The sequence below is a fragment of the Pedobacter sp. Hv1 genome, assembly GCF_001412215.1.
GTDB lineage: Bacteria > Bacteroidota > Bacteroidia > Sphingobacteriales > Sphingobacteriaceae > Pedobacter.
Genome location: NZ_LLWP01000010.1, coordinates 1 through 57,671, shown reverse-complemented (window position 1 = coordinate 57,671; position 57,671 = coordinate 1). Strand labels below are relative to the sequence as shown.

The 57,671-nt window shown below is 37.1% G+C and carries 54 protein-coding genes (1 of these 54 running past the window's edge); 38 read left to right on the top strand and 16 right to left on the bottom strand.

Features of this window, described 5'->3' with window-relative positions; all coding sequences use genetic code 11:
- The 3 genes from AQF98_RS19305 to AQF98_RS19295 form a co-directional block, all read left to right on the top strand.
- Positions 1-596, top strand: partial view of an adenylosuccinate synthase gene (locus AQF98_RS19305; RefSeq protein ID WP_055133628.1) — the 3' end only. The gene continues 682 nt to the left of window position 1, outside the view; the window shows 596 of its 1,278 coding nt (coding positions 683-1,278); its start codon lies off the left edge, out of view; the stop codon is at positions 594-596.
- A gap of 133 nt (positions 597-729) precedes the next feature.
- Positions 730-1,272: a CHASE4 domain-containing protein gene (locus tag AQF98_RS19300; protein WP_055133627.1), complete on the top strand. Its 543-nt coding sequence runs from the start codon at positions 730-732 to the stop codon at positions 1,270-1,272.
- Positions 1,273-1,280: 8 nt separating this feature from the next.
- On the top strand, positions 1,281-2,834 hold the full coding sequence (locus AQF98_RS19295; protein WP_161805891.1) for a response regulator: 1,554 nt from the start codon (positions 1,281-1,283) through the stop codon (positions 2,832-2,834).
- 5 nt (positions 2,835-2,839) lie between these two features.
- Here AQF98_RS19295 and AQF98_RS19290 read toward each other — a convergent pair whose 3' ends face one another.
- On the bottom strand, positions 2,840-3,439 hold the full coding sequence (locus AQF98_RS19290) for a hypothetical protein (RefSeq protein WP_055133625.1): 600 nt from the start codon (positions 3,437-3,439) through the stop codon (positions 2,840-2,842).
- A gap of 71 nt (positions 3,440-3,510) precedes the next feature.
- On the opposite strand from AQF98_RS19290, the gene AQF98_RS19285 reads away from it, so the two are divergent.
- Positions 3,511-4,764 carry an anthranilate synthase component I family protein gene (locus AQF98_RS19285; RefSeq protein WP_055133624.1) on the top strand — a complete coding sequence of 418 codons (1,254 nt, stop codon included), beginning with the start codon at positions 3,511-3,513 and terminating at the stop codon, positions 4,762-4,764.
- 86 nt (positions 4,765-4,850) lie between these two features.
- Positions 4,851-5,099, top strand: coding sequence for a hypothetical protein (locus AQF98_RS19280; protein WP_055133623.1), 249 nt, complete (start codon positions 4,851-4,853; stop codon positions 5,097-5,099).
- A gap of 114 nt (positions 5,100-5,213) precedes the next feature.
- Here AQF98_RS19280 and AQF98_RS19275 read toward each other — a convergent pair whose 3' ends face one another.
- The 4 genes from AQF98_RS19275 to AQF98_RS19260 all read right to left on the bottom strand — a co-directional run bounded on the left by AQF98_RS19275 (position 5,214) and on the right by AQF98_RS19260 (position 8,116).
- Positions 5,214-6,038 (bottom strand): M48 family metallopeptidase, encoded by an 825-nt coding sequence (locus AQF98_RS19275; RefSeq protein WP_055133622.1) that lies wholly within the window; start codon positions 6,036-6,038, stop codon positions 5,214-5,216.
- Positions 6,039-6,128: 90 nt separating this feature from the next.
- Positions 6,129-6,776 carry a glycerol-3-phosphate 1-O-acyltransferase PlsY gene (gene plsY / locus AQF98_RS19270; RefSeq protein ID WP_055133621.1) on the bottom strand — a complete coding sequence of 216 codons (648 nt, stop codon included), beginning with the start codon at positions 6,774-6,776 and terminating at the stop codon, positions 6,129-6,131.
- Between the two features lie 50 nt (positions 6,777-6,826).
- Positions 6,827-7,669 carry a carboxylating nicotinate-nucleotide diphosphorylase gene (gene nadC / locus AQF98_RS19265; protein WP_055133620.1) on the bottom strand — a complete coding sequence of 281 codons (843 nt, stop codon included), beginning with the start codon at positions 7,667-7,669 and terminating at the stop codon, positions 6,827-6,829.
- A gap of 45 nt (positions 7,670-7,714) precedes the next feature.
- Positions 7,715-8,116, bottom strand: a complete 402-nt coding sequence (locus AQF98_RS19260) for a DUF4783 domain-containing protein (protein ID WP_055133619.1) — start codon at positions 8,114-8,116, stop codon at positions 7,715-7,717.
- A gap of 177 nt (positions 8,117-8,293) precedes the next feature.
- On the opposite strand from AQF98_RS19260, the gene gpmI reads away from it, so the two are divergent.
- Positions 8,294-9,814, top strand: coding sequence for a 2,3-bisphosphoglycerate-independent phosphoglycerate mutase (gene gpmI / locus AQF98_RS19255; RefSeq protein WP_055133618.1), 1,521 nt, complete (start codon positions 8,294-8,296; stop codon positions 9,812-9,814).
- On the top strand, positions 9,814-10,338 hold the full coding sequence (locus AQF98_RS19250; RefSeq protein WP_055133617.1) for a hypothetical protein: 525 nt from the start codon (positions 9,814-9,816) through the stop codon (positions 10,336-10,338). The genes gpmI and AQF98_RS19250 overlap by 1 nt, the downstream gene beginning before the upstream one ends.
- Positions 10,339-10,387: 49 nt before the next feature.
- Here AQF98_RS19250 and AQF98_RS19245 read toward each other — a convergent pair whose 3' ends face one another.
- Positions 10,388-11,014, bottom strand: coding sequence for a tetratricopeptide repeat protein (locus AQF98_RS19245; RefSeq protein WP_055133616.1), 627 nt, complete (start codon positions 11,012-11,014; stop codon positions 10,388-10,390).
- Positions 11,015-11,325: 311 nt separating this feature from the next.
- Between AQF98_RS19245 and lon the strand changes: the two genes are divergently transcribed.
- Entirely contained in the window at positions 11,326-13,797 is a 2,472-nt protein-coding gene (gene lon, locus AQF98_RS19240; protein ID WP_055133615.1) for an endopeptidase La, read from the top strand.
- 4 nt (positions 13,798-13,801) lie between these two features.
- Positions 13,802-14,758, top strand: a complete 957-nt coding sequence (locus tag AQF98_RS19235) for a lipid A deacylase LpxR family protein (RefSeq protein ID WP_055133614.1) — start codon at positions 13,802-13,804, stop codon at positions 14,756-14,758.
- Positions 14,759-14,842: 84 nt separating this feature from the next.
- Here AQF98_RS19235 and AQF98_RS19230 read toward each other — a convergent pair whose 3' ends face one another.
- Together AQF98_RS19230 and arfB are read right to left on the bottom strand one after the other, a co-directional pair.
- Positions 14,843-15,859, bottom strand: a complete 1,017-nt coding sequence (locus tag AQF98_RS19230) for an MAC/perforin domain-containing protein (protein ID WP_055133613.1) — start codon at positions 15,857-15,859, stop codon at positions 14,843-14,845.
- A gap of 61 nt (positions 15,860-15,920) precedes the next feature.
- Positions 15,921-16,331: an alternative ribosome rescue aminoacyl-tRNA hydrolase ArfB gene (gene arfB / locus AQF98_RS19225; protein WP_055133612.1), complete on the bottom strand. Its 411-nt coding sequence runs from the start codon at positions 16,329-16,331 to the stop codon at positions 15,921-15,923.
- 672 nt (positions 16,332-17,003) lie between these two features.
- Here arfB and cmk point away from each other — a divergent pair.
- From cmk to rpsA, 5 genes are all read left to right on the top strand, one after another.
- Positions 17,004-17,684 (top strand): (d)CMP kinase, encoded by a 681-nt coding sequence (cmk, locus tag AQF98_RS19220; RefSeq protein ID WP_055133611.1) that lies wholly within the window; start codon positions 17,004-17,006, stop codon positions 17,682-17,684.
- 76 nt (positions 17,685-17,760) lie between these two features.
- The gene (locus AQF98_RS19215) at positions 17,761-18,597 is read left to right on the top strand and encodes a DUF1080 domain-containing protein (protein WP_055133610.1); all 837 of its coding nucleotides are present in this window, start codon (positions 17,761-17,763) and stop codon (positions 18,595-18,597) included.
- Positions 18,598-18,666: 69 nt separating this feature from the next.
- Complete coding sequence (locus AQF98_RS19210) at positions 18,667-20,148, top strand: YgcG family protein (RefSeq protein WP_055133609.1); 1,482 nt, start codon at positions 18,667-18,669, stop codon at positions 20,146-20,148.
- A gap of 20 nt (positions 20,149-20,168) precedes the next feature.
- On the top strand, positions 20,169-20,885 hold the full coding sequence (locus AQF98_RS19205) for an SH3 domain-containing protein (RefSeq protein WP_055133608.1): 717 nt from the start codon (positions 20,169-20,171) through the stop codon (positions 20,883-20,885).
- Positions 20,886-21,356: 471 nt separating this feature from the next.
- On the top strand, positions 21,357-23,291 hold the full coding sequence (rpsA, locus tag AQF98_RS19200) for a 30S ribosomal protein S1 (protein WP_055133607.1): 1,935 nt from the start codon (positions 21,357-21,359) through the stop codon (positions 23,289-23,291).
- Between the two features lie 128 nt (positions 23,292-23,419).
- Here the strand turns inward: rpsA and AQF98_RS22405 are convergent, their stop codons facing one another.
- Entirely contained in the window at positions 23,420-23,545 is a 126-nt protein-coding gene (locus tag AQF98_RS22405; RefSeq protein WP_255352940.1) for a hypothetical protein, read from the bottom strand.
- A gap of 57 nt (positions 23,546-23,602) precedes the next feature.
- Here AQF98_RS22405 and AQF98_RS19195 point away from each other — a divergent pair, with 57 nt between their 5' ends.
- The 6 genes from AQF98_RS19195 (at position 23,603) to AQF98_RS19170 (ending at position 28,011) form a co-directional block, all read left to right on the top strand.
- Positions 23,603-25,294: a beta-N-acetylhexosaminidase gene (locus AQF98_RS19195; RefSeq protein ID WP_055133606.1), complete on the top strand. Its 1,692-nt coding sequence runs from the start codon at positions 23,603-23,605 to the stop codon at positions 25,292-25,294.
- 72 nt (positions 25,295-25,366) lie between these two features.
- Positions 25,367-25,558 (top strand): hypothetical protein, encoded by a 192-nt coding sequence (locus AQF98_RS19190; protein ID WP_055133605.1) that lies wholly within the window; start codon positions 25,367-25,369, stop codon positions 25,556-25,558.
- Between the two features lies 1 nt (position 25,559).
- A complete protein-coding gene (locus AQF98_RS19185; RefSeq protein WP_055133604.1) occupies positions 25,560-26,036 on the top strand; it encodes an RNA polymerase sigma factor in 477 nt (158 codons plus the stop codon).
- Positions 26,026-26,637, top strand: coding sequence for a hypothetical protein (locus AQF98_RS19180; RefSeq protein ID WP_055133603.1), 612 nt, complete (start codon positions 26,026-26,028; stop codon positions 26,635-26,637). Before AQF98_RS19185 ends, AQF98_RS19180 begins: the two co-directional genes overlap by 11 nt.
- An 87-nt stretch (positions 26,638-26,724) precedes the next feature.
- Positions 26,725-27,249: a hypothetical protein gene (locus tag AQF98_RS19175; protein ID WP_055133602.1), complete on the top strand. Its 525-nt coding sequence runs from the start codon at positions 26,725-26,727 to the stop codon at positions 27,247-27,249.
- Positions 27,250-28,011, top strand: a complete 762-nt coding sequence (locus AQF98_RS19170) for a CPBP family intramembrane glutamic endopeptidase (protein WP_152969768.1) — start codon at positions 27,250-27,252, stop codon at positions 28,009-28,011. It begins immediately after the preceding gene.
- Here the strand turns inward: AQF98_RS19170 and AQF98_RS19165 are convergent.
- Positions 28,008-28,934 (bottom strand): AraC family transcriptional regulator, encoded by a 927-nt coding sequence (locus tag AQF98_RS19165; protein ID WP_055133600.1) that lies wholly within the window; start codon positions 28,932-28,934, stop codon positions 28,008-28,010. The genes AQF98_RS19170 and AQF98_RS19165 overlap by 4 nt on opposite strands.
- A gap of 162 nt (positions 28,935-29,096) precedes the next feature.
- Here AQF98_RS19165 and AQF98_RS19160 point away from each other — a divergent pair, with 162 nt between their 5' ends.
- The 4 genes from AQF98_RS19160 (at position 29,097) to AQF98_RS19145 (ending at position 32,003) form a co-directional block, all read left to right on the top strand.
- Entirely contained in the window at positions 29,097-30,602 is a 1,506-nt protein-coding gene (locus AQF98_RS19160) for an aldehyde dehydrogenase family protein (RefSeq protein WP_055133599.1), read from the top strand.
- Between the two features lie 80 nt (positions 30,603-30,682).
- Positions 30,683-31,054: a DUF779 domain-containing protein gene (locus tag AQF98_RS19155; protein WP_055133637.1), complete on the top strand. Its 372-nt coding sequence runs from the start codon at positions 30,683-30,685 to the stop codon at positions 31,052-31,054.
- Positions 31,055-31,142: 88 nt separating this feature from the next.
- Complete coding sequence (locus AQF98_RS19150) at positions 31,143-31,349, top strand: hypothetical protein (RefSeq protein ID WP_055133598.1); 207 nt, start codon at positions 31,143-31,145, stop codon at positions 31,347-31,349.
- A 9-nt stretch (positions 31,350-31,358) separates the two neighbouring features.
- A complete protein-coding gene (locus AQF98_RS19145; protein WP_082435187.1) occupies positions 31,359-32,003 on the top strand; it encodes a class I SAM-dependent methyltransferase in 645 nt (214 codons plus the stop codon).
- Between the two features lie 289 nt (positions 32,004-32,292).
- On the opposite strand, the gene AQF98_RS19140 is transcribed toward AQF98_RS19145, so the two are convergent.
- Positions 32,293-32,694: a thiol-disulfide oxidoreductase DCC family protein gene (locus AQF98_RS19140; protein ID WP_055133635.1), complete on the bottom strand. Its 402-nt coding sequence runs from the start codon at positions 32,692-32,694 to the stop codon at positions 32,293-32,295.
- Between the two features lie 110 nt (positions 32,695-32,804).
- Between AQF98_RS19140 and AQF98_RS19135 the strand changes: the two genes are divergently transcribed.
- Both AQF98_RS19135 and AQF98_RS19130 read left to right on the top strand, forming a co-directional pair.
- On the top strand, positions 32,805-33,938 hold the full coding sequence (locus AQF98_RS19135) for a P1 family peptidase (protein WP_055133597.1): 1,134 nt from the start codon (positions 32,805-32,807) through the stop codon (positions 33,936-33,938).
- Positions 33,938-34,762 carry an aminotransferase class IV gene (locus tag AQF98_RS19130; protein WP_055133596.1) on the top strand — a complete coding sequence of 275 codons (825 nt, stop codon included), beginning with the start codon at positions 33,938-33,940 and terminating at the stop codon, positions 34,760-34,762. Before AQF98_RS19135 ends, AQF98_RS19130 begins: the two co-directional genes overlap by 1 nt.
- Before the next feature lie 238 nt (positions 34,763-35,000).
- Here the strand turns inward: AQF98_RS19130 and AQF98_RS19125 are convergent, their stop codons facing one another.
- Genes AQF98_RS19125 through AQF98_RS19110 form a run of 4 tightly spaced genes read right to left on the bottom strand, consistent with a single transcriptional unit; the run spans position 35,001 to position 38,967 of the window.
- The gene (locus tag AQF98_RS19125; protein ID WP_055133595.1) at positions 35,001-36,164 is read right to left on the bottom strand and encodes an ABC transporter permease; all 1,164 of its coding nucleotides are present in this window, start codon (positions 36,162-36,164) and stop codon (positions 35,001-35,003) included.
- Positions 36,164-37,126, bottom strand: a complete 963-nt coding sequence (locus tag AQF98_RS19120; RefSeq protein ID WP_055133594.1) for an HlyD family secretion protein — start codon at positions 37,124-37,126, stop codon at positions 36,164-36,166. Before AQF98_RS19120 ends, AQF98_RS19125 begins: the two co-directional genes overlap by 1 nt.
- A 3-nt stretch (positions 37,127-37,129) precedes the next feature.
- Positions 37,130-38,521 carry a TolC family protein gene (locus AQF98_RS19115; protein WP_200911926.1) on the bottom strand — a complete coding sequence of 464 codons (1,392 nt, stop codon included), beginning with the start codon at positions 38,519-38,521 and terminating at the stop codon, positions 37,130-37,132.
- A gap of 2 nt (positions 38,522-38,523) precedes the next feature.
- The gene (locus tag AQF98_RS19110) at positions 38,524-38,967 is read right to left on the bottom strand and encodes a MarR family winged helix-turn-helix transcriptional regulator (RefSeq protein WP_055133593.1); all 444 of its coding nucleotides are present in this window, start codon (positions 38,965-38,967) and stop codon (positions 38,524-38,526) included.
- 234 nt (positions 38,968-39,201) lie between these two features.
- Between AQF98_RS19110 and pyrR the strand changes: the two genes are divergently transcribed.
- The 12 genes from pyrR to AQF98_RS19050 all read left to right on the top strand — a co-directional run bounded on the left by pyrR (position 39,202) and on the right by AQF98_RS19050 (position 56,445).
- Positions 39,202-39,747 (top strand): bifunctional pyr operon transcriptional regulator/uracil phosphoribosyltransferase PyrR, encoded by a 546-nt coding sequence (gene pyrR, locus AQF98_RS19105; RefSeq protein ID WP_055133592.1) that lies wholly within the window; start codon positions 39,202-39,204, stop codon positions 39,745-39,747.
- 6 nt (positions 39,748-39,753) lie between these two features.
- A complete protein-coding gene (locus tag AQF98_RS19100) occupies positions 39,754-40,686 on the top strand; it encodes an aspartate carbamoyltransferase catalytic subunit (protein ID WP_055133591.1) in 933 nt (310 codons plus the stop codon).
- A gap of 190 nt (positions 40,687-40,876) precedes the next feature.
- The gene (locus AQF98_RS19095) at positions 40,877-43,894 is read left to right on the top strand and encodes a tetratricopeptide repeat protein (protein WP_055133590.1); all 3,018 of its coding nucleotides are present in this window, start codon (positions 40,877-40,879) and stop codon (positions 43,892-43,894) included.
- A gap of 11 nt (positions 43,895-43,905) precedes the next feature.
- A complete protein-coding gene (locus tag AQF98_RS19090) occupies positions 43,906-45,606 on the top strand; it encodes a hypothetical protein (RefSeq protein ID WP_055133589.1) in 1,701 nt (566 codons plus the stop codon).
- Between the two features lie 54 nt (positions 45,607-45,660).
- A complete protein-coding gene (locus tag AQF98_RS19085; protein ID WP_055133588.1) occupies positions 45,661-46,983 on the top strand; it encodes a hypothetical protein in 1,323 nt (440 codons plus the stop codon).
- A gap of 1 nt (position 46,984) precedes the next feature.
- On the top strand, positions 46,985-47,695 hold the full coding sequence (locus tag AQF98_RS19080) for a MotA/TolQ/ExbB proton channel family protein (RefSeq protein WP_055133587.1): 711 nt from the start codon (positions 46,985-46,987) through the stop codon (positions 47,693-47,695).
- Complete coding sequence (locus AQF98_RS19075; protein ID WP_055133586.1) at positions 47,695-48,096, top strand: biopolymer transporter ExbD; 402 nt, start codon at positions 47,695-47,697, stop codon at positions 48,094-48,096. The genes AQF98_RS19080 and AQF98_RS19075 overlap by 1 nt, the downstream gene beginning before the upstream one ends.
- On the top strand, positions 48,096-48,911 hold the full coding sequence (locus tag AQF98_RS19070) for a hypothetical protein (protein WP_055133585.1): 816 nt from the start codon (positions 48,096-48,098) through the stop codon (positions 48,909-48,911). Before AQF98_RS19075 ends, AQF98_RS19070 begins: the two co-directional genes overlap by 1 nt.
- 42 nt (positions 48,912-48,953) lie before the next feature.
- Positions 48,954-50,240, top strand: a complete 1,287-nt coding sequence (locus tag AQF98_RS19065) for a folylpolyglutamate synthase/dihydrofolate synthase family protein (RefSeq protein WP_055133584.1) — start codon at positions 48,954-48,956, stop codon at positions 50,238-50,240.
- A gap of 61 nt (positions 50,241-50,301) precedes the next feature.
- Entirely contained in the window at positions 50,302-51,972 is a 1,671-nt protein-coding gene (gene pafA, locus AQF98_RS19060) for an alkaline phosphatase PafA (RefSeq protein WP_055133583.1), read from the top strand.
- Positions 51,973-52,130: 158 nt separating this feature from the next.
- Entirely contained in the window at positions 52,131-55,496 is a 3,366-nt protein-coding gene (locus tag AQF98_RS19055; RefSeq protein WP_055133582.1) for a methylmalonyl-CoA mutase family protein, read from the top strand.
- 19 nt (positions 55,497-55,515) lie between these two features.
- A complete protein-coding gene (locus AQF98_RS19050) occupies positions 55,516-56,445 on the top strand; it encodes an MBL fold metallo-hydrolase (protein WP_200911924.1) in 930 nt (309 codons plus the stop codon).
- Positions 56,446-56,508: 63 nt separating this feature from the next.
- On the opposite strand, the gene AQF98_RS19045 is transcribed toward AQF98_RS19050, so the two are convergent.
- Complete coding sequence (locus tag AQF98_RS19045) at positions 56,509-57,489, bottom strand: acyl-ACP desaturase (RefSeq protein WP_055133580.1); 981 nt, start codon at positions 57,487-57,489, stop codon at positions 56,509-56,511.
- Positions 57,490-57,671 lie beyond the last annotated feature (182 nt).

Here is a 57,671-nt window from a genome sequence, read left to right as displayed (position 1 = left end):
TATTAGATGTCGATTTTGGATCGTATCCTTTTGTTACTTCTTCAAATACCACTACTGCTGGTGCTTGTACTGGCTTAGGTATTGCACCTAATAAAGTTGGCGAAGTTTATGGTATTTTTAAAGCTTATTGCACCCGTGTTGGTGGTGGCCCCTTCCCTACCGAATTGGATAACGAAATCGGAGAAAACCTTCGCCAAGTTGGTCACGAATTTGGTGCAACTACTGGCAGAGCCCGTCGTTGTGGATGGATTGATCTACCAGCTTTAAAATATGCGATTATGCTGAATGGCGTAACCGACCTTATTATGATGAAAGCGGATGTATTAGATGGCTTTGATACCATTTATGCTTGTACACATTACGAATACAATGGTGAAGTAATTGACTACATGCCTTACGACATCATTTCAATCCAACCTAAGCCTGTATTAAAAGCAATTGAGGGTTGGAAAACTGATTTAACACAAATCAATTCAACTACACAGATTCCTAGCCAATTGGCGGCTTATATTGCCTTTTTGGAAAAAGAATTAGAGGTGCCAATTAAATATTTGTCCGTTGGACCAGATAGAACTCAAACACTCACTTTAAAATAGTTAACGTTTAGTCGATTCCGTTTAAATAAAAACCCTTTGAAATATTTCAAAGGGTTTTTATTTTATGAACAATTTGGATTAAAAGAATAACACAATAATATATTATATTTAATTAAAATAAAAGCAAGAATTAATGCGGATACTCGCTAATCTTAATACTTATTACCGGCTATTATTATTGATAATTGGTTCGAGTGCTTTGTTTTTTTTGCTCTTTCTGTCCCTCTACTTCTATACAATTAAACAAGAGAAGAAGGTTTACAGTACCGCATCTACAGAATATACCAAAGAAGTGGGTTCCATATTCAATCTGAATTCCAAAACCCACATTGCCACCATTATCGATGTTACCTTTTGGGATGAGCTGGTTACTTTTATGCAAACCAAAGACAGTACCTGGTACAAAGATTATATTGATGGTGAGTTTAGCACCTATGAAGTGGATTATATAGGGATCTACGGATTAAATCATCGAAAGATATTCAGTAGCCATTCGGCCAAACTCAATACCGAAGATATTATTCCAAATGCATTATTTGCCAAGCTCCATGAGGCCAAGTTACTTCGGTTTTACATGCAGTTACCAGAAGGCATGGTTGAAGTTTTTGGAGCCACCATTCACCCCTCAGACGATCCTAAAAAATCAAACACCCTCCTTCGGGTTATTTTTTTATGATCAGACGTTTGAACAAGGATTTCATCCACAACCTAGAAAAGATCAGTAGTTCAGCTATCCGGCTGGCACCAAAGAATTACATAAGTCCTAATACCAGAAACTTTATCAATGTTGACCTCGACCTCAAAGACTGGCAAGACAATACTATTTCAAAAATCCATTTTGAACGTGCTTTTAATCTAAACTTTAACAATACCAAAAAGATACTTGGCATTATCCTCATTGCCACCATTTTGAACTTATTGATCTACCTGTTCTATTATAGGCGTTGGATTTACAAACCTCTTAAACTAATTACCAATAGCTTAGAGACAAAGGATGAAAACTCGATGTCACTCCTTAAAAAATCGCATGGCGAATTTGTGTATATCGGCAACCTGTTTGAAGAAAACAATAACCAACGAAAGCAGCTAGAAATTGCCAAGCAAAAAGCCGAAGAAAGCGACAATTTAAAATCTGCATTTCTGGCAAATCTATCTCATGAAATTAGGACACCCATGAATGCCATTATTGGCTTTAGCGATCTTCTTAATGATGAAAAATTAAGCCATTCTGATAAAACCGAATATTTGGAGATCATCAGAAAAAGTGGAAAAAATCTAATTTCCATTATAGAAGACCTGCTCGAAATGTCGAAAATAGACTCTAAGCAAATTACCCCAAATTACACAAGTTTAGATTTAGACAAATGCATTTCGGAGGTTTACAATGCTACTAGGGTTACTATTCCAAAAGAAAAAAGCATCGCTTTTGCAATTGTTAAAACCACTAAAAACTTGAAGAAAAACATCCTAATGGATGAAACCAAGCTCAAACAAATTTTAACGAACCTCCTAACCAATGCCATTAAATTTACGATAAGTGGCCATATCAATATTGGCTATGCTGTAAATGAAGAAACTAAATTGATTAAAATATGGGTAGAAGATTCTGGCTTGGGAATAGATAAAGCCAATACCAAATTGATTTTTGATAGATTTAGAAGAGTTGAAGATGATTTTTCTATTGAACTGAGTGGCTTAGGCCTTGGCCTATCCATTACCAAAGCCTATATCGAATTATTAGGTGGTGCAATTGATGTAAAATCAGCCCCGGGAGTTGGCTCTACCTTTACGCTCAACATTCCTTTAATATATGATGAGTCGATACCCAAGGTAGCACTTGATAAAAGCAGTTATCAAACAGAAGGTACAGCTCATAAAACCATATTGGTTGCAGAAGACGACGACATTAATTTTTTATTGCTCGAGAAAATATTACGACTCAAAAATTACCATGTAATTAGAGCGGTTAATGGCAAAGTGGCAGTTGACCTCTGTAAGGATAACCTTACTATCGATTTGATTTTCATGGACATCAAAATGCCTATTATGAATGGATTTGAGGCTTTTAAAATGATCAGAACCTTTAACCAAACCATACCAATTATAGCCAATACAGCTTATTCTTCGCCAGAAGATAAAGAAAGAATAATGAATGCTGGTTTTACCGACTATCTATCAAAACCCTTAAACAAGGAGAAAATATTTGAGGTGTTAGACCTCACTTTCGGCAATAGCTAAACTAACTATTCATCATCCAATAGGTCTACACATTTGGCACCCATTTGCTTTAAACGGGCTGGCAAGGTATTTATAGAATTTGTGTCTTTGATACTTTTATATAAATCAATGATAATCTTTAGCGTGTCATCATCTGGATCACAAGCTTGGTATTTTTCCAAATGCGGAATAGCTTTTAGGATCAAAGTTTTATATTCTTGATAAGCTTTTTTATTTCCTTCAACATCTTTTGCTTTTGTAGTGGCCTCCATACGCGCTACAATAGGCTTACTCTGAGTTAAAAAGATAAAACCCAAAGCCCTGTGCACCACTAAATAGTTGGGTTCGCCAGCCACTGATTTCTCGTAATATGGAATAGCTGCTTCGGGGTTTTCAACATCTTCGTACATTCTGCCTAAATGATAATTGATATTGGTAATCTGTTTGGCAGATAATTGATCAGCAAGTTTCAGCAAGGCTAAGGTTTGGGTAATTTGTGTGGCTTTACCCTCTTCATTTGTTCTATAGATTGTAAAATCAAGATAAGCCTGCTTTGCATCAGTAGATTGTGCAAAAGAAGTAACTGATAAAACACCTAGCGCAAGACAGATGATGTATTTTTTCATAGTGCACCTAAGATATAAAAATAATTTCCTTGTATGATCTAAGTGTACAATATTTACCTTTGCCACTACAAATGAATAAAACTGAAATCTCATTATTTAAGGAAAAAGCAATGCAATGGGCAGCTTCATTTGAAGTGTGTTGTTGTTTAGATTCTAACCATTACCATGATCCCTATTCGCAGTACGACTGTTTAATTGCAGTTGGCGCTGCACAAGAGCTCAAAGAAAATGCGGGAGAGGCTTTTGCCAAGCTTAAATCTTTTTACGAACAGCATCACGAATGGATGTTTGGCTTATTGAGTTATGAACTTAAAAATGAGATAGAAAATTTAAACACTACACATACAGATCAATTGGGGTTCCCAGACTTGTTCTTTTTCGTACCAGAATACCTTATCGCTATACAAGGCACCTCCATTCAAATACTTAAAGGAAATCCTCAGGTAATCGATCTTATTCATCAGTTTAAACTTCATCCTGTTGATGACATACCTGGTTTAACCATTGAAAGCAAATTTGACAGGTCATCTTATATTGAAACTATCAACCTCTTACAATCGCATATTAAAAGAGGAGATATTTATGAGATCAATTTCTGCCAAGAGTTTTTTGCCAGTCATGCCGCCATCAATCCAATAGCGATATACCATACCTTAAACAAAGTCTCTCCTACACCATTTTCGGGCTTTTTTAAACTTTATGATCAATATATTTTGTCTGCCACACCCGAAAGGTTTTTATGTAAGCGAGGCAGTCGTTTAATTTCTCAACCGATTAAGGGCACCGCCAAAAGAAGTAAAGATGAAGCAGAAGACGAACAAATTAAGGTTGCCTTAAAATCAAGCATTAAAGAGCAGGCCGAAAATGTAATGATTGTTGATTTGGTGAGAAATGACCTAACCAAAAGTGCTGTACAAGGCACGGTTAAAGTTGATGAACTCTTTGGCATCTATTCCTTCCCCCAAGTCCACCAGATGATCTCGACCATTAGTTGCGAATTGAGGTCAGACATTCATTTTATTGATGCCATCAAAAACACATTTCCAATGGGATCTATGACGGGTGCTCCAAAAATAAGGGCAATGGAGTTAATTGATCAGTATGAAAAAAGCAAGAGAGGCGCTTTTTCGGGCTCTTTCGGTTGTATTAGCCCAGATGGAGATTTCGATTTCAATGTCATTATCCGGAGCATTTTGTACCATGCCAAGCAGCAATACCTCTCTTTCCAGGTTGGAGGAGCCATTACCTATGCAGCAAGTGCAGAAGAAGAATATGAAGAATGTTTGTTAAAGGCTTCGGCAATTATGAAGGTGCTTGGCAAATAAGCTATTGTTTATCCGTTCATCGGTTCATTGGTTGATTAGCCATTAGGTACGATGTACCTATGTGGTTGATCTCATTTATTACCTAGATGACCAAACTTTGTGCGCTTTGTGTCTTTGTGGTCGAAGAAAAGAATCTTATTGACCTGACTTTCATTCTTTTTATTTTGGAGGGCAACGCCTCTGAGCAGATTAAAGTCAGTCCGGCTTTATGCTTTATCTTTTTTGCCTCGAACGGCAAAAAAGGATACCGCTCCAATCCGGTCTATTTAACTTTGGCCTGTACAACAAACGCAGTAAAAACCTATACCGTAACAACAAATGAACCAATGCACTAATGACTGATGAACCAATAATTTTGTCAGTCTGAGCCTGTCGAAGACAATGAACCAAAATAAAAAAGGTGTAAAGTAAAACCTTACACCTTTTGCCTTAATACCTTCTACCTTCTCTTATTTCCCTTTATAATATTTCATGGCTTCAGGTAAATCCCTTTGTATTTGAGCAATACGCGATTCGTCTGTAGGGTGGGTACTTAAAAATACTGGAGGTTTTTGCGAACCTTCGCTGGCCGCAGCCATTCTTTGCCAAAACCCAATGGCATTTTGTGGGTTATACCCAGCCATGGCCATAAAAGATAGGCCCATTTTATCGGCTTCTAGCTCTTGTTTACGCGAATTAGGTAAAACATATAGGCCTTGTGCGCCAACGCCATACAATTGGTTAACAATAGCTTGTGTACTCTCAGACTTGCCACTAGTAGCAGTACCAACAGCGGTGCCTAACAATTGCGCTTTAAGCATGTCTGATGCACGCTCTACAGAGTGTTGTGCAATGGCGTGTGCAATTTCATGGCCCATTACTGTTGCCAAACCGGCATCGTCTTTGGTAATCTTTAAAATGCCTGTATAAACAGCAACTTTCCCTCCTGGCATACACCAAGCATTAACCTCTGGGCTTTCAATTAAATTAAACTCCCATTTATAATTTTTAATCTGTTCTCCGTACCCATTGGCATTCATATATTGGGTAACAGCAGCCTGAATATTGGCCCCAATCCTTTTCACACGTTGTGTTTCTGTCGAATTGCTTGATACCACTTTCGTTTTAGGGTCGCTTAACAATTGCGAATAACCCTGAGCAGCTTGCTGCTCTAAATCTGCAGCGTTTACCCCAAAAGTTGAGACTTTACGACCCGTTAAAGGCACAACAGAGGTAGAACAAGAAGATATTGCCAACAAACCTGTAGCAAGACCAATGATCATTATTTTTTTCATCTGTATCATTTTAATTTTTAATGGTGATATCACTTAGTTTTAGCATCATGAAAACCTGTTTATCTCCACATCTTCATCAACAACAAAGTGCTAATTTTGTTTCTTTTTAAACAGGTAAACTTTAGATTCTTTGCCTTTGAGTAATCGTTCTAAGTTTTTTTGATGGGTAACCAATATCAGCACACAAACACAAATCCCATATAGTACTTCCGATTTAATAGAAGATTGGATTACAAATACAATACTTATTGGAAATGCAAAACCAGCACATATCGAGCTTAGAGAAACATATTTTGTGGCCAACAAAACAATCACAAATACCAATACACAAATCATCGCTGCCTCAAACCTAACAGCCAAAACCATTCCAAATAATGTGGCCACTCCTTTTCCTCCTCTAAAACCTGCAAAAATTGGAAACAAATGGCCCATTACCGCAATTACACCCAATGCCAATTGATAATTTACAAACTGGGCAGAATTTTGGGGACCTGTAACAGATAAACCTATCAAATAGGCCAGATTAGTGGCCGTATAGCCTTTAAAAATATCAATAAGCATTACCGCAATACCGGCTTTTTTACCCAACACCCTAAAGGTATTAGTGGCCCCAGCATTACCACTGCCATATTCTCTTACATCTACGCCATAAAATGCTTGACCTAACCATACCGCTGTAGGTATTGAACCAAGAAGATACGCAAATATGAGCGCTGAAATGGAATAGATCGAAATCATTACCTACAATTATACTAAAAATTAAGAATCTAGATGATAAAATATAAGGATTAAAATGCTTTTAAGCTTAAGTCTAAACTTTTAACCGAGTGCGTAAGTGCGCCCATAGATATGTAATCTACGCCACAAGCTGCATACGCTGTTACATTTTCTTCTACAATACCTCCAGAGGCTTCTGTCACAAATCGGCCATTGATCAACTCAACAGCTTCTTTTAACAAAGGCAGTTCAAAGTTGTCGATCAAAATCCTATCTACATTACCTTCGGCCAATACCTGCTTCAGCTCATCTATATTTCTTACTTCAATCTCTATCGCTAAGTTCTTGTTATTGCTTTTAAGATAAGCATTAGCCGCTTTAATGGCATTGGCAATGCCACCAGCATAATCTACATGGTTATCTTTAATCAAAATCATATCGTATAAACCAATTCTATGGTTTACACCGCCGCCAATTACCACAGCCCATTTTTCTAAATACCTTAAACCTGGTGTGGTTTTACGGGTATCTAAAACTTTGGTTTGATAAGGTTTTAACAATTGAACAATGCGATTGGTTTTTGTAGCAATCCCACTCATTCTTTGCATGCAGTTCAGCACCAATCTTTCTGCCAATAAAATGGAATGGGTTGAACCTTCTACGGCAAAAGCAATTTCACCATATTTAACGGGAGTACCATCTGTTAAAAGTACATTGACCTTTAAAGCAGAATCTATTTGATTGAAAATTTCTAATGCCAACTCAACGCCAGCTAAAATTCCATCTTCTTTAACAATCAATTTGGCTTTACCCTGGGTGCCTGCGGTTATGGTAGAAAGTGAAGTATGATCTCCATCACCAACATCCTCGGCGATAGCATTTTTGATAAACAGGTCGACTATTTTTTTGTCCAAAGCAGTGTTTTTCTTGCAAAATTACAAAAATAACAAGAAATATAGTTATTCCTTATCGGCCTCAATACGCAATTCGGTGATTAACAAGCTATTAGTTGGTTTATTTACTTTCATCGTAATCATTACCCTAAATTTTCCATTTTTAGTGGTTAAGGATAAGATCGCTAATCGCCAACTTGGATTGGTATTTACACGATGGATAATACTTGTTTTAGATGGAGGATTTTTAACAAAAAAATCTTTTAGAATCTGTTCGGCCTGTACTTTACTATATACATCTTCCTGGTCAATTACAATCAATTCTACAGATCCTGCAAAGTTTTTTGCAATTTCTTTAGAGTTTCCTGTTTTAAAATTTAGGGCCAGATCATCAACAATATCTGCCTGCAATACATTATTTAACGGAAAATGCACTAACAATAGCAGTAACGCAAGTAATGGTTTCATTATGTGTGTGGTCAAACTATAAAATATACAAGCCAAAATTATGCCACTTACAAATCATAATATGTAAAAATTTTGCTTTAAAGCATGTTTTAGGTTTATATTTGTCTAGCAGACAAATCGTTTTTTAAGCAAAAATACAGAATAGATTTGTTGAACATTCCTAAAATTACACGATTAATGAAAGCTAAAAAACTAGTACTACTGATTCTTGATGGCTGGGGCTACGGAAAGAAAGATCAATCTGATGCCGCTTACATGGCCAACACTCCATTTTTTGATTCAATGCTTCAAAACTATCCCAACTCAAAACTAGAAGCATCTGGAGAAGCAGTAGGATTACCTGCCGGACAAATGGGCAACTCTGAAGTTGGACACATGAATTTAGGTGCAGGTAGAGTAGTTTACCAAGAATTAGGCAGAATTAACAAGGCCATAACAGATAGAACCTTGCACAACAATGAGGTTTTGGTTAATGCTTTCAATTATGCAAAAGCTCATGATAAAGCTGTCCATTTTATTGGATTAGTTTCTGATGGCGGTGTGCATGCCCATATTAATCATTTAAAGGCATTGTGTGATGCTGCTAACGAAAAAGGATTAAAAGATGTGTTTATTCACGCGTTTTTAGATGGTAGAGATACGGATCCAAATTCTGGATTAGGTTTCATTTCTAGCTTAAATCAGCACCTCCAAACATCAACAGGAAAAATTGCCAGCTTAATTGGTCGTTATTATGCAATGGATAGAGACAACCGTTGGGAAAGAGTGAAACTAGCCTACGATGTAATGGTGAATGGTATTGGCGAAAAAGCTACAAATGCCGAAGATGCCATTCAAAAATCATACGGTGAAGGAATAACTGACGAATTTACCAAACCAATTGTGATTACAAATGCCGACGGTACACCAACAGCAACAATTAAAGCTGATGATGTAGTGATCTGTTTCAATTATAGGACAGATAGAGGCAGAGAAATTACAACTGCTTTAAGTCAAAAAGATTTCCCTGACTTTGACATGCAAAAACTGCCCTTGTATTATGTAACCATGACTACTTACGACGAAAGTTTTGAGAAGGTGAATGTTGTATTTACAAAAGACGATCTTTCTAATACCTTGGGCGAAGTTTTGGAAGCTAACCATAAAACCCAAATCCGGATTGCCGAAACAGAAAAATATCCTCATGTTACTTTCTTCTTCTCTGGAGGTAGAGAAAAAGAGTTTGAAAATGAAAAACGAATCTTAATTCCTTCTCCAAAAGTTGCCACCTACGACCTGCAACCTGAAATGAGCGCAGCTGGCATTACAGCTGCTATTAGCCAAGAATTAGAAAGTGGCTGGCCCGATTTTATCTGTTTAAACTTTGCAAACCCTGACATGGTTGGCCATACTGGTGTTTTTGATGCCGTAGTGAAAGCTGTTGAAACCGCTGATGCATGTGCCGAACAAGTTGTTAAAACAGGTATTGCAAATGGCTATTCTTTTATTATCCTTGCTGATCATGGTAACTCCGAATACATGATCAATGCAGATGGTTCTGTAAATACGGCACACACGACCAATTTGGTGCCTTGTATTTTAATAGATAATGAATACAAACACATTGCCGATGGAAAATTAGGCGACATTGCCCCTACTATTTTGAAAATTATGGGTATAGAAATTCCAACAATCATGACAGGAAATTGCTTGGTCTAATGAAGAAATTGATTTTATACAGTTTTGTTGTCTTTTGTAGTGCTTGTACTTTTAAAGAACAAGATAACTTGAGCACTAAAACTTATGTTGATTTAGCTGGATATTTTAAAAAAGAAGCGTTGCGGTTAAAGCAAAATAAGTTGCCAATAGACAAAATGGTAATGGTAAATGGCAAAATGGAGGAAAAGAAAGTGACCATTGCCAATTGGGAAAAAGAATTTGATTCATTTATCTCTGCCGATATCAACAAAGCCTCTTGGAGAGGTGCTTTTAAAATCACAAAAAACGATAATGTTGCTATTTATACATCTAACAGCGATAAAATTCCCGTTAAAAAAGTAGAAGTTACCTATCAAAATGAAAAGATTACCACTATCAAAATCTTTGTAACCAATACAAATGACCTTTATACATCTAAAGACACTTTGAGCTATTATCCAGATAGTTTATACGAGATCAAAAAAATACAAAGTATAAAACTCATGAGCGAGAAGAAATATCAGATTACAGGAAAATTCAAATAAAAAATCCCCTAGTGTTTTGCTAGGGGATTTTTTTTTGAGCCGTTGTGTTTTATTTTAAACTCGCTACCTGCGCTTTAATATAATCAACCCAAGAAATGATATCTTTTCTTAAAGGCTGTACAGTTAAAACTTTTTGGAAATCGGCCATTGAGCTATTAAAGATAGCTACACATGCTACTTTTTCAGGAGTCTTTTTAATCTTATACGATTTAAATATGGCATAATCTTTATACGCAAGGCCTCTGTTCTGCAAAATCTGTACATCTTCTTCACCATTAATTTCAATTGCTTTGCTAAAATCCTTAATTGCCGACGTATAGAAACTTTCTCTCATTTGATTGAGCGATTCTTTAGGAGCATTGGCAATATTTAACCTTGCTTTACCTCTATAATAATAAGCAGAATAATCAGTAGGTTTTAAAGCAATTAAACGACTGTAAGCAGAAATAGAGTTTTCAAAATCTGCACATTGAAAATAAGAATAACCCAACATTTTTAAAACATTTGCATTGTTCTGGTCTGCATTATCGGCTTTTTCCAATTGCACAACCGCGGTTTTATAATCACCATTCATCCACGCTTGTTTCCCCATTTTCTCATAATTACCCTGAGCAAAAGAAGAAGTAGAAGCAGAAATTACAAATAATAATAAAAATGTTTTTTTAAAATAATCCATTCAGCGTTTTTTTAGTTTTAGTTAATGTTGCAAATCATCAGCACTAACATCTTTATAGCCAAGACCATAATTCATTGATGCTAATATACAACTATCATACCATTTGCAAATATTTAAGGTAAACGCTAATTTAATAAAATATGGTATAATTGGTCAGTATAATTTTTTAAGGCTGACTTTTTAACAGACATTTACCCTTATTCTATTTTTGGCACAAGAGTTGAAAATATAACCCTTAATACTAGATTTATACTTTTATTACGGCAAGGCTGTCAGTTTGTCGTTAATATATAATTAAAAAGGCCCAATTAATGAGTAAACAAGATCAATTTGATTTTAGTCACGCACTACCAATGATAAATGAAGATACGGAGTTCTTTCCCCTAATGTCTCAACAAGACGAAGATGAAATGAACAATGAAGAAACTCCAGAAATCTTAGCTATACTTCCACTTAGAAATACGGTTTTATTTCCCGGAGTTGTTATTCCAATTACCGTTGGTAGAGACAAATCTATCAAGCTAATTAAAGAGGCCTACAAAGGCGATAGGATCATTGGTGTAGTTTCTCAACGCGATGTATCTATCGAAGACCCTACGTTTGAGCAATTGAATAGTGTAGGTACGGTAGCACAAATTATCAAGATGCTGCAAATGCCTGATGGAAATACCACAGTCATCATCCAAGGTAAACAGCGTTTTCAATTGGTAGAAGAAGTACAATCAGAACCTTATATTAAGGTAATTATTGCAAAATTTACCGAAACAAAACATAAAGCAGATAAAGAATTTAAAACTTTGGTGGCTTCTATTAAAGAAATGTCATCACAGATCATCCAACTTTCGCCAAATATCCCTAGCGAAGCTGGAATAGCGCTAAAAAACATAGAAAGCACTTCTTTCTTGATCAACTTCATCTCTTCAAATATGAATGCAGATGTAGCAGACAAGCAAAAGATGTTAGAAATGGGCAACCTACGTAAACGTGCCGAAATGGTAATGGAGCTTTTAACAACAGAACTACAAATGTTAGAGTTGAAGAACCAAATCCAATCAAAAGTACGTACCGACCTAGACAAACAACAACGCGATTATTTTTTAAATGCACAATTAAAAACCATTCAAGAAGAACTAGGCGGCAATTCTTCTGATCTGGAATTTGAAGCACTTCAAGCAAGGGCCAAAAGAAAAAAATGGGCTAAATCTGTAGGCGATCATTTTGGTAAAGAGCTTGAAAAATTAGGAAGGATGAACCCAGCAGCTCCAGATTATTCTATACAAATGAATTATCTAGAATTGTTATTGGACCTACCTTGGAACGATTTTACCAAAGACAATTTTGATCTCAAACGTGCACAACGCATTTTAGACAAAGATCATTTCGGCCTAGAAAAAGTTAAACAAAGGATTATCGAGTATTTAGCTGTCTTGAAATTAAAAAGAGACATGAAAGCGCCTATTCTTTGTTTGGTTGGCCCTCCGGGTGTGGGTAAAACATCTTTGGGTAAATCTATTGCCAAAGCAATTAACCGTAAATACGTACGGATGGCTTTGGGAGGGATTAGAGATGAAGCAGAAATTCGTGGACATAGAAAAACATATATCGGTGCTATGCCTGGCCGTATTATCCAATCTATTAAAAAGGCTGGTGCAGCAAATCCGGTTTTTGTATTAGATGAAATTGATAAAGTAGGCTCTGATTTTAGAGGAGACCCTTCTTCAGCTTTATTAGAGGTCTTAGATCCAGAACAAAATAATGCATTTAACGATCATTATGTAGAAGCTGATTATGACCTCTCTAATGTATTGTTCATTGCTACTGCCAACTCGTTAAGCTCTATCCAACCTGCACTTTTAGATCGGATGGAGATTATTGAAGTAAATGGTTACACCATTGAAGAGAAAATTGAGATTGCCAAAAAATATTTGCTACCTAAGCAAAAAGAACAACACGGATTAAAAAGCAAAGACATTACTTTAAAAAGCTCTTTAATTGAAAAAGTAATTGAAGATTATACCCGCGAAAGTGGGGTGCGTGGTTTAGAGAAGAAAATTGGCTCTTTGGTACGTGGTATTGCTACCAAGATTGCCATGGATGAAGCGTATGAACCGGCTTTGCAATTGGATGATGTGGAACGCATTTTAGGTGCACCGATTTACGACAAAGACCTTTACGAAGGTAACGAAGTAGCTGGTGTAGTTACGGGTTTGGCTTGGACACAGGTTGGTGGCGACATTTTGTTTATTGAAGCCAGTTTAAGCCCGGGCAAAGGAAAATTAACTTTAACCGGAAACTTGGGCGAAGTAATGAAAGAATCAGCAATTATTGCATTAGCTTATATCAGGGCACATGCTGATCTTTTTGGCATCGATAATGATTTATTTGATCAATACGATGTGCATGTTCACGTTCCTGCAGGTGCCACACCAAAAGACGGACCATCTGCTGGTATCACCATGCTTACTGCTTTAACTTCTGCCTTTACCCAGCGTAAAGTAAAATCTAATTTAGCCATGACAGGCGAAATTACCCTACGTGGAAAAGTATTGCCTGTTGGAGGAATTAAGGAAAAAATATTGGCTGCTAAAAGAGCAAATATCAAAGAAATTATTCTTTGCAAATCAAACAGAAAAGATATCTTAGAAATTAAAGAAGATTACATCAAAGACCTTCAGTTTTATTATGTTACAGAAATGAAGGAAGTAATTGAACTCGCTTTGATGAAAGATAAAGTTAAAAATGCGCAGCTTTTAACTGTAAAAAAACCAAATTCAAACTCATAAAACTATGCGGTTAAAACTCCTATTTATTTTTCTCTTACTGGGCATTAGTTTTGGGAGTTTTGCCCAATCTTACAAAAACGAATTCGGTTTCAAAAGCGATAACGATTCTTATCTTTTTGTAGGTCAGGACCGCTATTATACCAATGGGCTTTTCCTCTATTTCCGCCACGCGGCAGATCAGGGAAAACTAAATGGAAAACTGGAGAAAGTGATCTACGAATTTTCTGCCGGACAGAAAATGTACAATGCCATTTCTGGTTATGTACCTAAACTGAGCCAACATGATCGTCCTTTTGCGGGCTACCTTTATGGTGGTGCAGCGGTTAACCTTTTGTATAAAAAAGAAAAGGCATTAAAGTTGGGCATCGAACTCGGAACGGTTGGCCCCGATGCCTTGGGAGAAGAAGCTCAAGAACTGCTCCATAAAATTGCAGGTTTTTACGAACTTAAGGGCTGGGAGTATCAGATCAAGAATGAGTTGGCAGTTAACCTTTCTGCTCAGTATACCAATCTATTGCATCGCTCTGAAAATGGGAAGACAGATTTCTCATTAGAAAGTTATGCAAATCTGGGCACTACCTTTAGTGGAGCTGGTGTAGGTGTTTTGTTCAGAACAGGTAACATTAACCAGTTATTTAATACGGTTTCTACTAACTCTTTGATCAGCAACAATTCAAAAACAGCAAAATTGGTTAAAAATGAGTTGTTCTTTTATGCCAAACCACAACTTAACTATGTGGCTTACGATGCAACAATTGAAGGAAGCATGTTTAACAACAATAGTCCAGTAACATTTGGTGTTAAACCTGTCGTTTTTGCGCAACAACTTGGTTTCAACTATAGCTCATCGCGTTTTACCATAGATTATAGCATCTTATTCAAATCTAAAGAAGTTAAAAGCACAGCAAAAGCACATCAATACGGCACAATAGCGATGTATTACAGGTTTGGAAAATCCTAAAATTAATTATTAAATTCATATAGAATACAATAAAGGGCCATTTTTCAATGGCCCTTTATTGTATGTTTGACTTTTAAAAGTAGGTTAATTTTTAAGCTTCACTTCTTGCTCCTCAAGATATTTTACAATGTATTCTTTTACTTGCATCTTCTTTTGATTATCCGTAATTAAATCATATAAAGGAACCAACCCTTTTTCTGTAACACCAATAAATTTCGCTGTTTCTAGTGTAATACTTTTATACCAATTTGTTATGTTTACAGGAAGAGGAGACAGACTCTTTAATTCTCTTACATCCCCACCTGTGGCTTCATAGTGCAATTTAGCACCCGCATTTGCATTCAGGGCAGCGAGATCTATAGGGCCTAATTCGCCAGTTGGAAGTCCGAAAACTTTCTGCATGGCATATCTTAAACCAGTAGTACTAATTTTTTTTCTATCGTTGTTAGCTGTTTCTGCCTGATAAACTACATTTAGTCTGGCCCCTAACTCTATATCTTTCAGGATATGTGTTCCATATTTTTTCACCAAGTCTTCAGCACTCAATACATTCACATCTTGCACAAAAGAACTAGTGAGGTATTTAAGCATTTCAACATCCCCAGTCATTCTCAGTCTTTTTTGGACACTGATATTTGAATAATAACCATAAAAGTATTTACTATCAAAAACATTAAAATTTGGAAATGCCTTTGAAATTGTTTTCCCAAACATTTTTAAACCTTTCGTTTCATCTAAGCTATTGGATAGTTTACTGCTCAAGTCTGTCGCATTTTCACCACTCCAATTTGACCAATAATATGAAGTGCCTGTACTCACATTAATTCTTGATAAATGATCAATGGCCAATAAGGGGATATTGATTACCGAGGCTCTTACGGCAGCTGCATCAGCATATTTATCCGTAACATCATAACCATAGCCTAAAAAGTTATAGGTAACATTTCCTTCTGAGGTAGTTGGGGCTGGTAGCGCCCACGAAACCGCTATACCGATATCTTTTGGCAAAACAGTTTCTTTTTTTGGAATGTTTTCATTGTTTTTTTTGCACGCACCAAGTGCAGCGCTCAGCATAGCCAAGGCTAGGATTGTTTTTTTCATATTCATTTGTGTATTTGTGTGTAATTTACGGGAGCAATTTTAATGCCGTGATTACAAATGATCAATCAATGCTAGGTCTTTTTCTATTTTCTTTTTTTGAAGAAACAGCGGACTTATGATTTAGCCTTTTCTCAATTACAGCTTTCGGAGTTTTGGTGGGTTTTCTCTTTTTCTGTACATGTAATGACCTGGCCAATAGATCTACCAGTTTAAGAATGGTTCGTTGTTTATTTAAAAGCTGACTTCTATCTTCTTGACTTACAATATGCAAGTTACCTTCGGCATCTAACCTTGTAGCCAATCTTTCTATCAATAGGCTTTTTTGGTCTACAGTAAAAAGCAAAGACTGTTCAATATTAAAGATCAGCTCTACTTTACTCGAAACTTTATTAACGTTTTGCCCGCCTTTACCTCCACTACGTGATGTTTTAAAGGTAAGCTCTTTGATCAATTCTTCTTTTGCGGGTATCATTGTACAAAGATATAGCTTAATTTACTCAATTCTTAGTGCATGGCGCCATGATGAACATTTATAGGCTATCGCTTATCCGTTGGCGAAGATGCCAACGAAAACAGAAAAAACCAATAGCTATAAAGGTTGAAGGTAACATACACGGATTTAGGATAAATATTTTTTGAAGAGCAAGTTCAGTGCTTGTTACTCCTGCAAGTCCTGCTAAACGCTTTACTCCGCTCTCGCTCCGTGTTCGCTAATATCAGGTCTATTTAACAAACAAATTTGCTTTCTATTTTGGCATCCTGCATATTTTCTTCGCTATGGCAAGTGTGCCGCTTTGGTCTTTCTGCCTTAGCATTGTGTTTGATAGCCCCGATTGTAGCGGAAGGCCCGGAATGTAGCGTAGCGAAATGAGGACTTGCAGTGTAAAGCCTGCCTGCGGTAGGTAGGCGGGAACGGCGTTGTGAATAGCACTGAAATTAGGCACTTGTTGGTGTCCTCACCAACGAGTATAAAGATACAAATTTGTTAAGAAAATAACTCATCCGTTGGCGGGGACGCCAACAAATGCAGAGAAAGTGTAAATACTTTAGCCCTTGTTGGCGTCCCCGCCAACATACATAAAGACACACATTTGTTGATGAAAGCTTTGTATAAAACAATTTCAAAGTATTATCTTTGCACTACATGAGAAAAAATCTGGTTGTAGCAATCGATGGCTATTCTTCTTGCGGAAAAAGTACTTTAGCCAAAGCGCTAGCAAAAAAATTAGGTTTTATCTATATCGATAGCGGCGCCATGTATAGAGCAGTTACGCTGTTCTTCATCCGCAACAAGGTTGATATCAACAACCAAGAAGCCGTAAAAGATGCACTGCAACATATTGAGCTTAACTTTCATTCTAGGGATTACGAATCTCACATCCTACTCAATGGCGAAGAAGTTTCTGAAGAAATTAGACAAATGCCAGTTTCTGAAAATGTAAGTGAAGTTTCGGCCAATAAGTTGGTTCGCCACGACATGGTGAAACAACAGCAACGCATGGGTAAATCTAAAAACATTGTAATGGATGGCCGAGACATAGGTACTGCTGTTTTTGAAGACGCCCAGGTTAAATTTTTCATGACAGCTGACCCTAAAATTAGGGCCGAACGCCGCCATAAAGAAATGAGGGCTAAAGGCGACACCAAAACTACCTTAGAAGAGGTTTTCGAAAATTTGGCACACCGCGATTATGCCGATACTACCAGAACCGAAAGTCCGTTGGTTAGAGCCGAAGATGCCATCATTTTAGACAATACCGAACTCAGTGAGGCTGAGCAGCTTGATTTTGCCCTAGCTAAGGTAAATCCCTTCTTAACTCACTAACAAATCCTTACGATATATTTATTTGCCGATCTAAAATAAATTGGTATTTTAGTTAGCAACTATCTATCATCAGCTTATGAAATTTACCCTTCCTAAAACAATCACATTAGCTTTGTTTTTGCTTTCTGGTCTAAATCTCCATGCCCAAAAAAGTGGCTGGATCAATTTATTTAATGGCAAAGACCTTAAAGACTGGACTGTTAAAATAGCCAAACATGAGGTGAACGACAATTATGCCAATACTTTTAGGGTAGAAAATGGTGTAATGAAAGTGAGTTATGATGGTTACAAAGAATTTGACCAACAATACGGCCATATCTTTTATAAAAAACCGTTTTCTACCTATCTATTAAAAGTAGAATACCGTTTTGTAGGCGAACAGGTTAAAGGCGGTGAAGGTTGGGCATTAAGAAATAGTGGTGCCATGTTACATGGACAAGCACCAGAAACAATGCTCAAAGACCAAGATTTTCCAATTTCTATTGAAGGCCAACTTTTAGGTGGCGACGGGGTAAACCCTCGACCTACAGGAAATGTATGTACACCAGGCACTACCATATTTGTGAATGGCAAATTGTTTACGCCACATTGTTTAGATTCTAAATCGAAAACTTACGCTGGCGAACAATGGGTTACTGCAGAGTTTTTGGTATTGGGCGATTCTGTGATCAAACACATCATCAATAAGGACACTGTTTTAACCTATACCAAACCACAAATTGGTGGTGGCAATGTTTCTAACTTTGATCCAAAAGTAAAACAAGATGGTAAAGCACTTACAGGTGGTTACATTTCTTTACAGAGCGAAAGCCATCCAATAGAGTTTAGAAAAGTGGCACTTTTTGACCTGGCTCCTTATTACAAGGACAAGAAAAAACTAGAAAAGATCTTGGCTAAACTAAGGGAAGAATAGCTTGCCAATTTTTCGAAAAAATCATTACTGAGGCATCTATGTTTTGAGCACCACAAAGAAGAAATACTTATGAAGAGACTGCCATTTTTGATCTTATTTTTATGCTTCAGTACACTTTCCTTTGCTCAAAAGTATTATACGGTTAAGGAAATCCCTAACCCAAAAACTGCTGGACAAGACTATTTTGTAAGTAACCCCGATGGTATATTAGGTAATGTTCATGCCTTAAACCAACTCATTACCGAAATAGAAAATCAGACCAAGGTAGAAATAGCGGTAGTTGCCGTTAAAAATTTTGAAGAAAACAGCGAAGACTTTGAGTTTGCAAAAGCACTTTTTGAAGAATGGGGAATTGGAAAAGCCAAAGCCAATAATGGGTTGCTGCTATTGATAGCCACCGATAGAAGAAAATATCGTTTCATTACAGGAACTGGAATTGAAGGCCTATTACCCGATGTAACCTTAAAACAGATAGGCGATCAGATTTTAGTACCTGCATTTAAAGAGGAACGTTATGAAGATGGTGTACTTTCGGCACTACGCTCTATTCAAAGCCGATTAACCAACCCTACAAATCAGGCCGAAGTACAACAACTTGCTACAACAGCAGCAACAAAAAGTAACAATTGGACCTATCCCTTAATTTATTCTGCGTTGATTATCCTATTATTTGTTGGGATTTCAAAAATCATTAACAGACAATCAGGCCAGAGCCAAAAGTTTAGCAAAAACAATCAGAATGGTTATGATGCTTTTGCAATCAAGGGATGCGGCAGTCTGTTTTTCTTTGTTTTCATTTCCATATTCGTAATGGTTTTTACAGGCAGTTTTGGCCTTTTCAAAAACATAGGTATAGCCGATATTCCAATAATTGTATACGTCGTTCTGGCCATTTTTCTATTCTTCAGGTATTTTTCGGCCATTGCCAATTTAAGAAGAGCCCATAACGACGACGAGAACTTTTTTGAGGCCGTTAAAACTTTTCATCGCAAAAATTGGTGGTTGGTGATTTTTTCTCCAATAATTCTAGTGGCCCTAATTATTCATAGTCTTAAAAAAGCAAAAACAGTTGAGCGTTTTAAACCTATTGAAGACAGTAAAAAAAGACAAATGATCCGTTTGGATAGAGATGAAAATGTAGAGGGTAAACCATTTTTAAGCAAAGGGCAACGCGAAGAAGAAATCATTAAGGCCTACGATTACGACATTTGGGAAAGTCCAGATCATAGCGAACATATCATTAAAGCTTGGCCAGCAGAAGCCTACCGTAGTTTTACCGAATGTCCTAAATGTAATTTCCGTACCTATAGCTTAAATAAACAAGAAACGATAAAAGCAGCTACCTATAGCGCAGCCGGTCAAGCAAAATTAGTGAACGAATGTTGCAATTGTAAGCATGTAGAATTTATAAAATGGGTAACTTTGGCCATGTTGGTCGAATCTAGTTCTTCTAGTAGCTCATCCTCTGGCGGCAGCTCATCCTCTTCATCAAGCAGTGGCAGTTTTGGTGGTGGTAGCAGTAGTGGCGGTGGTGCTGGGGGAAGCTGGTAGTTCGAATAAACTTATATATTATGATTAGAAATTTATTGGTTTTAGCTGTATTGCTTATTTTATCATTGTCTGGTAAAGCGCAAGATATGTATCGTGTAAAGGCAGACAAATTAAATGTGCGAGCAAGCAACGATCCAAAAGGTAAGGTAATTGGATTTATACCGCAAAATGAAAATGTGTTGGTGTTAGACTCTTCAGATGCCAAATACTTTAAAGTGAAGGTAAAAAATGCAGAAGGCTGGGTAAGTAGTTCGTTTTTAGAGAAAATTGCAGCCGCTCCATCAAAACCTGTACAAGCACAACCTGCCATAGCTGCCGAAAAACCTGGGAAAGACTACTCTAGCATCATCTTTTTTTCAATTGTAGCCATAGCATCGTTAAGCATTCTCTTCTTTACCTTTAAATATGCCTTTGGCAATAAGGTTTTGGTTGCAATTACTACCATCATAGTCATTGCAGTAGGCTATTTCTGTTACACCACTTTTATTAAGGAAAAGACCTTGTCTGGCGTGTTTAATAGCGATAGTGATACCCAATACCAATCTTTTGATTTCAAGGGCAAAAACTTGGTAGAGGTAAAAGATAATTATGCCGATTCTACATTTACAGCTAATTATGTAATTGAGGGCGATATCATCAAATTGCAACAACAGCAGAATACTATCTTACTCATGATCAGAGATGAACATACCTTAATTGGCGAAGGTTTTACCAAAGGGGTTTACACTAAGAAATAAAAAGCTCTTTTAAAGTGAATTATTTAACACATAGAAAACATAGACTTAGTTGCCTTATCTTATTAAAGAATTGTTATGCTGAGCCTGTCGAAGCATTATTTCTTGCATTTTGTTAATCGGGATTTGTAATCCCGATTTGCCTAACTTCGGATTTGTAATCCGCCTTAACCAGCTGAACCAGCCCAATTAAACCCGATTGCAGTGAAAAGTCCGCAATGGAGCACAGCGAAATGAGGACTTGGAACGAAAAAGCGGGACTAACATTGAAAAAAGCTACCGAACCTGCTTTACTGATTAAATTAAAAGCTTAAAATTTGATGCGCTTAATTTTACTACTTTTATACTTTATATAACATACTTTTGACTATATACTTAATTATCAGCAACATTTATTAAAAAAATCTTTTCTTTTAAAAAAGAAATTTCTACCTTTGCAGTCCCTAAATAGGGAACAAAGGAGATTATTAATTAATGGCTAAAAAACAAGTAGCAGAAAAAGAACTAGAGGCTAAAACAGCCGAACTACAAGGTGCAGACGCTCGTCTAACCGAGAAAGAAACAATTGAGTCAGAAGCTGATTCGGTTTCTATCGAACAAATCAAATCATCATTAGCAACACCAGATCAAGATTTTGATTGGGATGCAGATGATAAAGTATTTGGTAACTACAGTGACGCAGACCGTAAAAAGTTTGAAGATATGTACACAGATACTTTCAACCAAATCACTCAAGGCGAAATCATTAGTGGTATCGTTGTATCAATCAACAACAAAGACGTAGTATTAAATGTTGGCTTTAAATCTGACGGTTTAGTTTCTACTTCTGAGTTTAGAGATACACCTGATTTGAAAATTGGCGATTCAGTGGATGTTTTCGTAGAAGCTCCAGAAGATGCGAATGGTCAGTTGATTTTATCTCGCAAGAGAGCAAAAACACAACGTTCTTGGGAAACCATCAACGCTGCGCTTGACAATGACACCATTATCAATGGTTTCGTGAAGAGCCGTACTAAAGGTGGTTTAATTGTTGACATCATGGGTGTAGAAGCATTCTTACCAGGATCACAAATCGACATTAAACCTATCCGCGATTACGATGTATACGTGGGTAAAACAATGGAATTCAAAGTTGTTAAAATTAACCATGAGTTTAAAAACGTAGTAGTTTCTCATAAAATCTTAATTGAAGACGATTTAGAAAGCCAAAAAGTTGAAATCGTTTCTAAATTAGAAAAAGGACAAGTATTAGAAGGTACTGTGAAAAACATTACTGACTTTGGTGTGTTCATCGATTTAGGCGGTGTTGACGGTTTATTGCACATTACTGATATTTCTTGGGGCCGCATAGAGCATCCAAAAGAAGTATTGTCATTAGACGAAAAAATCAACGTTGTTGTTTTAGACTTTGATGATGAGAAAAAACGTATCGCTTTAGGCTTGAAACAATTAACTCCACACCCTTGGGAAAACTTAGATGCTAACTTAGCTGTTGGTTCTAAAGTTAAAGGTAAAATTGTTACTGTAGCTGATTACGGTGCTTTCTTAGAAATCATTCCAGGTGTTGAAGGTTTGATCCACGTTTCAGAAATGAGCTGGTCACAAAACTTACGTTCACCTCAAGAATTCTTGAAAGTTGGCGATGAAATCGAAGCTGAAGTTTTAACTTTAGACAGAGACGAGCGCAAAATGAGCTTAGGTATCAAACAATTAACTCAAGATCCATGGGGTAATGTTGCAGAAAGATATCCAATTGGAAGCAAACACAAAGCTGTAGTTAAAAACATGACTAACTTCGGTGTATTTGTTGAAATTGAAGAAGGAATTGATGGTTTAATCCACATTTCTGACCTTTCTTGGAGCAAAAAAGTTAACCACCCTAACGAGTTTACTAAAGTTGGTGATACCTTAGATGTTGTTGTTTTAGAACTTGATGTTGAAAACCGCAAATTAAGCTTAGGTCACAAACAATTAGAAGAAAACCCTTGGGATACTTTCGAAACTATCTTTACCCTTGATTCAGTTCATACAGGTACAGTAGTTAAAGTAACTGATAAAGGTGCTGTTATTGCTTTACCATACGGTGTAGAAGGTTTCGTACCAACTAAACACATGGCTAAAGAAGATGGTTCTGTAATCAAAGCTGAAGAAACCAACGATTTCAAAATCATTGAGTTTAACAAAGATGCTAAACGTATCGTTGTTTCTCACGCCCGTATCTGGGAAGAGGCTAAAGCTGAAGCTTTACAAGAAGAAAGAGCTACTAAGAAAAAAGAAGCGAAAGCATCTAGCACAGCTGTTAAAAAAGTAAAAGATTCTGTAGAGAAATCTACTTTAGGTGATCTTAGCGTTCTTGCTCAATTAAAAGAGCAAATGGAAGGCGAAGAAAGCAAAAAAAAATCTAAATAATTTTAACATGCTTAGTCAGGATTTTTAATCCAGACTGATATATAATTCAAAAGCTCTCGATGAAAATCGGGAGCTTTTTTTGTTTACCAGAATCTGCCATTGCTGTTACTTGTTGAATAAACCTAATCTTATTTAATGGCTAATGGCAAAACAATGGCATTGTCCATGGCTCTCTCCTGCCCCGCCTGTACTAAAACAGCCCCCATACCATTGGGTTGATTATCAAAAGCATTAGCTCCTAGCAATATTTCCATTCCATCGCCTTAAAACCACTCAGATTTTCTATTTTTGAGAATCAAATCTATCTACTCATGAAGAAATTCGCATTCATTACGCTACTTACGGCAATTACCTATTTAGCCAATGGGCAAATCACAGTGCCAACCAACAAAACATTTGTCGATATCATACCCAACCCTGCGATTGCTCAATTTGGCAATCCAAAAAGTGCTTTTACCATTAATGCCAATACGCTCATTTATGTCCAAAATGATTCTTTAATCAATTCGGCCAATTTCTTGAAAGATTATATCCAAAAAAACTACAATCGTACACTTCAAATATCAAGCACCAAACGAGCTCAAAACACCATTAACCTTATTTCGCAAACAACTTTTCAGAATTTTAAGGATAGTTATAGCTTAACTGCTACTGAAACCGGGATCACCATCAATGGAAATTCGGCCGCAGGTGTTTTTTATGGCACGCAATCCATAATTCAACTTTTGCCAACTGCAAAATCTTCAATTCTTAAAATACCTGCCATTACCATTATAGATTATCCTCGTTTTGATTACCGTGGTATGCATTTAGATGTAAGCCGCCATTTCTTTGATGTAGCCTTTGTTAAAAAATATATTGATTACTTAGCTCTCCATAAAATGAACTATTTCCATTGGCATTTGACTGATGACCATGGATGGCGTATGGAAATCAAGAAATATCCTAAACTAACCGAAATTGGCGCTTGGCGAGATGGAAGCATCATTGGTCTTTGGCCAGGAAAAGGAAATGAAGGCATCAAATATCAAGTTTTACCAAATGAAGTAAAGATTACCCCAAGTGACGCGGTAATTAAAACCGATGGCATTAAACATGGTGGTTTTTATACACAAGAAGAAATCAAAGACGTAATTGCCTATGCGGCCAAACGTTACATTACCATCATCCCCGAAATAGAAATGCCTGCACATAGCATGGCTGCTTTGGCTGCTTACCCCGAATTTGGCACGGAGCCGACTAAAAAATACGAAGTTGCCCAAACTTGGGGAATGATGAATAAATACAATAATGTATTTGCACCTACAGAAAAAACATTCAAATTTTTAGAAGATGTGTTAACCGAAGTAATGGATTTATTCCCTTCGCAATACATCCACATTGGTGGAGATGAGGCATCTAAAGTTTGGTGGAGACAATCTTTGGCCACTCAACAAATGATGAAGGCCAATAACCTAAAAGACGAGAATGCCTTGCAAAGCTATTTTATTCAAAGGATAGAAAAATTTGTGAACAGCAAAGGTAAAACCATTATTGGTTGGGACGAGATTTTAGATGGTGGCTTAGCGCCAAATGCCATAGTAATGAGCTGGCGTGGCGAAAAGGGAGGCATTGCTGCAGCCAAAGAAAACCATAAAGTGATCATGACACCTGAGACCAAACTCTACCTTAACCATGCACAATTTGTAAAAGAAGACAGCTTAACCGCAGCCAAACTACTCACTTTAGAAACCGTTTATAATTACGACCCCATTCCTACAGAATTAACACCTGCCCAAAGCAAATTTGTTTGGGGTGCACAAGGTAATTTATGGTCTGAATACATTGCCAATCCTGCCAAGGCAGAGTACATGATCTTTCCAAGATTGGATGCATTGAGTGAAATTTTATGGACACCAAAGGAAAAAAGAAATTATCCTGATTTTCAAAAGAGATTAAAAACCCAACTGAAACGATACGATTTAATGGGGATTACTTACAGCAGAAGGTATTTGGAAAATTAATTCTTCTTTACTGTAATTTTTGATGCCCAAAGCTTACTAACTGAACATATTTAAACAGTTAAATCAAGCCAAATGGAAAATCAAACTTCGGGCCTTGCCATTCCAGCATTCCTAATTATCGTTGTGTCTACAACTGAAACTTCTTATTTCATTAAATATCCACTATTAATTGTGGCGGTTATTTCTTTGATTATTGCGATCAATAAATACCATAAAGAAAGAAAAACCAAAGTTGTTGACCAAGAAAATAAGACCAACAGCTAACATGACGGAAAAGTCTTATCTCCAAAAAATAGAAGAACATAAGGGCATCATCTTTAAAGTGGTGAATCTTTATGCAGACGATCTGGAGGACAGAAAAGATTTATATCAGGAAATTGTCTATCAGAGTTGGAGTGCCTATGCTAGGTTTCAAGGTAACTCCAAGTTCTCTACCTGGTTATATCGCATCAGTTTAAATGTGGCACTTACGCATTTGAACAAAAGAAAAAAGCGGGGAGAAATTAAAGGAGAAAGTACAGCCGAGCCACGTTTTGATCCTCCAGAACTCTCCGAACGGGCCGATTTTCTGTACAGGGCCATCAAGCAGCTTACCGAAATAGACAGGAGTATCATTATGCTGCACTTGGATGGTTTTGACAATACCGAAATCAGCGAAATAACAGGACTCTCTAAAAGCAATACCAACGTTAAACTACATCGAATTAAACAACAACTTAGCACAATCTTAAATGGAAAATAGCCTCAACTTAGCGCAAGAATGGCAAAATATGTCGGCCGAAATTATTTCAAAACAACAAGATAACGATCCTTCAACTATGCTACTAGATGGGCAATCGCATGGTTTATTGCAATCTTTATTGTTTAAACTGAAATGGAAGTTAAGATGGATCCGTATTATTGACATCCCCCTATTGATAATTGCTTTTTTTGCAAGTGGCGATTTACAGATCGTACTGCTAGTGCTGTTTGCCACCTATGAAATTTTTAGGGGTTTGGCCATCATAGAATTTAACAAGATCAAAACAGGTGTAGATTACAATGCCAATGCCAAGCAACTCTTAACTGTCAACCTAAAAGCCATTAAAAGCATTTTAAAGATAGAAAACATTTATGGCTATATCTTTTTACCACTATCTGGTCCAATTGGGCTGTTGGTTTATAAACTATATGCTCATCAAAGTTTTGAAAATATAGTTATCGGAGCCAATCTGTTTTGGCAGCTCGGACTATTGCTCATTGTTGGTATATCATTAATATATGTGACAAGAAAGATGAACGACAGTTTATTTGCCCAGCATATTGAAGACCTTAAGGCTAAGATAGCTCAGTTAGAGAATTAAGTATTTTAAACATTAATTAAGTTTTTAGTTCATAAATTTTGAGTTTAGTATTTACAATGATATATTTATTGGAGATAAGACTTATTAATGGAAAACCAAAACATAAACCTATGCGCTTGTTGTGCACATCACTATGAATCAATAGATATTTTTTGCAATACATGTGGATATCCCTTACAAGGAACCAAACAGCAACAGGATGCTTTTATTGCTAACAGAACGGTTAAAGAAATAGACCTTGTTGATTTGAAGAAAAAGATAGAGAGTGCCCGTAATTCTTTATATATTATTACTGCTTTTTTAGGGATTTCTGGGCTATTTGGTTTATTTTTTATTAAAGAAGGCGATGACCTCTTCTATTATTTAATAAGCTATGTAATTTTAGTTGGTGCATTTTTAGCCTTTGCGGTATGGAGTAAGACTAAACCTGCGAGTGCATTGATTTCCGGTTTATCACTTTATGTCATCGTTCAACTATTAAATATCATTGCTGACCCCGCCACACTTTTTTCAGGAATAATTATTAAAGTATTAATTATTGCCTATTTGATTAAGGGAATTATAGCTGTATTAGAGGTTGATAAGATCAAAAAAGAGTTAAATATCAAATAATTGGATTCTCAAGAGACCATATACAGACTTTGCCCCAACTGTCAAAATAATATTCCAGAACAAAACAATTTTTGTAGCATTTGCGGACATGCCCAAAACCATGAAGAAGTTAAGTTCCATGGCAAAAAGAGACAAAATCTTAATCAAGTTGCATTATTCTTTGCAATTGAAATCATTATCTGCATCTCTGCGGGATTAATATCAGAGCATACAATACTTATAGCTTTATTTTTTGACCTGATTATGGCTTTAACTGCAATTCTGTTTTTCGCCTACAGTTGGCAAGAAAATAAGTTTTTATTAAAGTGGCCTAACTTCTCAATCAAAAAAGTATCTGCACTCATCGCACTTACCCTTATTGCCTCTTTTGGTGTACAATTTCTGGTTGGTCACTTAAATCAACTTGTTTTTAATAAGGATTATACTTTTTATTACACTTATGCTTTCCATGATTATGGAAATTACATAATGATCATTTCAGTGGCCCTATTTCCAGCATTGTTTGAGGAGTTGGCCTATAGGGGCTTTTTAATGCAAAGGCTATTAAATATTGTTGACGAAAAAGAAGCTATCTATATCACATCGATATTATTCTTTTTCATCCATTTTAGTATGATTTCATTTTTCTGGATGTTACCATTTGGATTAGTATTGGCCTATGTCAGAATAAAAACCAATACCTTGTGGTATGGCATAGTTATGCATTTCTTTTTTAACCTATGTGCATGCCTGATAGAAATTTATAATTATGGCAGCTTCTAATGTATCAATTGCTGTACCGCCTGCAATTGATAAGCCCCTGGGGTAACCCCAACCACTTTTTTAAAAGCCCTGATAAAATAGTTCGAATCAGTAAAGCCCAACTCATAACTAATGGCAGCAATCTTATTTCCGCGATGCGAGAGCAGTTCTTTCGCTTTGTTCATTTTTTCGCTCAAAATATAATCGTTTGGACTAATTCCCAGCTCTCGTTTAAACAAGCGATAGAAAGTAGCTTTGCTCATGCAAGCTTTATTACTCAAACTATCAATACTTATTTTCTCGTTAAGGTTAGCCTTGATATATCCCATCACATACGACAAAGGATTTTGGTTAACACCAACATGATCGTCATTAAAAGATTTTAAATTTTGGCTTTGCATAATCCTGATTAACAATTCTTTTAAGGTCAGATCAGCTAGCACATCTTTTTCTTTCGATTTTTCTGAGCAAATCCTGATCACTTTATTGATCAGGTAAGCAATCTCTTCATTGTTATAAAAATGATATTCATCGTAGTTCAATAACCATTTGCTTTTGCTATCCTCTTTCGGAAAAAACTCGTTCAGGTAACTTAATGTTTTCTTAATTTGTTCGTTATCTATGGCCAAAGCAATACACTGGGTTGGGTTGGCATCACTTGCTTCCGGAAAGTCGATTTTCATGGTTACAGCAGGCGGCACAATCACCGTTTCTCCAGGAAAATAGTCAAACCCTTGTTTATCGAACAAGTGCATTACCTTTTTCCCACGTAACATGCTAGTAATTACAAAATCGTTAAAAGTTAAGGGCACCTTATAAGATGTAGTATAAGTTTCAAAAACATTTAACTCGCAGCGTTCAAGCGTGTAGGCCGTCCTGTTTTCTACCAGTGTCTGTAAATTTTCAACTTTGCTCAGGTTCACTTCATTTAAGATATGCTGCATGTCCTTGATCAGATTTGGTTAGCAATTAAGGTATAATCAAATATAACTTTATTTCATTAAGGTTACACGGGCTGCAACTATAATGCTACTATATGAAACGATTATACTATCTCTTCGGTATGCTTTGCCACTAGGTTTGTAAGAACCAAATTTTATGTAAACATGGAAAATATAGTAAAAAGACCAACCTTCAAACCGCAGTATGACAATTACATTGGCGGAAAATTTGTTGCTCCGGTTAAAGGAGTTTATTTTGATAACATTTCTCCTATTGATGGAAAAGTATTTGCCAAAGCAGCCAGATCTAGCAAAGAAGATGTAGAACTCGCTTTGGATGCTGCCCACGAAGCCTTTAAAACATGGAGCAAAAGCGCTCCTACCTACAGAAGTAACATTCTTTTAAAGATTGCTCAAAAGATTGAAGATAACCTAGAATATCTAGCTACCGTAGAGACCATTGACAATGGTAAAGCCATAAGAGAAACATTAGCCGCAGATTTACCACTTGTAGTAGACCATTTCAGGTACTTTGCAGGGGTGATCAGAGCTGATGAAGGTTCTATTTCTGAACATGATGAAAACACCGTAAGCATTGCCCTACACGAACCTATTGGCGTAGTAGCGCAGATCATTCCATGGAATTTCCCTTTGTTAATGGCAACCTGGAAAATTGCACCAGCCTTAGCAGCAGGTTGTTGTACAGTAGTAAAACCAGCCGAACAAACTCCGGTTTCCATTATGGTTTTAATGGAATTGATTGGCGATTTATTGCCTCCAGGCGTTTTGAATGTGGTAAATGGTTATGGTATTGAAGTAGGTAAACCATTGGCCACCTCATCCAGAATTTCGAAAGTTGCCTTTACCGGAAGTACAACATCGGGAAGATTGATTATGCAATATGCGGCAGAAAATATTATCCCCTCAACCATGGAGTTGGGTGGTAAATCGCCAAACATATTTTTCGAATCTGTAGCTGCTGAAGATGACGCCTTTTTTGATAAGGCTATAGAAGGGGCAGTGATGTTTGCCCTTAACCAAGGTGAAATTTGTACCTGTCCATCCAGGTTGTTGATACAAGAAAGTATCTACGAGAAATTTATAGAAAGAGTAATTGTCAGAACTAAAGCCATTAAAATTACCCATCCTTTAGACAAAACAAGTATGATGGGTGCCCAAACCTCTAATGAGCAATACCAGAAAATACTTTCTTACCTTAAAATTGGCAAAGAAGAAGGAGCCGAAGTTTTAATTGGTGGCGAGGCCAATCAATTAGAAGGAGAATTGGGAACAGGTTATTACATCGAACCAACCATTCTAAAAGGTCACAACAAAATGCGCATATTCCAAGAAGAGATCTTTGGCCCAGTGGTTTGTGTAACTACTTTTAAAACTGTTGAAGAAGCGATAGAAATTGCAAACGATACGCTATATGGCCTAGGTGCTGGCGTTTGGACCCGTGATTCGCACGAATTGTATCAGGTTCCGAGAGCCATTGAGGCAGGCAGAGTTTGGGTAAACCAATACCACGCCTACCCTGCACATGCTCCATTTGGTGGGTACAAAAAATCTGGTTTTGGCAGAGAGAACCATAAAATGATGCTCGACCATTACCGCAGCACCAAAAATATGCTCATTTCTTACGACAAGAATAAATTAGGCTTCTTTTAAACGAGAACTTGTTCATTAAAAAACTGGAGGGTCGTTTAACATTTGGTTTGATTAAGCGGCTCTCCTTTAAAAAAGAAGATATGGCAACACAAAGAATTTTGGCCACAGAAGGCGCCAAAGCAGTAATCGCGAAGTTAAAGGCCGAGTATGGTGCACTAATGTTCCATCAAAGTGGTGGATGTTGTGAAGGCTCTTATCCGCATTGCTTTGAAAAGGGTGGTTTTTTAATTGGCTCCAATGATGTTTGCATCGGAGCAATTGAAGATTGTCCTTTCTATATGGCAGCAGACCAATTTGAGTATTGGAAACACACCCAATTAACCTTGGCGGCCATGGAAGGCAGAGCAGCAAGCTTCTCTCTAGAATCTACTATTGATATGGGATTTTACATCGAATCGCGGTTATTTACAGAAGATGAGCTAAAAGATTTGGCTCCTATTGAGCAAGGTTAGTTTAAAAAGAAGTCGATTGGTGTTTTTTATGAGCTAAATTTCTGGTTTTCCATAAATAAATCGAATATTTGAGCACAAATAAATTACCATGCGAAAAATATTGGCTATACTCTGCACTTTAATTACGCTATATGCACTTAAAGAAACGGTTGTGATCTTCATTTCTAAAGACACAGAGGTTATTGCTAAAAGAGAAATTTTAATTGTAATTGCCTTAAGTATTACGGTCCCTTTAGCCATCCTATCTTTATGGCTATGGAAACCCAAACACACTAAAGTTGAAAATCATCAATAATTAGATATTATGGCATTTACCGAAGACCAATTAAAAGAAATGGCCCTGCAATTGAGTTGCCCCAATGGGGATAACGGTGTTGGAGTAGCTGACTTGATGCACGACACCAATTTTGGCATGAGTAAAAGCACCATTGATGCTTTAAAAATAGTTGATCATGATTCAATATTAGAACTTGGCCATGGTAATGGAAAGCATATTGCCACAATCATGCAGACAGCTGAAAATGTGAGTTACAGTGGTTTAGAAATCTCTGAACTGATGAAACAGGAGGCCGAATCTTTAAACATTGCCCATACTTCATTTCATCTCTATAACGGAGAAATCATTCCCTTTAAAGCTGAACAATTTACCAAGGCCATGACCGTAAATACCATTTATTTCTGGAAAAACCCCGTAGCACTATTAAATGAGGTTTATCGAGTATTGAAACCAGGTGGTCTTTTCTGTATCACCTTTGCCCAAAAAGAATTTATGGAAATGTTGCCTTTTACCCAACATGGTTTTAACCTTTACGATAGTGCTAAACTAGAAAAGCTAGTTCAACAAAGCCCATTTCAACTCATCGATTTAACCAATCAAACCGAATTGGTTAAAAGTAAGGCAGACGAAATGGTAGAAAGATTATATACTGTAGCTACTTTACAAAAATAAATTAACTTGAGTTCTAGTTAAGAAATCTAACTTTAGAACCATCTCAAGCCTAAGTACCATCTCAACGTTCCACTAAAATCGGCCTTGGCCTGTTCGGAATGCAAGAATAAGCCTAATTACTTCCTTTAATAGAACAGGGCGCAGCCGCGGCTTTTTTTGCATACTTTTTTCAGCTGAAGGAAAAAAGTTTGTCCGCGAAGCTACAGAACCATTAAATAGTAGCTGGGAATAATTGATTTCAAGACGAACCATTGATCATCCTATTTCCTTACTCCGAACTCACGTTAAATTAGGTTAAAAATTTTTGTTGAAGTTCTGGAGTTGGCACCCAACAACTTTCTTCCTTACCAAACCATCGATACCGGTTCTTGGCAATGTAATTGTATACCGCATCCCTTAAAAATCGAGGAATGATGATCAAGCCATACAACAAGGGCCATAAACCATTTAATTTTTTGGCTACTCTTAATGCCGCCGTCGACTTCTGATATACCTTATCGCCTTGCAATAGAATAAAGCTGTCTCCTTGTTTCGGTTCAATACCAAAAGGAGTTAAATGTACTTGGGCATATTCACTTTGTAATGAAGCAAAATGAAATACATTTTTAGAATCTCTTTTAATGGTAAACTGTACCGCACCATTACAGAGGTTGCAGTATCCATCGAAAAATATTACAGCTTGCGCATTCATTACCATCAAAGTTAGGCCTTTCTATGCTCAATTAGGTCACATCAAAGTGTTTTGTAGCTTAAATATTTACTGGTCATCTTTATACTCACAAATACTTTATAACTTTAGTGATGCAAAAATGGCTTCTCATACTTTTCGTTTCTTTCCTTCCAATAGTAGCCCTTGCTCAACAAACCAAAAGAGCAAGAGATTATGGCATTAAGATAGGTGTAATCCCTACAGGTAAACTGAACAGCATTACCGATGTATCAGGTGTAAAAGTTGGTCATGTCACGCTGATGGCAGGGGATTCGATCAGAACTGGTGCTACGGCCATACTTCCTTATGATGGAAATATTTTTCAGCAAAAAGTACCCGCTGCCGTATTTGTAGCCAATGGTTTTGGCAAATTGGCGGGCACTACCCAAGTAATGGAATTGGGTAATCTGGAAACTCCAATTGTTTTAACGAATACGCTCAATGTATCAACAGGGATTGAGGCTTTGGTAAGCTATACCTTACAACAAAAAGGCAATGAGAATGTCCGTTCGGTTAATGCTCTAGTGGGCGAAACCAATGATAGCTATTTAAATGACATTAGGGGCAGGCACCTCAAAGAACAAGATATCTTAAATGCCATTGCAAATGCAAAAGATGGTGTGGTTGAAGAAGGTGCTGTTGGTGCAGGAACTGGAACGGTTTGTTTTGGCTACAAAGGTGGTATTGGCACCTCATCTCGTAAACTACCCCAAAGCTTGGGTGGCTATACGGTTGGTGTAATTGTGCAAAGCAATTTTGGTGGGGTATTGCAGATCAATGGGGTAAATGTGGGCAAAGAACTTGGCAAATTTGATTTCAGCAACCAATTGTTAAACAATGTAGATGGTTCTTGTATGATCGTAGTAGCTACTGATGCCCCTTTAGATAGTCGCAACTTAGAACGTTTGGCTAAAAGGGCATTTTTAGGTCTAGGTAAAACTGGAGGCATTGCCTCTAATGGTAGTGGCGATTATGTGATTGCTTTCTCCACTGATGAAAAACTAAGGGTACCACACAACCCAAAAACAACTACTTTACCCACCAACACTTTACATAATGATTATACCTCGCCCCTGTTTATGGCAGCCATAGAAGCCACAGAAGAAGCCATTATCAATTCATTATTTGCTGCCAAAACCATAACTGGCCGCAATGGCAACAAGGCTGAGGCAATGCCAATAGACAAAGTGATTTCCATTTTAAAAAAATACAACAACATTAAGTAATGAATGCTAGATACATTTCCATCAATACCGAATTAGTTCAAGAAGCCGATGCTAAAATACATGTCTCAGACCTCTCCATTCAAAGAGGTTTTGGCATATTCGATTTCCTGAAAACGATCAATGGTCAACCGATCTTTATTGAAAATCATTTCGACAGGTTCTACAATTCTGCCAAAGAACTGGGACTTACTATCGGCTATGATCGCGAAAGCCTACTTAATGCAGTTAAAGCATTGATGGAAAAAAACAATATGCCCAACTCAGGCATTAAATTCATTTTAACTGGAGGTTTTTCTGCCGATGGCTATACCATTGGCGAACCTAACTTGGTCATTACTCAAAGCCCTTTTGAATACGATACTACAGCTTTTGATAAAGGCACCACTTTGGTTACTTATAACCACCAGAGACAATTGGCAGTAATTAAAACCATCGATTACCTGCAGGCCATTCGTTTACAGCCTTACATTAAACAAAATAATGCCGACGATGTATTGTACCATGATAACGGTATGATCCGTGAATGCCCTAGAGCCAATTTCTTTATGGTAAAAGATCAAAGAATCATTAGCCCAAAAACAGCTATTTTAAAAGGCATTACCCGAAGCAAGGTATTAGATATGACAGTAGCAGACTTTTCAATTGTAGAAGAAGATTTTACACTGGAAGATTTGGCAAAGGCCGACGAAGCTTTCATTACCAGTTCTACCAAAAATGTGCTTCCGGTATTGGAAATTGATGGGCAGAAAGTGGGCGATGGAAAACCAGGAAAAATAACCCGTCAATTAAACGAGCAATTTACAGCATTAATCCAAAGGGGCTAAAAACCATTTCAAATTAACCCACATTTGAGCTAAGAAATCTGGTTTAAATCATGTCAAGCCAGAGCAGCCCCTCTCCGTTGAGCTAAAATCGGCCTTGGCCTGTTCGGCTAGCAATAATTAGCCCACCTCCCAACTTTAATAGAACAGGGCGCAGCCGTGGCTTTTTTGCCTACTTTTTCAGCTAAAGGAAAAAGTAGGACCCGCGGTAGCGACAAAGCTTTCTTTAATTCAGATTAACTTATTTTTTAATTGGTTGAAGTACCTTCCTCTTTTTCATATACAATGCTACAAAAGACAACACAAAACCAATCACGGTAATTAACAGCAATTTGTAGATATAAGGATAAGTAAGATCTACAGGCCCGTTTTCTATCATCAATATCCTAAAAATAGGCAAGTAATGGGTTAATGGAATTACACTAGAAATGTATTGTATCCATTCTGGCATCTGGCTCAAAGGCCACGTAAAACCAGATAAGATAAAACTAGGTGTTGCCACCACCATTAATACCTCGGTGGCCTTTAGCTGATTGGGGATCATGATACTCACCAACACACCAATGAAACAAACCGATAGTACAAACAAACCTGCAGTAAGTGTAAGCACACCTAGATTTTGGTAAAATGGAATGTTAAACCACCAGGTAAATGCCCAATACAACAACCAAATGCCGATACTCATGATAAGGTAAGGAAGGATTTTTACCAAAAGTAACTTCAAAGTTGAGGGAGAACGCTGCACCAAATCCTTAAATGTGCCACTCTCAAACTCTGAGGCAAAAGACAGGGCCAAGCCCAACATCAACACCTGTTGCAATACCGTTAATAAAATACCTGGCCACAAAAAATACATGTAGTTGGTAGAGCGGTTGTTCTTTTTGATAAAAGTGGTTTTAAAAGGTTCATATTGGCTCAATACCAAGCTCTCGGGCACACCCTGTTTACGCAAAGTTTCGAGTTGTACCCCTGCTTTTAAAGTACCCAAAACTACCTGAATAGCAGTAGAGGCATAATTAGCCGTAAGCACATTGGCGGTATTCACAATAGTGGTAATCTCTGGATATTTTTTGGTCAAGACCTGTTTTTCGAAACCTTCAGGAATGATCACCACACTAGCGGCATCCTTTTCAATCATTAACCTCGATAGGTCATTTTCGTCAAACTTAAGCGCAGCAATACTTAGAACTTCATTGTCATCCATCATCTCTACTGCCCTTTTGCTCATTTTACTTTGGTCACGATCTACCACAATAATAGGCAAATCGGTTACTTTACCTTTGCTGTAAACATAACCCAAAAGCACACCATACATAATTGGTGCCCCAATAAACAGGATCCTCAAAACATTATTGTTCCAAAACATCCTGAACTCTCTCTTCAGTAGGTCGAAAAATGTTTTCATTACTTTTTGTTTATTGTTACAGTTGATTTGGTTTGTAAGTCATCAGCATCTGCACTGTTTTTGGGCGAAACCGAAACTTCGTACAAGGCATCTTGCATATTGTAATCAGGATAAGCCGTAGCAATATTGGCATAGGCACCTATCTGCTTCACATTTCTGATGACGCCAGTAAGCTGTTGGTTATTTTTATAGGGAATACTAACGGTAATCTCCTCTCCTTTTTTGTAAGCCATTAAACTTGTTTCTGGCACCGTAAACCTAAAATAAACACTGCCTTTCAGAGAACCCGTAAACAAGGTATAACCAGGTAAAGCCAATTCGCCAACCTTTAAGGTAATGGTTTCAATCCTCATGTCTTGTGGAGCAATAATGAAACGCTCCTTTTCGGCAGTTTGCACTTCTTGCAAAGCACCCAAAGCACGGTCTTTTTGTCCCAGGGCCATGGTCTGTTGTTCTATCCTCACCCCGTTTTTCACATCGGCAATCTCAGCCTCTACGGCAGTGTATTGAGCCAATGCACCTTGATATTTTGCATACACCTCATCGTATTGCTGTTGGGGCACTAATGAGTCGCTTACCATTGCTTGGATCCTGCTCAACGATTTTTTGGCAAAACCATATTGTTCCTTTAGCGCATTGCGTTTGGCATCCAGTTGTTTCAATTGGTTGACAGTAGCACCTCGAACACTCATGTCATATTGTGCATCGGCCGATTTGACCGCACCTTGTGCCTGTGCTTTTTTGGCATCTACCTCTGGGATATCTAGAATTGCCAAAGTATCGCCCTGTTTCACAAAATCTCCTTCTTTTACTTTTACCTGTTTAATCCGTCCGGCAATTTTGCCTACAACGGCAATTTCATCGCGTTCCACTTTGCCCTGTATCAGTCCATTAACGGTATCTTTTCTTTTGCACGAAACCAGTGCAAACAAACTCAATAAGATGATGATATTCTTTTTCATGATTTATTTAACTTGAATAACGTTTTGTAAATTTCCAGTAGCCGAAAGCGTTTCAAATGCTGCCTTCCGCTGTTCAATAGTAAGGTTCACTTTATTTAACGAAACCTGGTAGATGTCGGTTTCTGCAGCTAAACGTTCGCTTACATTGATCAAACCTAAGCTATATTGTTTTTGTGCTACCGTGAGGTTGTGTTTGGCAATTTTCTCACGTTGATCGGCAATCTCCAACTGCTTTAATAAAGTTTCGTATTGGGTATTGTTGTATTGTAGTTGCAGACCTATCTTTTCTTTTGTAGCAGCAAGCTGATTCTCCACTTGTTTAATATTGATTTTAGCTTCATCTATTTTATGCTTGCGTTCAAAACCACTAAAGATGTCCCATTTCAGGGCAGCACCAACCATTAAGTTAGGAGATAAAGTAGCTTCATTCAATTTCAGTTTGTAAGTATTACCAGTAACAGGACCATTGAAACTACTGTTGGCGCCAAATACCGAAGCATAACTATAACTACCAAAAGCACCTACAGTTGGTAGCAAGGTTCCTTTTTCTTTCTTCAATGCATATTGATAAGCATTCTTAAAAGATTCTAAGGCTTTCAGCTCTGCCCGATTATCGGCATTTAATTGTTGCGGTAACACAATCGGATCAAGCTCATAAACTACCGCATCGATCTGCGCCTTTTCATAATGCGTAAGCATATTTATTTTTTGATAAAGTACTTTACGTTTCCCTTCTGTTTCGAGCCTTTTCGAACTCAGTTCCAGCACAGCCAATTTGATTTTATCCCGATCATAAGGAATAGCCAAACCATTGGCAATGGCCTTTTCTACACGCTCATTTTCCTTTTTCAAGCGAATCTCACTTTCGTTGATCAACTGATCGGCCTGATTAAGCAATCTAATTAGGTCAAAAGCATTGATCACCTCTTTAATGATTTCATCTTTTTTAGGCTCTGCCATCAATTCGGTTCCCTTTTTCTTGGCATCAAGCGCTTTGGCTCCGTTTAAAATCTGACCTCCACTAAACAAAACAGCTTTGGCCGTTAAGCCCCCAAAAAACAGATTGCCGTTGTTGTTAAATTGTTGGTTGCCACTAAACAGTTGTGTACCTGTAAGTGGCAAGGTCAGGGTTGGAATATCTAACGTTAAAGTGTTGTCAAAATAGCCGTATAAAGCATTTGCACTTACATGGGGAATGTATTTATTGAGCACACTTTTACGTTCAATCCCTATCTTCTCTGTTTCCAGATAATGATTGGCCAAATCAAGATCCTTGTTCAAGGCTGCGTCAATGGCCTGCATTAATGATTTCGAAACCTGTACCTGTTGCGCCTTAAGGGCAAACACATTTAACGAAACAAATGCAATTAAAAAAAACAGCTTCTTTTTCATCATATCTATTTACTTATGTTCTTATAAATTTTTTCAAAAACCTTTTTAACAGTTTCCATCTCTGCCGCAGTTAAACCAGCAGTAATATCATCTAATGCTTGGTTAGCTACCTCCATTACGCCTTGCTCTACGACTTTTCCTTTTTTGGTTAAAAAGATCAAATTCAAGCGTCTATCTTCAGCTGCAGGTTTGCGTTCCAAATAGCCGTCTCTTTCCAAGTTATCCAATAAACGGGTAGTACTGGGTTTGTCTCTACCGGTTTCATCAGCAATCACCTGTTGCGACACGCCATCTTGTTTCCAAAGCTGAACTAAGATGGTCCATTGCTCGCGGGTAAGCGCTACCGAACTGCTCTTGAATTTTTGAGCAATGTACCGGTTGATATACATGAACAACCTTCCAGTTAACAAGTTATAACGATTTTCTACAGAAATTAAATTAGTATTCATAACAATGGTTGCATAAACAACTACAAAGGTAAAATAATATAGTTAGTTAAACAACTATATTTTGGTTTATTTTCATCAATTTAAGCATAAAAAGTTAAATATCAAACACTTAAAATCAAATAAAATAATCAATTTATGAATTTTAATTTCCTATTTTAATGACTTGTCTATTGTAAATTAAATATTTTCATAAAAAAACCACTTGTTTCCTTATATTTGCCCAATCCTCATGCTATGCAAAAGAGAACACTACTCAACGGTCAAAAATTCCAAATCACAATTAAGCGACTTTGTCACCAGTTAATTGAGAATCACACTGATTTTACCAATACTGTATTGGTTGGAATCCAACCCAGAGGTACTTTTTTTGCAGATCGTGTACACCAAGAACTTTCTACCATTTTAAAAACCAACGCCATTAAAAAAGGGCATTTAGACATTACCTTTTTTAGAGACGATTTTAGAAGAAAAGATGGTTTGGTTACCGCAAGCAGCAATACCATAGATTTTATTATTGAAGGCAAACAAGTCATCTTAATTGATGATGTGTTGTGGACAGGCAGAACAATCCGTGCCGCCATGGATGCATTATTGGCTTATGGCAGACCCGAAAAAGTAGAATTAATGGTGCTGATTGACAGAAGGTTTTCGAGACATTTACCCATTGAGCCCAATTACATTGGTCAACAGGTAGATTGTGTAGACTCACAAAAAGTAAAAGTGAGTTGGAAGGAGAACGAAGGAGAAGACAAAGTGATTTTATTATCAGAAAAGCAATAACATACAATGGCAGCAGAAAAACTATCAACACGACATCTTTTAGGCATTAAAGATATTAACCTGAATGATATTGAATTGATTTTTGAAACTGCCGATAATTTTAAAGATGTCATCAATAGACCTATTAAAAAGGTTCCCTCGTTAAGAGACATCACCATTGCCAATATATTTTTCGAAAATTCTACCCGTACCAAACTTTCTTTTGAACTGGCCGAAAAAAGACTTTCTGCAGATGTAGTTAATTTCGCAGCATCTTCCTCTTCGGTAAGCAAAGGAGAAACCTTAATTGATACGGTAAACAATATCCTGGCCATGAAAGTGGATATGGTAGTGATGCGTCACCCTTATGCAGGAGCTGGTGTTTTTTTGAGCAAGCATATCAATGCACAAATTGTAAATGCCGGCGATGGCGCACACGAGCACCCTACCCAGGCTTTATTAGATGCTTATTCTATCCGCCAGAAATTAGGCGATGTAAGAGGTAAAAAGGTGGTGATTGTTGGCGATATCCTTCACTCAAGGGTAGCCATTTCAAACATCCTTTGCCTACAGTTATTAGGTGCAGAGGTAATGGTTTGCGGACCAACCACATTGATCCCAAAACATATTGCAGCCTTAGGCGTAAAAGTTGAACACGACTTGATCAAAGCATTAAATTGGTGCGATGTGGCCAATATGTTGCGCATCCAATTAGAAAGACAAGACATTAAATACTTCCCTTCTCAACGAGAATATGCCATGATGTATGGCCTGAATAAACAGATTTTAGACAACCTTAACAAAGAGATCATTGTAATGCACCCAGGGCCAATTAACCGTGGTGTGGAGATTACCAGTGATGTGGCCGACAGCAAACAATCCATTATTTTAGAGCAGGTAGAAAATGGGGTTGCGGTAAGAATGGCCGTGTTGTATCTACTGGCTAGCCAGAACGATTAATTGGAGGGAAAATGTAAGATGGAAAATGTGCCTTTTATATTTTCCATCTTACATTTTCTGTCTTACATCTTACACCCAATATACTAGGCTTTACAACTTTCCGTTAACTGTGTTATCAACAGATGTTAATTACTTATGTTGATATCTACATTAAGATGCCCTATTTTAGTACCAACCATATTTGAAATCTATGCAGAAGAAATACCTTTTCATCCCCCTATTTGTAATTGGCGGTATTGGTGCTAGTTATGCCCAATTAAGCCCATTGGTTACGTTGAACAAAAACTATCAAACAGGTTTAGAATTGCTACAAAACGAAAAATATGTAGCAGCAGCGCAACAATTTAGGTTGGTAGAAACAACTAGGACAAAAAGTAGTACACATAAAGATAGCAACGCAGAATTATCGTTGATTAAAGAGAATGCAAGATTCTATGCTGCAGTTTGTGCTTTAGAATTAGGCAATGCCGATGCAGAATCTCTGTTTCAAGAGTTCATCAAAGAATATCCACTTAACCCAAATACAGTATTGGCCTATTTCCATGTGGGCAAGTCTTATTTCGGACAAAAAAAATATCCTAAAGCCTTAGAATGGTTTGAGAAAACAGATCCTTCTACACTTTCTCAAAAACAAAGAATAGAATTTCAATTTAAACAAGGTTACGCTTATTTCGAGTTAAAGAACTTTGAAAAAGCAGAACCACTTTTTGAAATCGTAAAAAAGGACGATTCTCCGTTTAAAGAAAGTGCCACCTATTACTTTGCTTACATCAATTACTTAAATAAGGAATACAAAACCGCTTTAAGCAATTTCGAAAAGTTAAAGGGCTCTCCTACCTACGAGGCCAGTTATCCTTACTATATCACTTCAATGTATTATCTTGATGAGCGCTATGATGATGTAATTGATTATGCCCTACCTGCCATTGCCAAAACAAAACAACAGTTTGAACCAGAAATGTTGAGTTTGGTGGCGGCTTCTTATTTTGCAAAATCGGAATTTAAAAATGCAGAAAAATACTTTGCCGAATTTTACGAAAAAGATAGAAACCAGGTAAAAAATAACCTTTTCATTTATCAATATGGCTATTCGTTATTTAAAAATGCCAAGTACAAAGAAGCAGTTGCTACCCTCGAAAAACTAAATGCTGATGATGTTTACCTACAAAATGGCATGTACACTTTAGGTAAAGCAGCTTTAGAACTCAAAAACAAAGAAAAAGCTCGCGGTGCATTTTTCAGGGCATCTCGTTTAGAACTTGATAAGGTTATTCAAGAAGAAGCTTGGTTAAATTATGCCAAATTGAGCTACGAATTAGAGTTCAACAAAGAAGCATTAGAATATACCCAGAACTTTTTAAAACAGTTCCCTAATTCTAGAAAGATCAATGAAGCCAAAACCTTATTGGGCGAAATTTTACTTACCAGTAAAAACTACCAAACAGCAATTGATATTTTAGAACCTATCCAAAATAAAACGCCAGAGGCCAAAGAAGCCTACCAAAAAGCAACTTATTTTAGAGGTTTGCAATTTTACAACGAAAGAGCTTTCCCTAATGCTTTATCAATGTTTATGCGTTCGGGTAATTTTGTAGAAGATAACGAAATCCATGCTTTAAGTGTATACTGGATGGCAGAGGCCATGTACGAACTGCGCAAATTTGGCGAAGCCGTTAAAACTTTCGAGAAGTTTTTAACCATGCCATCGGCCAATAAAACCGAGGTGTACAACTTTGCCAACTATGGTTTAGGTTATGCCGCTTTCGAAGATGAGAAATATGCAAAAGCAGCCAATTATTTCGAACGTTTTTTAAGAGGCGACGATAAAGATTCAAAAACCGTAAATGATGCCACTATGCGTTTGGCAGATTCGTACTTTGTAAATAAAAACTACAATGAAGCGATGACCAATTACAATAAAATCATCAATGGTAAACTAACTGGCGATGATTATGCATTGTTTCAACGTGGAATGATCCAGGGGCTACAAAAACAAGACGATGCCAAAATTGCAACCATGCAGAGTTTGTTGAGTAAGTTTCCACTTTCTAACTATGCGGATGATGCTGGTTTTGAAACGGCCTATACTTACTTTAACAAAGGAGATTTCGATAAGTCTAAATCAGACTTGGTAGACCTAGTAGCCAAATATCCACGCAGCAGTTATGTACCTCGTGCATTGGTTACCATCGGCTTGGTACAATACAACCAAGATCAAGATGATGCGGCTTTAGAATCGTTTAAAAAAGTAATTAGAGAGTATGCCAGTTTACCTGAGGCTAAACAGGCCTTAGAATCGATCAAAAATATCTATGTAGACAGAGGTGATGCAAATGGCTTTATCAGCTATGCTGCTACTACGCCATTGGGCAACTATTCTTTAAGCGAGCAAGATAACATTGTATTCCAAGCTGCCAACAACATCTATCTAAGAGGCGATGCCAAAGGAGCTTTTGAAGCGGTAAATGCTTATTTTGACAAATTCCCTAAAGCGATCCACGACAAAGAAGCTAAATTTATCAGAGCCGAATCATTGGTGAAATTAGGTCGCTCTGCAGAAGCAATTGCCGATTACGACTATATCTTAAACGACTGGACAAGCGATTATACCGAACGCTCATTGATCAGTGTTTCTAGAGTATTGATGGAAGAGAAAAAATACAATGAAGCCATTGTTTACCTGAAAAGGTTAGAGACTACGTCTGATTACAAAGCGCATTATAGTTATGCCATCAATAATTTAATCAAGGCTTACAATGCTTTGGGCATGGCCGACGACATGATCAAATACGCAGAGTTGATCAGAACATCTGATAAAGCATCTGAAGAAGAAAAAAACAGTTCAGATCTATATACAGGTAAGGCTTACCTCATCAAAGCAGATACCGTACAGGCAGTTAAAGCATTTACCAATGTGGTTGCCAAAACCAAAACTGTGGCTGCAGCAGAAGCAAAATACAATTTAGCTGCCCTACAATATGCCAAAGGCGATTACAAAGGCTCACAAAAAACATGTTTCGATTTAACGAACAATATGCCTGCTTATGATTATTGGGTAGCTAAAACCTTTATCTTATTGGCAGACAATTATGTAGCCTTAAAAGACAAGTTCCAGGCAAAAACAACATTGTTAAGTATCATAGATGGCTATAAAGGTAAGGACGATATTATTCCAACCGCCAAAGAAAAATTAGCAAAACTAAACTAGAGCATTTGAAAATGAGATTACATAAAACCATATATACGACTACCCTATTCTTTTTTGCAGCTGGATTTTATACCTTAAAAGCACAAGAGGTAAAACCACCAGAGAAAACAGTAAGCGAAGAAATTGAAGTAATTAGACCCTATAAACCAGTTTTGGCAGAAGCGTTTAAATTAAGACGTAGCCCTGATTTAGACAACCTTAAAACTTATAGAGCCAGATTCAACTATGCCCTTTTAGACCGCAAGCTGGAACTGAATTCTGATATCCAAAAACTACAAGCCCAGCAATTGGCAGACGAACGTGCAATAGAACTGATCAATAACTATGTAAAAGGTGGTGTAGGTTCGCTCGGAACACTTTTGGCCGAAGGTTATGTAAACATTGGCAAAGATGAAGCCCTACAAGCAGGTGCGTTTTTCAGACACTTTGGTCAACAAGGCAAACTGAACAAGCAAAATGAAAACAGACAACAATTAAGTGTTTTTGGGCGTAGCATTGGCGATAAAGCAAACTTAAGTGGCCGATTGAATTATGAGAGACATGGTTTGTTCTTTTATGGTATTGATGAAACCAGACCAACATTAAACCCAAACCCAGAAAGACAAGTACTTAACTTTTTCGAATTAGAAGGGGAAGTTGTAAATAAATACAATAGCGACGAAAATGCATTCAGCTATGCTGCAAAGGTAAATGCATATATGTTCAATGATAAATATGATGCCAAAGAACAGACCATCACTTTAACTGGATATTTAAACAAAAGAATTAACAATTTCAATCTAGGTTTAGCTGCATCAACTGAGTTAGGCAACTCAAAAGATTTGAACACCAAGGTTTCAAATAACGTTTTAAGGTTAAACCCATATATCAAATTACAGGCTAATGGTGTTAAAATTACAGCTGGACTTAACTTTGTTCAAGAATTTGGCACCACTTCTACTACCAGATTTTTCCCAGCAGTTACTGCCGACTTTACCTTAATACCTGATTTTTTACAAGTATTTGGAGAAGTTAAAGGTGATGTAAACAGAAACACACTCAAATCTTTTACAGATGAAAATCCTTTCTTAAACAGCAATATCGCAATCAAGAACAGCATCGAGAAATTGAGCATTAGTGCTGGTATCAAGGGTAATGGCGGCCCAGGGTTTGGTTACAAGGCCAGATTTTACAGCAAAAAAATAACAGACATGCCCCTATTCGTAAATAACTACACTAACTTTAACAAGTTTGATGTAATTTATGATTTTGGCAACATGAAACTGTTAGGTTTAGAAGGAGAAATTTCTGTTCAGGTGAGTGATGATTTGAAATGGACAGGAAAACTAAACATAGAAGACTACAAACCGGCTTCAGAACAACACAGTTATTTCAAACCTCAACTTCGGGTAAGCTCTAACTTCCTCTTCAACTTTAACAAAAAGTTAACGTTTAATGCAAATGTTGCTATTCAGGACGATAGTAAAGCCAAGATATATACTGCTAATCCTATGGTTGGTGGTATTTATACAATGGTATATAGCCCAGCAATCGAAAATGTAGTTAATCTAAAAGGTTTCGTAGATTTGGGGCTTGGTGCCGATTATAAAATCAATAAACAATTTTCGGCTTTTGTTAAAACCACCAATATATTAAATACCAATTACAGTAAATATTTGTATTACCGCGTAAATGGCATCAGTGTTTTTGGTGGACTAAGCTATTCGTTTTAATTCGTACTCAATTAATAATTGGTTAGTACCAAATTAAAATTTAATTTTACCTGAATGGATATATTATTATACTTAACTGAGTTATTACAGAGCCGAAAAGCCATTGGCATTGTCGGACTGGGTACGTTGTATAAGAAGAAATCACCAGGTAGATACGATGTAGCCCAACATGCTTTTGTACCGCCAAGTTATGCTTTAGCATTTACTAGCGAACTAAAGGAACAAGAAGAATTAGCAAATTTCATTAGCGAACGAAGAAAGATTAGTGTCGATTCTGCCAATTATTACATTAGTGAGTTTGTAGATAATATTCAGGCCCAATTGGCAGAACAGCAAGAAGCTAATCTAGAACCTATTGGAAAATTAATCATCATTGACCATCAGCTTACTTTTATTGCCGAACAAGAAAGTAGTTTCGGAAATGAAGCTTATGGCTTACCAACATTAAATGAGCTTTCTGCTGAAAACCCAGAAGAAGCAAGCATAACAACAACCATCTCTAGCGATGAAACAGCTGATCTAAATTCAGAAATACCTAGTGCTATTGAAGAAGAAGAAACAGCTGCTGTGACTAAAGGAGCAGACACCATTGATTCTGTTGTTGAAGAAAATAAATTAGAAGAAGAAAACCCAGGTCAAGAAACGGGCGAAAAGGTTGAGGAAGATGAGCTGGATGAACAAATGGTTTACGATGAAATTACAGAAGTTACTTTACCTGTAGCAAATCAAGAAAGTGAGCATCAGCCATTAGAGGACCCAATTATAGCAGAAGATAAAGAAATACCTGTAGCAACAAGTGCTACCCCACCTCCTGTTGTTAATTATAACTACTTAGAAGATGATGATGACGACGATGATGATAGAAGACCAAGTAGATTTTTCAGAATTTTGTTAAAAACCTTGATCGTTTTAATTCTGATTGCTGTTGCAGGAGCTTTAACTTATTTCTTCTTCCCTGAATGGTTTGACCGTAAACTGATCAATAATGATGAAGTACCTGAAAATGCTGTAGCCATATTACCAATTGATACCACTCTTACAAAAACAGACTCATTAAAATATGCCGACAGTATTGCGAAAAACAACGCCATGATCAAATTGGTAAAAGATAGCAATGCAACCGACAGTAGTAAAACAATCATTTACGAAGTAATAGGCAGTGCAGAAAAGAGCCAAAAAAGAATTGATTATGTAATTAACCTCATGAAAAAAAAGGGGATTATTGCAAAACCACTTCAAAATGTACCAGGTAGACTTACTAAAATAAGTTTAGGTACTTTTACCGATTACAACTTGGCCAAAACATACCAAGATAGTTTAAAAATAAAATTAAAAAATCCTCAGATTTATATACAATCCATCAAACCAAAAAATTAATATGATTACATTGCTAATAGCGGCTGGAGACACAACAAACAAAATTATAGATAGCTTACAAACTGCTGCAAAACCGATAACTGCAGCCCCTGCCGAACTCCACTTTATAGATTTATTATTTAAAGGAGGATGGGTAATGCTACCCCTTGCCCTATTGGCTTTTTTAGGTTTAGTGATCTTTATTGAACGTTACCTAACCATTCGCAAATCGTCAAAAGACGAATCGAATTTGATGTTCCAAATTAAACAGAACATCCACGATGGAAGGTTAGATAGTGCCATTGCCTTATGTAAAAACACCAAATCGCCATTAGCCAGAATGTTAGAAAAAGGTTTGAAAAGAATTGGCAGACCAATTAAAGATATAGAAGGTGCAATTGAAAATACTGGAAAACTGGAAGTTTCAAAACTGGAAAAAAACATCGGTATTTTGGGTATCATTGCTGGTATTGCACCCATGTTAGGTTTCGTAGGTACCATTATTGGGGTAATTACCATTTTCCATGATGTATCCATTAAAGGAGAAATTGAAATTGGAACCATCTCTGGTGGTTTATATACCAAAATGATTACTTCAGCAACAGGATTGATCATTGGTATTGTAGCTTACGTTTTATACCATATTTTAAATATGATGGTAGAGAAAATCATCCTTAAAATGGAAACCGATGCAATTGAGTTTATTGACTTATTAGAAGAGCCGGGCAAATAATGAATTTACGCAAAAGAAAAAAAGGTGCAGTTGAGGTTCATACTTCTGCATTAAATGATATCATGTTCTTTCTACTTTTGTTCTTTCTACTGGCCTCAGCCGTAGTTAACCCAAGGGTAGTTAAACTTTTATTGCCAAAATCAGAAAGTGGACAACAATCTACAGCAAAAAAGGCAATAACGGTAAGCATAGACGAAAAATTAAATTATTTCGTTGATAAAAAACCAACTACTATAGAACAATTGCAAACTGTGGTAGAAAGCTACCAGAAAATCGAACCAGATTTGACGATTATTTTGTACGTAGAAAAAAGTGTACCTGCCGAAAATATCATGAAAGCTTATGATGTGGCCAACAAATTAAAACTAAAACTTGTTTTAGCTGTAGATCCTAAAAAATAATGACAACTACAAACGAAGAAAATAACTATCCAAAAGCCATAGCCATTGCTACAGTCCTAATGGGCCTGTTTATTGGTTTAAGTTTCCTATGGGTAATTAGTGCCTTCAACCCCGAAGAAGAACCTGGCATGGGTGGTATGGTAGTAAATTATGGTACCGCTGCAGTTGGGATGGGTAATGATTATACGAGTATTGAAGAACCTTCGGTTGACCCCAATGCCAATCAGAAAATGCCTGATAAGGTTACTCCCGAAGAAAAAGTTAAGCCAACCACCTCTTCTCAAGTTGATGCAAAGGATATCCTTACACAAGATGTTGAAGATGCAGTAGCTGTGAATACCAAAAAAACAAAAAGTACCAATGCACCAACCAGTGCTAAAGAAGAAAAACCTGCGCAACCAACCATTAATCCAAATGCTTTGTACAAAGGCAATAAGAACAATGGTAAAGGAGAAGGCGATGGTACGGGCAATGCCCCTGGTAATCAAGGCAGCATCAATGGCGATCCTTTGGCACCAAATTATGGCGAAGGTGGCTCCGGAAATGGAGATACCCCTGTTCCATTAAGTAAATTCAATAACTTGAAGTCTATTGACGATAATGGACAACAGACAGGAAAAATAGCTGTAAAAATCCGTGTCAATAGAGAAGGAAAAGTAATTTCTGCAACTGCCGGTGCAAAGGGAACCACTTTTTCTGACAATGCTTTATTCCGTAAATGTGAAGATGCAGTAATGGGTGCCAGTTTAGATAAAGTAGGCGCAGGTTACGAAAACAGAACTTTTATTGTGGTGTTTAATTTTAAGGTGAAGTAGAAAGATAAGACTCCTATTTGGTAATTGTCTCATATCTCAACAATGACATACGCTCAAACCCTCGATTTTTTATACAGTAAACTTCCCATGTTTACCCGTGTAGGTGCTGTTGCTTTAAAAAAAGATTTGCACAATACCTTAGCCATGTGTGTTGCATTGGGTAACCCTCAGCATCAGTTTAAAAGCGTCCATGTAGGTGGTACTAATGGTAAAGGGTCTACCTCGCACATGCTTGCTGCCATTTTACAACAAGCTGGTTATAAAACCGGTCTTTATACCTCTCCACACCTAAAAGATTTCAGAGAACGGATACGGATCAATGGAAAAATGGTACCAAAAGCTTTTGTTACTGATTTTGTAAAAACGCAAAACCAGTTGATTGAACAAATAGAGCCTTCTTTTTTCGAAGTTACCGTAGCTATGGCTTTTGCTTATTTTGCGCAAGAAAAAGTAGATGTAGCCATTATAGAAGTAGGCTTGGGAGGCAGATTAGATTCTACCAATATCATTAGGCCAGACTTAGCTGTAATCACCAATATCAGCTTAGACCACACCAATATTTTAGGTAATACATTACCCGAAATTGCTTATGAAAAAGCCGGGATTATCAAGTCTCAAATTCCTGTAGTAATTGGCGAGCGACAAGAAGAAACAGCGACTGTTTTTATTGAAAAAGCTAAACTCGAGAATGCAGCCATTACTTTTGCTGATGATGTTTTACACCTCGACCATATTCAGCAAAATGCTGCGCAATTAAGTGTCGACGTATACAATGGCAATCAAATCAGTTATCCAAAACTTGTACTAGATTTAACAGGTAGTCATCAACTCAAAAACATACTTACCGTTATAGAAAGTATACTGATTTTAAAAGAAAAAGGATATACCATTGCTGATGATGCTGTTTATACGGCCTTAAAACAAGTCAAAAAATTAACCAGTCTACAAGGCAGGTGGCAAACCTTAAGTAAAAACCCTTTGGTCATTTGTGATACAGGCCACAACAAAGCTGGTTTATTAGAAGTAATCCAAAATATCAACAACACTCCCCACCATCATTTGCACATGGTATTGGGCATGGTTAAAGACAAAGATATTTCTGGAGTATTGGCCATACTGCCTAAAAATGCCACTTATTATTTTTGCCAACCTAACCTAGAAAGGGCATTAGCAGTAGAAGAATTAGCAGCCCAAGCCGCCTCATTTGGATTGAAAGGAGAAACATTTGAAAGTGTAGAAAAAGCACTTGAAAATGCAAAAAAAATGGCGGGGTCAAAAGATTTAATATTTGTAGGCGGAAGCACCTTCGTCGTAGCAGAAATAATATAAAAAATTCACTTTTACTTCACATAGCATTTCTTACTTTTACGGTCTACTTAACTAGATACAAATGAAATTTAAACACCTTTCTCTGCTGGTTTTGCTATTGGTGAGCATCCAATCTTTTGCTCAAAAATGGACTAAACCTGCTACTGCAAATCAAGCCAGTTCTTACCCACAAAAAATAGACAGACCTAAATTAGTTGTAGGTTTAGTAATCGATCAGATGCGTTGGGATTATTTATACCGTTATTACGACCGTTACAGCAAAGGCGGATTTAAAAGACTGATCAATGATGGGTTTTCGGCCGAAAATACGTTTATCCCTTACACCCCTACTTACACTGCTTGCGGTCACACTTCTATCTACACTGGCTCTGTACCTGCAATTAATGGCATTATCGGTAACAATTGGTTCGATCCAGAATTGGGAAGAGATGTATATTGTACAGAAGATAGAAATGTTAAAACTGTAGGTAGCGCCACAAGGGCTGGAGAAATGTCGCCAAAGAACATGTTGGTAACAACCATTACAGACGAATTACGTTTAGCTACTAATTTTAGAAGCAAAGTAATTGGTATCTCGCAAAAAGATAGAGGTTCAATCTTACCTGCAGGTCACTCTGCAAATGCCGCTTATTGGTATGATGGTGGTTCTGGCGATTGGATTACCAGTACTTACTACATGCCTACCTTGCCTACTTGGGTTTCAGATTACAATAAAAAGAAAGTAGCCAATGATTTTTATGCCAAAGAGTGGAATACTTTATATCCGATCAATACCTATACACAAAGTACATCGGATGACAAACCCTATGAAGGAAAATTCAAAGGTGAAACAAGTACTTCATTCCCACACTTATTGAGCAGCAACATTGGTAAAAATTACGACTTGATCAGAAGTACACCATATGGTAACACCATGACATTTGATTTGTCTAAATTGGCTATCCAAAATGAGAAAATGGGCCAAACTGGCAATACCGATTTCTTGGCCATTAGCTGTTCATCAACAGATTATGTTGGCCATCAATTTGGACCAAACTCTATCGAAGCAGAAGATACTTATTTGCGTTTAGACAAAGATTTAGAAGATTTCTTCAACTATTTAGATAAAACATTAGGTAAAGGAAACTATTTATTTTTCCTATCTGCAGATCATGCTGTAGCTCACGTACCTGGCTTTATGGCCGAGAACAAAATGCCTGCAGGTTTGGTAAACAACTCTACCTTAAGAAAGGGATTGGATACGGTAATGAATAAAAAATTCAACCTTTCTAAATCGGTAATTACGGTAATGAATAACCAAGTTTATTTTGACCATAGTGTAATTGAAGATAAAAAAGTAGATTTTGCCCAAGTTAAAAAAGCAGCAATCGAATATTTAACCAAACAAGATGGAATTGCAGATGCTGTTGATCTACAAATTTTAAATACATCAACCATTCCAGAAGAAATTAGAAAACGAATTACAAATGGTTACAATGCCCGTCGCAGTGGTGATGTTTATTTCTTACTACAATCTAACTGGTTCGATGGTGGCAATACCGGCACTACACATGGTGCCTGGTATCCATACGATTCGCATATTCCATTGGTTTTCATGGGCTGGAAAGTTAAACCGGGCAAAACCAACCAAACTTATTACATGAGTGATATTGCTGCTACCTTAGCTGCCATGTTACGCATCCAAATGCCAAGTGGAAGCGTGGGTAATGCAATTACAGAGTTAACGCATTAACCTTATACCACATCATTTAATAAAGGGAGAAAGTTATCAAACAGCTTTCTCCCTTTATTTTTACTTGTCTTTTTGAATTTGACATTGTATTGATTCGGTGATTAATGCCTTCAATACCTAGTTTTTGTTAACTTTGTACACCAAATACAAAAACCTACATGGAACAAATTCAAGTCTACAAACCCAAAAATAAAATTCGTTTTGTTACCGCTGCTGCATTATTCGATGGGCACGATGCCACTATTAATATCATGCGTCGTATTCTTCAATCTTCAGGAGCAGAAGTAATTCACTTGGGGCATAACAGGTCTGTAGAAGAAGTGGTCAACTGTGCCATTCAAGAAGATGTTCAAGGTATTGCCATGACTTCTTACCAAGGTGGTCATATCGAATATTTCAAATACATGTATGATTTGCTGCAACAAAAAGGTGCCAAACACATTAAAATATTTGGTGGTGGTGGTGGTGTAATTCTTCCATCAGAGATAGCAGAGTTACAAGCTTATGGCGTTACTCGAATCTATTCTCCAGACGACGGCCGTAAAATGGGCTTGCAGGGCATGATCAACAACATGTTAGAGCAGACCGATTTTATTACCACCAAAGCAATTACTACTGAACTCGAAACCATCCCTCAGAAAGAAGTAAAAAGCATCGCCTCGGCCATTACCGTTGCAGAAAATGATCCAGAAGGTGCTCAAAAATTCGTAGATGAGTTAAAGAAATTGACCTTAAATAACCAAGCCCCAGTTTTAGGGATCACAGGTACAGGTGGTTCTGGTAAATCGTCATTAGTTGACGAATTGGTGCGCCGATTTTTAATTGAGGTAAAAGATAAAACCTTAGCCATTATCTCTGTAGACCCATCTAAACGTAAAACTGGTGGCGCCTTATTGGGCGATAGAATCCGCATGAATGCGATCAACAATTCTAGGGTTTACATGCGTTCGTTAGCTACCAGACAAGCTAATTTAGCCCTTTCTAAAAATGTACAAGAGAGTATAGACATCTGCAAAGCGGCAGGATACGACCTGATTATTGTAGAAACCTCCGGTATTGGTCAATCAGATACTGAAATTACCGAACATTGCGATATCTCCTTATATGTAATGACACCTGAATTTGGGGCAGCTACGCAATTAGAAAAAATTGACATGCTTGATTTTGCCGATCTAGTTGCCATCAATAAGTTTGATAAAAGAGGTGCATTAGATGCATTGAGAGATGTACGCAAACAATACAAACGTAACCATAACCTTTTCGAGGCCAAAGATGATGAGATTCCAGTATATGGAACCATGGCCTCACAGTTTAACGATCCGGGAATGAACAACCTTTTTGTGGCTTTATTAAGTGGCATAAAGGAAAAAACCGGAGTTGATTTCAAGGCTGAAATGGTAATGACCACCAATCAATCTGAAAAAATATACATTATTCCACCAGATCGCATCCGTTATTTATCTGAAATTGCAGAAGCAAGCGAAACCTATAATGAATGGGTAGATAAACAATGTAAAATTGCTAGAAAATTGTATCAGCTTCAAGGGGTAATCAATTTTTCGAACGATTTCGAGAACTTTGGAGAAGGTTTAAAGGATGCCTACACCTATTTAGAAGAGCAATTAGATGGCGAATGCAGACGTTTACTCCGCCAATGGCCAGATACCAAGCTAAAATATAAAGCAGAATTCTTTGTTTATAAAGTTCGCGACAAAGAAATTAAACAACCGCTTTATTACGAGTCGTTATCTAAATTACAAATCCCTAAAGTGTCTTTACCTAGATACGAAGATTGGGGAGATATTTTACGTTGGTTGTTAACAGAAAATGTTCCTGGCGAATTCCCTTATGCAGCTGGTGTTTTCCCTTTAAAAAGAGATGGGGAAGACCCAACACGGATGTTTGCCGGAGAAGGTGGACCAGAAAGGACAAATAAACGTTTCCATTATGTATCCTTAGGTCAGCCAGCACACCGTTTGTCTACCGCATTCGACTCAGTTACACTCTATGGAGAAGATCCACATGTAAGACCAGATATTTATGGCAAAATTGGTAACTCTGGTGTAAGTATTGCCACTTTGGATGATGCCAAAAAACTATATTGTGGTTTTGATCTTTGTGCGCCTTCTACATCGGTTTCCATGACCATCAATGGTCCCGCACCAATGCTATTGGGCTTTTTTATGAATGCCGCTATTGATCAACAATGTGAAAAATACATTATCGAAAATGGCTTAGAGAAAGAAACCCAAGCGAAGATTAAACAGATCTATAAAGAAAAAGGAATTGAACCACCAACCTACCAAGGCGAATTGCCACAGGGTAACAATGGCTTAGGTTTAATGTTATTGGGCTTAACAGGCGATGAGGTTTTACCTGCTGATATTTATGCACCAATTAGAGCAAAAGCCATTAGTTCGGTAAGAGGTACCGTACAAGCAGATATTTTGAAAGAAGATCAGGCCCAAAATACCTGTATATTCTCTACAGAATTTGCATTAAGGATGATGGGCGATATTCAAAAGTATTTTATTGACGAGAAGGTTCGAAACTTCTATTCGGTATCTATTTCTGGTTACCACATTGCAGAAGCTGGCGCTAATCCGATTTCTCAATTGGCCTTTACCCTAAGTAATGGTTTTACTTTTGTTGAATATTACTTAAGTAGAGGAATGAATATCGACGATTTTGCGCCAAACCTTTCCTTCTTTTTCAGTAATGGTATCGATCCAGAATATTCGGTAATTGGTCGTGTAGCCAGAAGAATTTGGGCAAAAGCCATTAAAAATAAATACAAGGGCAATGACCGTTCTCAAAAATTAAAATACCATATTCAAACCTCAGGTCGTTCTTTACATGCCCAAGAGATTGATTTTAATGATATCAGAACAACGTTGCAGGCTTTATATGCGATTTACGACAACTGTAATTCATTACATACCAATGCCTACGATGAAGCCATTACCACACCAACAGAAGAATCAGTACGCAGAGCAATGGCTATTCAGTTGATCATTAACCGAGAGTTGGGTTTGGCCAAAAACGAAAACCCATTACAAGGTGCCTTCATCATCGAAGATTTAACCGATCTGGTAGAAGAGGCGGTATTGGCCGAATTTAAGCGAATCAATGATCGTGGAGGTGTTTTAGGCGCAATGGAAACGATGTACCAAAGAGGTAAGATACAAGAAGAAAGCTTGTATTACGAAACGCTGAAACATACTGGCGAATACCCTATTGTTGGAGTGAATACTTTCTTGAATAAAAATGGATCGCCTACAATTGTTCCTGGAGAAGTTATTCGTGCTACAGAAGAAGAAAAACAATATCAGATCACCGCTTTAAAAGCTTTCCAAGATAGAAATGCTAAGAAAACTGCAGATGCATTGAAACAACTTCAATTATCGGCTGTTGCTGGCAATAATATTTTTGAAGATTTAATGGAAGTTTGTAAAATCTGCTCTTTAGGGCAAATTAGCAATGCATTATATGAAGTTGGTGGTCAATACCGAAGAAATATGTAATTAGTTAAGCGCTAAAACAATGATGAAAAAAACCTTATTTTTTATCTTCTTGATGGTCCTTCAAATCAAAACATTTGCTTTCGAAGAGCCTAAATCAAGCTATATCATTGTTTTGGGCGTAGCTCAAGATGGCGGTTACCCACACATGGGGTGCCAGAAAGAGTGCTGTAAACAAGCTTGGAAAAATCCAGCTATGCGAAGAAACGTGGTTTCGCTTGCCTTGGTTGATCCTGTGAATAAAAAATGGTATTTATTCGAAGCTACACCAGATATTAAACAGCAATTACAAAATTTTCGCACACAAACACAGCAAAAATATCCTTACCTACCAGAAGGTGTTTTTATTACCCATGCCCATATTGGCCACTATACAGGCTTAATGGAATTTGGCAGAGAAGTAATGGGAACCAAAAACTTAAAAGTTTACGTTCTTCCTAAATTTAAAAGTTATTTAGAACAGAATGGCCCATGGAGCCAATTGGTGAAATTAAACAACATCAACCTGATTGAATTAACTGCCAATATATCTATCAATATAGCCAACAACACTGTTGCTGCATTTACGGTACCTCATAGAGACGAGTACTCTGAAACAGCTGGTTTTAAAATCATCACCCCAACAAAGAAATACCTCTTTATACCAGATATTGACAAGTGGAACAAATGGGATAGAGACATTGTAACAGAGATTAAGAACGTAGATGTTGCACTATTGGATGCTACTTTTTATACCAACACGGAACTAGGCAATAGAGCCATAGCCGAGGTTCCACATCCATTGGTTACAGAAACGGAAGCTTTATTAGCAAAGGAAGACTTAAAAACAAGGCAAAAGGTCTATTTCATCCATTTCAATCATACCAATCCTTTGCTTTGGAAGCCAGAAACACAAAAAGAAGTATTGAAAAACGGCTTTAATTTAGCGCATCAAGCTCAGGTTTTTCATTGATATTTATTCCATAAAAAAACCCAAATTTTTCAATTTGGGTTTCATATATCATTTAGAAAAAAATTAAGCATTGATCCAGCTAAACTTGTATTCCATTGTTGGATTTTTCATTCGCTCTGCTACACGTAATAAACGCGAAGGTAAGTTCATTACATAGTCTCTAGCTCGCTCACCTGCTTCGTTCAACTCTTGAAGATTATCAATTTTCCACTCTTCGATCAATTGCTGCATAATTTCAACATAATCTACAGCAGTATATACCCCTAAACGTTGTGCTGCATCTGTAAAATGACCAAAAGTCTGACCAATTTTCTGTCCCATTTCACGTAAGAAGTGTGCAGGCATTACAATTTTCTTGCGCATCATGTCTTCAAAGGCAATCATTGCTTCACTAGGATCAACTTCAAATATCTTAGACATGAAATCTTTATAAGCTTTGGCATGTCTAGCTTCATCAGAAGCAATTACACCACACATCTTAGACAATAAGGTATCTCCATCTTTTTTAGCTAGCGATGCTACTCTTCTGTGAGAGATATTAGTTGCTAACTCTTGGAAACTAGTATATACAAAGTTACGATAAGGATCATGTCCTGTACCAATATCAAATCCATCAGCAATTAAATATTGCGTAGAAATTTCCATTTGGCGCATGTCTACACGGCCTGATAGGTATAAATATTTGTTCAATAGATCTCCGTGGCGATTTTCTTCTGCTGTCCAGTTACGGTTCCATTTCATCCAACCACCCTCTTCGTCACGAGAAATATCATCCATCATCATTAACCACGATTCGTAAGTTGGAAGTGCCTCTTCTGTAATGGTATCACCAATCAATACAGCTACTAAATCATAAGAAAGATCTTTTGCATTCTCTCTTAAAATTTTAATATCTTGGTAAAAAGAATCTGTAGTTGAGTCTGGTAAAAAATCAGAAGGTTGCCAATTGGTATCTATAGGTTTCAAATAGGTAGGCATCATTTTAAGCATGTATTTCTCAACATGTAATAATACTTCCTTTCTTGATCCAAAATTGATTTTCATCGTTTTTTAATTAAGGTACAAAGATACGCATTATACAGCGTTTAGCCTTAGTTTATTTGTAATTAAAACCATGATGAACAGGTGATTTTGCTCACTTTTTAGTGAAATTTCATCAAATAAAGCCTTTAATCGGCCTAATTTGCTCAGCAATTGCTGTCTTCTCTTTAAAAAAGTTTGTATAA

Coding starts and splice junctions, on each gene's coding strand:
- AQF98_RS19185 (WP_055133604.1), top strand. CDS start 25,560: ATGACGGAAAAGTCTTATCTCCAAAAAATAGAAGAACATAAGGGCATC.
- rpsA (WP_055133607.1), top strand. CDS start 21,357: ATGGCTAAAAAACAAGTAGCAGAAAAAGAACTAGAGGCTAAAACAGCC.
- AQF98_RS19075 (WP_055133586.1), top strand. CDS start 47,695: ATGAATTTACGCAAAAGAAAAAAAGGTGCAGTTGAGGTTCATACTTCT.
- AQF98_RS19275 (WP_055133622.1), bottom strand. CDS start 6,038: ATGAAAAAAATAATGATCATTGGTCTTGCTACAGGTTTGTTGGCAATA.
- AQF98_RS19180 (WP_055133603.1), top strand. CDS start 26,026: ATGGAAAATAGCCTCAACTTAGCGCAAGAATGGCAAAATATGTCGGCC.
- AQF98_RS19205 (WP_055133608.1), top strand. CDS start 20,169: ATGATTAGAAATTTATTGGTTTTAGCTGTATTGCTTATTTTATCATTG.
- AQF98_RS19215 (WP_055133610.1), top strand. CDS start 17,761: ATGAAATTTACCCTTCCTAAAACAATCACATTAGCTTTGTTTTTGCTT.
- AQF98_RS19085 (WP_055133588.1), top strand. CDS start 45,661: ATGGATATATTATTATACTTAACTGAGTTATTACAGAGCCGAAAAGCC.
- AQF98_RS19145 (WP_082435187.1), top strand. CDS start 31,359: ATGGCATTTACCGAAGACCAATTAAAAGAAATGGCCCTGCAATTGAGT.
- AQF98_RS19290 (WP_055133625.1), bottom strand. CDS start 3,439: ATGAAAAAATACATCATCTGTCTTGCGCTAGGTGTTTTATCAGTTACT.
- AQF98_RS19140 (WP_055133635.1), bottom strand. CDS start 32,694: ATGAATGCGCAAGCTGTAATATTTTTCGATGGATACTGCAACCTCTGT.
- AQF98_RS19100 (WP_055133591.1), top strand. CDS start 39,754: ATGGCAGCAGAAAAACTATCAACACGACATCTTTTAGGCATTAAAGAT.
- AQF98_RS19300 (WP_055133627.1), top strand. CDS start 730: ATGCGGATACTCGCTAATCTTAATACTTATTACCGGCTATTATTATTG.
- AQF98_RS19250 (WP_055133617.1), top strand. CDS start 9,814: ATGAAGAAATTGATTTTATACAGTTTTGTTGTCTTTTGTAGTGCTTGT.
- lon (WP_055133615.1), top strand. CDS start 11,326: ATGAGTAAACAAGATCAATTTGATTTTAGTCACGCACTACCAATGATA.
- AQF98_RS19260 (WP_055133619.1), bottom strand. CDS start 8,116: ATGAAACCATTACTTGCGTTACTGCTATTGTTAGTGCATTTTCCGTTA.
- AQF98_RS19245 (WP_055133616.1), bottom strand. CDS start 11,014: ATGGATTATTTTAAAAAAACATTTTTATTATTATTTGTAATTTCTGCT.
- AQF98_RS19090 (WP_055133589.1), top strand. CDS start 43,906: ATGAGATTACATAAAACCATATATACGACTACCCTATTCTTTTTTGCA.
- plsY (WP_055133621.1), bottom strand. CDS start 6,776: ATGATTTCGATCTATTCCATTTCAGCGCTCATATTTGCGTATCTTCTT.
- AQF98_RS19045 (WP_055133580.1), bottom strand. CDS start 57,489: ATGAAAATCAATTTTGGATCAAGAAAGGAAGTATTATTACATGTTGAG.
- AQF98_RS19125 (WP_055133595.1), bottom strand. CDS start 36,164: ATGAAAACATTTTTCGACCTACTGAAGAGAGAGTTCAGGATGTTTTGG.
- AQF98_RS19065 (WP_055133584.1), top strand. CDS start 48,954: ATGACATACGCTCAAACCCTCGATTTTTTATACAGTAAACTTCCCATG.
- AQF98_RS19095 (WP_055133590.1), top strand. CDS start 40,877: ATGCAGAAGAAATACCTTTTCATCCCCCTATTTGTAATTGGCGGTATT.
- AQF98_RS19110 (WP_055133593.1), bottom strand. CDS start 38,967: ATGAATACTAATTTAATTTCTGTAGAAAATCGTTATAACTTGTTAACT.
- AQF98_RS19135 (WP_055133597.1), top strand. CDS start 32,805: ATGCAAAAATGGCTTCTCATACTTTTCGTTTCTTTCCTTCCAATAGTA.
- AQF98_RS19175 (WP_055133602.1), top strand. CDS start 26,725: ATGGAAAACCAAAACATAAACCTATGCGCTTGTTGTGCACATCACTAT.
- AQF98_RS19280 (WP_055133623.1), top strand. CDS start 4,851: ATGACCAAACTTTGTGCGCTTTGTGTCTTTGTGGTCGAAGAAAAGAAT.
- AQF98_RS19120 (WP_055133594.1), bottom strand. CDS start 37,126: ATGAAAAAGAATATCATCATCTTATTGAGTTTGTTTGCACTGGTTTCG.
- pafA (WP_055133583.1), top strand. CDS start 50,302: ATGAAATTTAAACACCTTTCTCTGCTGGTTTTGCTATTGGTGAGCATC.
- pyrR (WP_055133592.1), top strand. CDS start 39,202: ATGCAAAAGAGAACACTACTCAACGGTCAAAAATTCCAAATCACAATT.
- AQF98_RS19050 (WP_200911924.1), top strand. CDS start 55,516: ATGATGAAAAAAACCTTATTTTTTATCTTCTTGATGGTCCTTCAAATC.
- AQF98_RS19070 (WP_055133585.1), top strand. CDS start 48,096: ATGACAACTACAAACGAAGAAAATAACTATCCAAAAGCCATAGCCATT.
- AQF98_RS19285 (WP_055133624.1), top strand. CDS start 3,511: ATGAATAAAACTGAAATCTCATTATTTAAGGAAAAAGCAATGCAATGG.
- AQF98_RS19230 (WP_055133613.1), bottom strand. CDS start 15,859: ATGAAAAAAACAATCCTAGCCTTGGCTATGCTGAGCGCTGCACTTGGT.
- AQF98_RS19150 (WP_055133598.1), top strand. CDS start 31,143: ATGCGAAAAATATTGGCTATACTCTGCACTTTAATTACGCTATATGCA.
- AQF98_RS19155 (WP_055133637.1), top strand. CDS start 30,683: ATGGCAACACAAAGAATTTTGGCCACAGAAGGCGCCAAAGCAGTAATC.
- cmk (WP_055133611.1), top strand. CDS start 17,004: ATGAGAAAAAATCTGGTTGTAGCAATCGATGGCTATTCTTCTTGCGGA.
- AQF98_RS19130 (WP_055133596.1), top strand. CDS start 33,938: ATGAATGCTAGATACATTTCCATCAATACCGAATTAGTTCAAGAAGCC.
- AQF98_RS19055 (WP_055133582.1), top strand. CDS start 52,131: ATGGAACAAATTCAAGTCTACAAACCCAAAAATAAAATTCGTTTTGTT.
- AQF98_RS19165 (WP_055133600.1), bottom strand. CDS start 28,934: ATGCAGCATATCTTAAATGAAGTGAACCTGAGCAAAGTTGAAAATTTA.
- gpmI (WP_055133618.1), top strand. CDS start 8,294: ATGAAAGCTAAAAAACTAGTACTACTGATTCTTGATGGCTGGGGCTAC.
- AQF98_RS19115 (WP_200911926.1), bottom strand. CDS start 38,521: ATGATGAAAAAGAAGCTGTTTTTTTTAATTGCATTTGTTTCGTTAAAT.
- AQF98_RS19190 (WP_055133605.1), top strand. CDS start 25,367: ATGGAAAATCAAACTTCGGGCCTTGCCATTCCAGCATTCCTAATTATC.
- AQF98_RS19195 (WP_055133606.1), top strand. CDS start 23,603: ATGAAGAAATTCGCATTCATTACGCTACTTACGGCAATTACCTATTTA.
- AQF98_RS19160 (WP_055133599.1), top strand. CDS start 29,097: ATGGAAAATATAGTAAAAAGACCAACCTTCAAACCGCAGTATGACAAT.
- AQF98_RS19235 (WP_055133614.1), top strand. CDS start 13,802: ATGCGGTTAAAACTCCTATTTATTTTTCTCTTACTGGGCATTAGTTTT.
- AQF98_RS19080 (WP_055133587.1), top strand. CDS start 46,985: ATGATTACATTGCTAATAGCGGCTGGAGACACAACAAACAAAATTATA.
- arfB (WP_055133612.1), bottom strand. CDS start 16,331: ATGATACCCGCAAAAGAAGAATTGATCAAAGAGCTTACCTTTAAAACA.
- AQF98_RS22405 (WP_255352940.1), bottom strand. CDS start 23,545: ATGGAAATATTGCTAGGAGCTAATGCTTTTGATAATCAACCCAATGGT.
- AQF98_RS19210 (WP_055133609.1), top strand. CDS start 18,667: ATGAAGAGACTGCCATTTTTGATCTTATTTTTATGCTTCAGTACACTT.